A 57671-nucleotide genomic window follows, 5' to 3' on the forward strand; every position below is an offset into this window, starting at 1 on the left:
CGAAGCGGTGTTTTTCTATTTTTCAAGAGTTATATTTAACTTAGTCTAGGCTCATACAGAACAAACAACTAAGCCGTGTTCGGCTCTGCGAAAGTTGAGGTATAACAATCAAAAATGAAGATATGCCGCTGTCTATTAAGCGGCATTTTATTTAGAGGAAATATCTTTATCATGTCGAAATATGACGGGGAATGGTGGAGATAATTGAATGAACAAAGAAAATAAAGGGAAAATATTAGATGAGTTAGTTGAAAGCTGGAAATCTAAGCTTTGCTAGGACTTTGAACTATGAGGAACGTTTATTAGTTATTTTGGAAGAAATATTACAAATAAAATGAAAGCATTAAGCCAAAGCGGAACTCCATCTCGTATGGACAGAGGCTCTTTTTTTTAAATATCTATCCTATGGATTACAGTTCAAAGATTAATTGTTGGGGTGTTTTTTTATGTCAATTAATAGCGTAGCTTTTGATTTGTTTGATGTAACAAATATGCAAAAGATTATTAAAAGTCCTTATGATTTTGATAAGGCCATGTTTTTTGAGGGCTTGCTTACTTACGAAAAACTTTCTTTTTCTTTGGGAAGTTCATTTGTCCATGGTATAGAAGGTGTATTAAAACATATACCCGTGAAAATTTTATGCGATCTTCTTGAACAACAAATATTAACGTTTAATATTGAAAAGGCTACGTTAAATATTTCAGAGAAAAATAATGCGAAGTTTGTATTTGGAAAATCGTTTATTAAAGATGCCGGTAACTATCCTTCTGATGAAAATGAGAAGTGTCTTTATCAAATCGGTAAAAAAAATAGTTTGTCGAAAAAAGAACAAAAGAAATTTGTCAGGTTATTATTAGATAATCAGAGAGTGATACCTTATTCTGATTTAAACCAGAATGTTATTCAAAGGAATATTTCTAGTGAATTAAGTGATAGGAAACTCTTCCTGAATTTTATTAGTAGAAAGATGTATCTTTCGAACTGCTCATTAAATATTCCATACTCAATTCGAACAAACAATGATGGCAATTATGAACTAGTGGCACCGTTATTGAATGACTCTCAGAAAGAAGCTTTATTTCCTTATTTAGGCGTATTCATGTTTGTTCTTTTGCGTGCGAATATATTTACTAATTCTTCTGCTCTGTTAAAAACTGATAGTATATGGGGAAATGAAAGCACCATAGATATTATGGAAAGTAAATATTCAAGATTGTTTAAAGACCCGGTTAACAATATTAATGTTTTGGAAAAAATATTTGAGATAGAACAGATACCTAGAATGGATATGTTAATTTCGAACAATGTAGTGAACTTCAAGAACATATTGGAAATTCGCAAAAGAGCAGGAAGCTTGAGAGATTTAATATCAAATTTAAGTTCTTCCGATCCGAAAATGATTTCGGATGCCTATTTAAGTGCTTTGCAAATAAAAGAATCGGCATTTGACAAAGGAGTATTAAAGACATTACGTTTTATCATTCCCAATGCTGTGGGTACAGGTAATACTTCCTTAGGAATTGCTTTGTCGTTTTTAGATATGTATGTATTTCCTAAACTATATGAAAAACGAAACATATCAGTCAGACTAAAGGATATTTTATATTCCAACAATATCTAAATTGAGTTAACGAGCAGCAACACATAGGCTAGGATTCTATTATGCTCAATAAGCAGTGAATTAATTGAATATCTGAATTATATTTATTGAGGATAATCCAATGAATAATGATTACAAAGACAGGATCGATAAAGTCATCTCATACATTAAAAAAACAGCAAGCAGAAACTGAACCTGAAACAACTCGCAGCATTGCTAACTTTTTCAAAATATCATTTTACGAGAATATCTACAGCTAACGCCGGCGTGACTCCTGTTGCATTCGTAAATAGAGAGTGCTTTCAAAAATCGGTTTAGTTATTTTGATTTGCATGGGGTAAAGATGCTTGTAGGTATTTGAAGAACTAATACAAGGTAAGGCTAATGCTTTTAGAATGGACTCAGATACGTACCGGCAGCATATTGATCCTGACAGTTTACCTCTATCAATGAAAGAAAGGAAAATATTTCGTAGTATCAACAATGGTTGAAGCAGGAGTTAAAGTGTACCAAGAGTCAACTGTCAGAGAGTTAAAGGAAGATTAGATGGAAGTAATAAGCAAGGCAGTGCGGGGGATATAATCGATATCTGGGAAAATCTAATGGCGAACTCAGAGTGGCATCTAAGCTATGGATCTACATTGTCTTTAGCCTGTCCCCCTTTACATCTCCGCTCATTTCCAACATACTGAGAATAGAAGGAAGCATGTCTGTACAGGATAAAGAATGATGCCAGTTGGGCAGTGCACCGTAAGGCCGCGCTAGTTCCTTGTACAAGCGGTATGTGCTTACCTTTCATCTAGACAAGCTATTAAGGGAGAGTGATCCGATGTTAAGTGAGAAGCTGCTCGCGAAGTTGAACGATCAAATGAATTATGAATTTTATTCTTCCCAGGTGTACCTGGCTATGGCGGCTTATTGTTCGTCGGAGAGCTTTGATGGGTTTGCGAACTTTTTCATCGTGCAGGCGGAAGAAGAGAAGTTCCATGGAATGAAAATATTCCACTTCATTAATACATTGGGCAAACGTGCCGTTGTTAGCGGCATGGAGCACCCTCAGAATGAATACAGCTCATTGCTGGACGCTTTTGAGCATTCCTATGCGCATGAGCAAACCGTGACGAAGCGTATTTATGAATTGTCCGATATTGCGTGGAATGAGCGTGAGCATGCGACAATTAACTTCCTCAAGTGGTTTATTGATGAGCAAGTGGAGGAGGAAGCCACCTTCGACAGCATCATCCAGAAGCTGCGCCGCATTGATAATGACAGCAACGCCTTCTATATGCTTGATTCCGAGCTGGCCAAACGCACCTTCACGCCACCGGCAGGCGAAGCCTAATTCATTCAGCAACCCAGAAGCTGTTTTCCCCTGAGCGTGCATGAGGGAAAGCAGCTTTTTGGTGGCCCGCAAACAGGTGTAGAACGTTGCCTCAGTCAGGTGTCGAATTGGTGAACGCAAATGATTACTGGCCGCTGCTTCAATCTTAGTACTAATCGCTATTGTTATCGCTGCAACGAACAAATAACTTGGAAAGGGATGTGAGGAGAAATGGAGATCAACATTAATGAGCAGAATGGTTCTAAAGTAGCCGTCATTTCAAGCGATAGCGTAATAATAAACAACGTCAACGACGCCCTGGATCTAATGGCCAATGTTCGATATAACGGCTGCGATAAAATCCTGGTAAGGAAAGAGCATCTTACAGAAGATTTTTTTGAGCTCAAAACAAAACTTGCCGGTGAAATTTTGCAGAAATATACGAACTATCACATCATCATTGCGATCGTTGGTGAATTTGAATCTTATCACAGCAAAAGTCTGAATGACTTTATCTATGAATGCAACCAGGGAACACGAGTGTTTTTTAAGAAGACGGAAGCTGAAGCTTTAGAAGCACTTCATAGCGTAGATGTATAACAGTAGTTTTAGTGCAATTCAGTCACGGTATATCTAGAAAACACAGTTAGAGCGGGTTTACAATAGTTGCTCACAATCTATCTATGGAGCGATTATCATTGGCCCGCTTTATTCACGACATTCCCATACATGACAGTTGACAGCACCATGTCAAAAACATCGGAGAACCGGTAACTATGGTGTGCCAAAAATTCAGTGGAGGTTAACTCTTCAATAGAAGCAAATATGATGTAGGCCACAACCTGTTGATCAATCTCTTGGCGAAATACCCCCTGCCGCCCTCCATCCTCCAATATTTTCACCAGATGATGGATAATGACCTCTTTACGGAGGCGTGTAAACTTGTCATGCAGAACCGCTACGCTCTCTTTGATATCCTCCAGTGCAGACCTCTCTATGGCGCTTAATCGCTGCGTCATCAACGTCATAAAAGTACGAAGCTTCTGTAAGGGATCGAGCTCGCTTGCGCTTAGTTCAGAAATATCATGTTTAATCTCTTGGAACATGTTTTCAATTACAATCTCAAGCAGGTCATATTTGGATGCATAATACCGGTACAATGTGGCTTTGCTCATGCCAATGCCTTTCACCAGATCATCGACAGAGACGGCTGAATAGCCATATTGGAAAAACAGAGATGTTGCATGCTTGAGGATCTTATCTTCTGTCTTTTTGCTCATATTGCATTCCTTCCTGATGATAGAGGGTAATTGGCCGTAACCAGCACTTCGATAGCTTCATTCTAAACAAGTGCCCAAATTAATGCAATTGGCAGTAAGACAACGTAGGGGATGATAAGCTTTAGCGTAACGCTCCATGTGCCTGTCAGCCGTCTGAGGAACAGCGGCGCAAGAATCCAATACAACTGCGCGGTGTAGAGTCCCGGAAAGTATTTCCCGAAGTAGATGCTCCATGTTGTATGGGCGATTGCATTGCCTAAAGCTCCGTATGCAATGAAGAAGAGTGCCGGAATGAGAAGGAAAGGCAGACGTTTAACAAAGGCTAGTATAGCGGTGACCGTAAACAAGGAATAGGAGATCATATTGAGCAGTAAAAAGAAAGGAACGGAGTAGGCCTCTCCCCCATAAATAGCAGGAAATTGACTGGAGAAGCCAGTTATAAATTCTTCGGAAAAATGAATAAACTGCCATGACAGTATTCCGAAGTAAAGCGGGAGAATGCTCAGCGGTTCGCTTAAAGCCCAGCCTCTTCGATATAAGGTTAGAAATATAGCAAATGCAAATAGAACCCCGATAACAAACGTCACAATCAATTCATAACCCGAGCTCAGATAGGTAAATAAACAAACCATAAACAAAGAAAGGAAGGAACCGATCATACAATCTTTTTTTGTAATGTTGTTCATGTTACAACCTCCATTCCGTAATAATGAAACTCATGATACTTAAATAGTTTCATAGTATCATTATATAGTTGGATTCAAACTGTTGTCAATAATAACCAGATACAGTGCTATGGAGCGGGCTATGCCCGCTTTTCTTTTGTACTCATTTGTGCTATCCTAGTATGTTAGGATATAAGGAAACGATTTGTGGAGATGCTGTAAGAGAAGTTAAAAGGTACGTTGATAAGATTAAATATATTTAAAATTAAGGAGACACATGACATTTAAAGAATTGAATATTATACCCGCGATTTTAAATGCTTTAAGTAAAGAGAACTATACTACGCCAACACCCATACAGGAACAGGCGATCCCAGCTGTGTTAGCCGGCAGAGATTTACTTGGCTGCGCTCAGACGGGAACAGGGAAGACGGCCGCGTTTGCTGTACCGATTGTCCAACTATTAAGCGAACAGCATAGCAGACCCAATTCAAAACGCCGTATTCGCTCATTGATTCTAACACCGACAAGAGAACTTGCTCTTCAGATTTCTGATAACATGCAAGCGTTCAGTCAATACACCGATTTGCATTGCACGGCTATCGTTGGTGGCGTTTCACAAAAAGTACAGGAACGGTCGTTACATCAAGGTGCTGATATTATTATTGCAACTCCAGGCAGACTCATCGATTTGATGAATCAGAAGAGTATCGATTTGCAATATGTCAAAATATTAGTACTGGATGAAGCCGACAGCATGTTGGATATGGGTTTTATCCATGATGTGAAGAAAATCATCACAAAAATGCCCAGCAAGAAACAAACTCTTTTCTTCTCAGCTACGATGCCGCCAGAAATATCCAAAATGGTCAAAACGCTGCTGGTTAATCCAGTGAAAGTAGAAATCACGCCGGTGTCTTCTACTGTGGATAGAATAAAGCAATCTGTTTATTTGGTAGATAAGGAAAACAAACAAAAGCAATTGAATCATCTTTTAAAAGATAACTCCATTGCTTCGGCACTCGTGTTTACCCGTACCAAGCATGGCGCTGACCGCGTTGTGCGTGAACTGGCTAAAGTGAAAATTTCCGCTCAGGCCATCCATGGCAACAAATCTCAAAATGCCCGCCAGATTGCATTGAGCAATTTTAAGAGTGGCGTAACGCGAGTGTTGGTAGCGACGGATATCGCAGCGAGAGGAATTGATATTGAGGAGCTTTCTCATGTGATCAATTTCAATCTCCCTAATGTTCCAGAAACCTACGTTCATCGAATTGGCCGTACCGGTAGAGCAGGACTGAGCGGGATCGCTATCTCCCTTTGCGAAATTGAAGAAATACCGTATCTCAAAGATATTGAGAAATTGATCGGAAAGATCATTCATGAAGTGAAGGACCATCCTTATCCGATGCTGCGTACAACTCAGACTTTAAAGGCGGAAGGCTCATCGACACCAGCAGTCTTAAAACCTGCCAAATCCAAGGCAAACCCTATGCTCAAGCCCAAGTCGAAGTGGTTCAAAAAAGGAAGTAAAACAAGCAAATAACATTGCTGGAATTCATAAAACAAATCTAGGAGTGGTAATCTGAGAAAGCACAAGAAGAAGCCAATGTCATTTGACGAACTGTTGAAGGAATTGCAAGGCCAGAGAACGATTGAAGAAGATTCGAGTCATATTTCATTAGACGAGTTGTTCAATGAATCATTCATGGTTAAGCATTCCAACTTTAAAAGTTTTGGAGAGTTTTTAGAGAAAGGCAACTTTCAAGTAAAGACGCGAGAAGATATCAATAACATTCCTGACGAACTTTTTGATCGGCATGTTGCAAGAGAGACGGGGTTTGCTAATTGGAAATCCATGCTGAATACAGCGACTATGGATTATGCCAGTAAATAATGAATATAAGAATGAAGCTGATTTAAGGATGCCGATTCAGGCTTGACCTTAGCTTAGCTATAATCAGGTGTTTGCTTTACGGCACATGTGGAGCGCGCGGTGCGTTGTTGGTAGTGCAGAGCATTTACCTGATTGTATCTCCTTAAATGTTCCACTCGTACATTGACTATAGTCAACATCTTTAGTAAGATTAAGTCAACAGTTCCCACCACGCCTCTTAACAATGCGTACCAAGGTGGGCCTTTTTATTCGCGGAGGAAAATTTATGGAACATGTTCCTGCTCAGTCTGTCAAGCCCCCGGCAACATATGAACAACAATTAAATATTCTCAAAAGCCGTGGACTCAATGTTAATAATGAGGATATGGCCGTTCGTACTTTGCAACAAATCAATTATTACCGGTTAAGCGCATACGGATTAAGTCTCAAGCATGATGATAAATATCATATCGACACAACTTTCGAACAGCTACTCGCTTTATACGAGTTTGATCGTCGATTTCGCTACATCATTATGGAAGTGGTTGAGCAAGTGGAAATTTCTTTCCGTACTCATATTTCATACTACATCGCTCATACATACGGTGCTTTGGGACATTTAGAACAGGAACATTTTAGAAATCATGAAGTGTTTCTGATTGAACTCGAAAAAGAGATAAAGCGTTCTCAGGAGATATTCATAAAACATCATATTGAGAAGTATGAAGGGAAAATACCCGTCTGGGTAGCTATTGAAGTTCTTTCGTTCGGAGCGCTCTCTAAACTTTTTTCCAATATGAAACGTGATGATCAGAATCACATTGCGAAAAGTAATTATCGTCGAGCCCCTGTTATTTACCTCGAAAGCTGGCTTAAGTGTTTGTCCTATATTCGCAATATATGTGCTCATTACGGTCGATTGTATAACCGACCACTTACAAGCAAACCGAGACTCGATCGGAAATCAAAACAGCTGGGAATTGAACAAGGAAAAATTTTTGCACACTTATACGTATTAAAAGAACTCATTCCTGATCGAAATAAGTGGACAGATTTCGTAACTCGCTTAGAAGCATTGCTCACTGAGTACAAAGACGTGATTGAATTAGAACGAATCGGATTCCCTGAGGACTGGGAATCCATCCTGATGATGAGGGGATAATCCTGGAATGGTTGCGACAATTACTCATGTCATTATCAATCCAAATCCGTCAAATCATTGACCATAATGAACCAACAACCCATCGATCGTGAACAAGATAATAGTTGCTAGAAATGTTCCAATCGCAACAGAGCGCTTTTTTTGGATTCAGCTCCTCAACACTCCCAACCATCCAGCCTAAAGTGCTAACCTCATCCTACAACAAATACAATGAGTCGTATGATTCTCAAGTTGGAAGAAGCTCCTACTGAAGTATTTATAAATCGTTCGGCATGACTTCGTTCTTTCTGATTATGGAATGAATACTTGTGAACTGTAACCCGCAGGGGCACTCTTTTCTCTTTTTACAGTGTCCATCCTGCGGGCCATGTGCTTGCTCAGAGTTCAGGCCGTTTTTGATGATTCCAAAGCTGCTTGTTTCTTGTTGCGTTCCAGCTCTTTTACCCCCATATGGGCCAGTATGCAGAAAATAACGCAGCAGACAACAGCAGTCAATAGCACATAGAAGCCGCCATTCCAGCCCACCTTGTCAACCATTACGCCAAAGAGGGTAGTACCTAAAGACGCACCCAGAATGTAGCTCATGAAGCCGCGCAAGCCAACCGCAGACCCTACGGCGAATGGCGGTACAACCTCCAAAGTCTGCACGGAAGCCAAAAATTGCGGGACGTAAATCAAACAACCGATAATGGCGGCGAAGATAGTAGTGCCAAGTAAAGTGCCGCTCTGCCAGTAACCAATAATGCAGAAGAAAATCAACACCATAGCAATGATAGCCGGTGGCATGCGGTATCCCTTGAAAAACCTGTCCGAAAGGTAACCAACCAAGAGCGTGGAAGGAATAGCTGCCCACTCAAAAAATAAAAAGGCAACGCTCATTTCGGTTTTGCTGAAATGTTTTACACTCAACAGATAAATGGGCAACCAACTTATAATGCCAAAACGAACCATGTACACGAAAACGTCTACAAAGGAAACAAACCATGCATTTTTATTGAACAATACATAATTTTTGAAGATTTGCCAGACCGTCATATCTTCTGGCGGTTTGGAATCAGCCTTTTGTTGCATAGCCGGGTCCGATTCGTCCTTGACGATTTCGTTCAACGGGGGCAAGCCTTCGCTTACCGGGGAGCCTTTGGTCAGGGCTAATACGACCATGGCAAACACGATAGCGACTGCTGCCGGCACCTGGTAGCTTGCCGCTTGCCAGTGCTCGGAGCCAAGCATAGCGAAGCCGACACCTACGATAGGCGCTACAATTCCGCCGCCCAGATTATGCGAGATGTTCCAGATGGCGCCGACAACGCCTCTCTGCTTGCGCGGGAACCAGTTCGCGATGGTAATGAAGCTAGGCCCGACTCCCATTCCTTGAAAAATTCCGTTCAGGATAACGAGCGCGGCAAACATCCAGAATGCCGTAGTGAATCCCATCATAATATTGACCAGTCCGCACATGAGCAAACCAAGCGCCATATATCTTTTCGGATCGGCTTTATCCGCAAGACTGCTCATGAGGCCCTTGCTGACTCCGTAAGCAATGAGCAGACAACTGCTTAATAGCCCGACTTCTGTAGCGCTAAGATGGAGCTGATCCTTCAGATAAGGAGTGGATAATGCAAAATTATTGCGGACAATATAATAGGCCATATAACCGAAAAACACACCTAATAAAGACTGCAGCCGGAAGAGCTTATAGGTTTTTTGAACATGTTCCGGCGCTATTTTTGTAGTAGCGGTTTTAGGCTTTAAAAATGAAATCATACCATCATCCTCGATTCTTAGCTGTTAATGAACACATTTGTAGTAACGGCAACTGCTTCTAATGCCGGTTTCATGATAGTGCTTTCAAAATAGTGATTCCAAAAAAATTCCTAATGTCATCATGACCTCCCCGCTTTTTGATGATCGTGTTCCTCACCTTTTTATTATCGTGCCAGTTCAACCTGCAAAACTATCAGCAAAGTTCTGATTTTTTGTAGGATAAAGAGGAGGTGTTGTCAGAAAAATTCCTATAGAAGATGTAAAGATGATGAGCAATATCGTGAAAATGCTGAAAATGGCTTAGTTTATAGAGGATGCATCCAGTTTCATGCTATACTTGGGGATGCGAAATGCGACCCAGAGTGCAGATGCCTTCTGCGGGAATCTCTTGCGAAGAATGGAGTAAATCATGCTCAGGCTGCCGAGGATACTGCTTATTATTTTGCTTGCCGTACTTGTGTCAGGATGTTCCAACAGTCGTTCGAGTTATCACATTGTTTTTTCCGAGCCGGACGATGCCCCTATCGATTCTCAAGATGGAACACCATCCCCGGTGCGTGTGGCCATTTCAAGTGTGCTGTCACCGAGCGAGACGATTAAGCACTACAGAACAATTGCCGATTATGTAGGGGAGAAGCTTAACAGACCTGCTATTCTCATTCAGCGCAAGAGCTACAACGAGATAAGCATGTTAATGATGAATGGCGGCGCTGACATCGCTTTGCTGTCGTCAGGCGCGTATCTAACCTACAAGCAAGTTGAGGGGCTTGAAGCGATTGCGATGCAGGAGCGAATGGGAGTTCCGTATTATTACGGTTATCTTGTCGTAAATCATGACAGCAACTGTACAGATATTAACGATTTAAGAGGAAAAAGCATCGCGATTACCGACCCCTTCAGTTATTCCAGCTATATTTTTGTGAGCGAAAGGCTGGCTGAATTCGATGAAACGCCAGAGCATTTCTTTGGCCGCTATGTGTACACGTACAATCATGAAAGCTCGCTTAAAGCCGTCATAGACAGGGTTGTCGACGCCGCAGCCGTGAATAGCTTGGTCTACGAACAAGCCAAGCTGAAAGATCCTGAATTAGCCGACACTTTGCGAATAATCGCCAAATCAGAACCGGCAGGCACCGGTCCGGTGGTAATCAGCAGCAGCTTACCGGATGAAGACAAGAACATCATTAAAGAGTTGTTTTTGTCCATGCACGAGCAAGCAGCCATACAACCAGCGCTGCAGGGTTTGTTTATTGACCGTTTTGTCCCTTTTGACCCGCAATTCTATGATACCGCTTACAGTAAAAGGTTCTATAAACGAGGCCGCCTATGAGATGGATGAGCAAGCTTCGGATCAATCAGAAAATATTTGGAACCATCTTCGTTGCGCTGCTCTTTCTTGCCTCTGTCTTAGGGTGGATCATTTGGGATTCGCTTACGAACATGATGACCGAAGAGCTTAAAAAACGCGGCGCCAATATTGCGCATAATATCGCGGCCTTGTGCTCCGACTATATTCTTACGGATGATCAATTTTCGATTCATCTGCTTATCTCCCAGGCACAAAAGGCGAATGAGGACGTTCGCTATATCCTGATAATCAATAGCAATAACGGGCTTGTGGGGGATACGTTCTCCGGCAATCTGCCGAAGGGGATATTAAGCGCGCATACTCCCGATGGTCTGGATGGCCAGCAAGTTGCGGCACTAACTTCAGATGAAGGGACTATCCACGATATCCTTGTCCCCATCGAGGGGGGAGATGTAGGATTCGTTCGCGTTGGCATGGCGGAAACAGCCGCTCAAACCTATATTTTTAGTAAGATTGGTGAGTTGATTTTTGCAACATTATTGGTTTGCATAGGCACAGCCGGAATTACTTATTATGTTACTCGCTTTATCACGAAACCGATCAATAACTTGGTTGCTGTTGCAACAGGCATATCAGCCGGGAAGTTGTCCTTGCGGGCTAAAGTCGAGAGTAACGATGAAGTGGGGAAGCTAGCGCAGGCTTTTAATGAAATGGCTGACAACTTGATTAGCTCCAACACCGAGGTAGAAATGCTGTTGAAGGAGCTGCAAGATAAAGAGCGGCTTCGCGACACGTTGATCTTGAAGCTATTATCCGCTCAAGAAGATGAGCGAAAAAGAATCTCCCGCGAACTTCATGATGAAACAAGCCAAGCTCTTACTTCACTAATGGTTACCATGCGTGTGCTGGCTAATGAAGCGAAAGATGCCGAGCAGCAGGAGCTGCTTCATACCAGCCGGGAGATTGCAGCGAGTATTTTGCGGGAAATTAGAGATTTAGCGGTAGAATTAAGACCGCCTATTTTAGATGATATGGGATTAATTCCAGCAATCAAGAAATATGTGCAAAAGTTTGAAGAGAAGCACGATATTGCAGTGAATCTATTCGCCCCCGAAGATGATATCGTCATTGATAGTCATACTGCTGTAGCCTTGTACCGAATTCTTCAAGAAAGCTTGACGAATGTAGTCAAGCATACAGCAGCGACCCAGATTGAGATTACGATGGGAATCGCAGATCATTGCATACAACTGACTATCCATGATAACGGTCACGGTATCCGGCCGGAAGATTTTGAAAGGGCTCGCCAGCAAAATCGGATCGGAATATACGGTATGAAGGAAAGAGCCGAGCTGCTTGGCGGTTCATTCTTTGTCAAAACTACGAGTGTCGGCGGGACCGAACTTAGGGTGTCTATCCCGCTAGAGCTGGAAAAAGGGTGCAGTGATGGAACAGACAATAACAATCATGCTAGTTGATGACCACGCTTTGCTGCGGGCGGGCTTGAAGCTGCTGCTGCAGAAAAAACCATCCTTGGAAGTTGTAGGCGAAGCCGCCGATGGAATTGAAGCCCTTCGGCTTTACGAAGAAGTAAGACCTCATATTTTAATACTCGACATCAGTATGCCGCGCTTAGACGGCATTCAGGTTCTCAGAGAAATCAAATTGCGTCATGAGCAAGCGAAAGTCATCGTGCTCACCATGCATGAAGATGAAGATTACATCACTTCAATCATGCAAGCAGGGGCATCGGGCTACATTCCTAAGGCGGCAGTAGATGAAGAATTGTACACAGCCATTGATTCCGTTATGAACGGATACGTATACCTTCGGCCGCAAGAAACTCGGACCTTGCTGTCATCGATGCTCAAAAAAACGCCAAGAGAAGCAGAATCGCGGAATCCTTACGTGATTTTAAGTCCGCGCGAGCGCGAGGTGCTGCGGTTTCTTGCGAGAGGATATACGCTAGTTGAGACAGCTCAGGAATTAACAGTAAGCATCAAAACGGTTGATACTCATAAGACGAGAATGATGAATAAACTTAATGTTTCTAGAAAAAGCGAACTTGTTGAATATGCGATGAAATATAAACTTATAAATGACGGACAAGCATAATGCGCCCATCTCTTTCGAACGTATTTCTAAATATTTCGTTCGATGTATATAGGTCAAAAGACGCGAAAATAAAATGAAGACGGTGAAGGAGGATTTTGGCAGCTCGTGTCGAATGGTTCAATATACCTATAAACACGCAGCTGAAGGGAGTCAAAAGAAGTGCAACGTACAACCGGAACGAGACTAAATCCGTCGAACAAGACATCTGCCTACCAAGGCAATAAAACGGGCAGCGGTCAAACAAGGGTGGCTGGTTCTCAAATAAACAGAGTGTCAGGCGCTCAAGCGGCAGGAGCGAGAAAACACGGTGATGGCACAAGGAACGAACATACTATTGTTTGTCGGAAATGTAAGTCACCGCAAATTGTAGCCAACAAAAGAGGATATAGCTTTGCCAACTTTTTTAAAACCTTAGGCTGGATGGCATTGCTTCCCCTCTTGATAATAATATTGGGCATGGTTGTAGTAAATGCAATCATGTGGAAAACAGACTTGCCGATAAATGACGGGCTAATAAGCTTAATTAGTGTTATTTGTTATCTTTCATTAAGCTTGTCATTACCTGTCAGTATCCTTGTTGGGTTCGTCGGAAGAGGTGAAATCGTAAACGGCTGTATGAATTGTGGTTTTAAGTGGACACCTGGTAAGAGAAAGTAAAAGGAACGGAAACAACCCGGCTGACTTCATCGTCTTGGCCGGGTTGTTGCGATTTAATTACTGTATCGTATAAGGCAGCTTGAACGTCCACAGCTCGGTGCCGTTGTCCGGTGATGTGCTGTCCACGCCGAAATCGTTGTCGTTCACGATGACAAGAGTGTCGCCGTTCACTAGCGCCAAGCCCTCTATTTTCTCGTACGGATAGTCAAAAGCGGCTGCATCGAGCACGGTGCGTTTGGCGGGCGGCAGAATGCCGCGAGCTTTCTGATCCGTGATTGTCATTTGTTCGAGCGTTTTGCCGGCGCTCTGCGCATCATCGTACTTGCCGAGGATGTTCGTTGCGTCCGACAGGTCAATGGAGTAGATGCGTTTCAGCTGCGCTTTGTCGCCTGCGTTTTTGTCGCGCTCGTCGATGAGCAGCGTATTCTCGTTAATGGCGACCATGTCGGAGATAACGATATCCGATTGGTCCAGATCGTTGAATTGCTTCGCGTCCTCCGTGACATAAGCGTATTCGGCTACCGGCTCCAGCTTCGCGAGGTTGAACTTGATGATGCGGATCTGGCGCGAGTTGTCGGTGGACTTGTCCGGGTTGCGCAGCGGGCTCTGCATGGCCATAAACATATGCTTGCCGTCAGGCGTGATGCCCACTGCCTCGGCGCCCCGGTTTTTACGAAGCTTGTTGTACACGTCTGGAAGCAATTCCCTCGATGGTACGAGCGGAGCTGCTACTTGAGCGGCCCAGCCTTGCGGGACGATACGTTCGATAATCGTGCCGTCCCGTTTCACATGCACGATAGACGGACCATATTCATCGGAAATCCAGAACGTGTCATCTTGCGGATTATACGCGATCCCTTCAATATCGAGACCATACGGATCATAGGCGAGTTGTTTTTCCGCTTTGGCGTCATAAGGCGCTTCGTCACGGTCTTTGATGTTGGGCAAGCCGGTAATATTGGAGCTGCCAGTCACGGGATTTTTGCCGTTCACCTTCAGCGGGATTTGCTCGAGTATCTTGATTTCGCCTTTGTTAATTTCGATTTTGTAGATGCTCGGTGTGTAATCTGCAAGCGGGAACGTGCGGCGCGACTTGCCGTTGACGTCGATTTCTCCGTTCGGGCCGCGGTCGGCTGTTGAATAGAACACATTGTCCGGGTCTCCCGGCAAGTGAGTCAGCGAGGAACCGATGCCCATTTTGATGCCGTCCGCCAAGTTAGGGGCGCTTAACTTATATTTCCCGGTCAAGTCTGGCGTGTCCGTCAACGCCACGTTATTGCGTAACTCGTCCCAATCCACATATTTGCCGGAAGCTTCACCAAGCGCGCGCAGCGGCAAGTACAAGTGCCCGTCGATTTCGAGTGCAGGGGACGATGGCGTGACGGCTTGTCCGTTGTTTGAATACTTAATACTATCTGCTGTTGCGCTGCCCGCGGCAGCCTCGGGCGTGATCACGTTCCCGACTGTGAGCGTGAGCGCCGCCGTTGCGGCGATAAGCCATTTCTTTTTCATCCTGAATGAGTCTCCCTTCAACTGCTCTGCATACGAATGAAGGGATTATATCAACCATTTGTTAAGCTTAATTAAAAGTAAGGTTGAGATTGTGTAAAATAGGTAGCGTTCATCATAGGACCAAATAATCTGCAAACGCTGTAATTCCTTGCTGCGAAAGGGGTGCAGCGTTTTTATATGAAAGCAACATATTGACATCCAAAATTAGTATATGTTATATAGAAATAAGGTGTTAGCACTCTTCTGGTTTGAGTGCTAAATATTTGACCAGCAGATTTTAAGCACAACTACAACAAGCTTATATACTATACTCACATACATTTTTCATTACTTTTTAAATTGAAAGGAGATCTATTCATTCATGGCAAAAAAACAGTTTAAAGCAGAATCGAAAAGATTGCTGGAAATGATGATTAACTCCATTTATACGCAGCGAGAAATATTTTTACGAGAGCTCATTTCCAATGCCAGCGACGCAATCGACAAAATATATTACAAAGCGCTAACTGACGATCAATTGGTGTTCGACAAAGAAAATTATTACGTCAAAGTAGCTGTTGATAAGGCAAGCAGAACATTGACCCTCTCCGATACGGGTATTGGCATGACGAAAGAGGAGCTTGAAAATAACCTGGGGGTTATCGCCAAGAGCGGCTCGTTAGCATTCAAGAATGAAAATGAATTGAAGGACGGGCACAATATCATTGGTCAATTCGGGGTTGGATTCTATTCCGCTTTTATGGTGGCGGATGTGGTTACGGTAATCAGCAAGGCTCTGGGCAGCGATGAGGCTTTCAAGTGGGAGTCCAAGGGCGCAGATGGGTACAACATTGTGCCGTGCGAGAAAGATTCCGTAGGTACCGAGATTATTTTGAAAATCAAAGAGAACACCGAAGATGACCAATATGATGAGTATCTGGAAGAGTATCGCTTGAAATCGATTATTAAAAAATACTCTGATTTTATTAGATACCCTATCAAGATGGATGTGAAAGGACAGAGACCTAAAGAAGACAACGAAGATGAGCTCGAAGAATATCAGGAAGAACAAACCGTAAACAGCATGGTTCCGATTTGGCGGAAAAACAAGAATGAGCTTACACCAGAAGATTATGAGAATTTTTATGTCGAAAAGCGTTACGGCTTCGACAAGCCTATTAAGCATATCCATATCAGTGCCGATGGCGCTGTCGTATACAATGCAATACTATTTATCCCGGAAAATACGCCGTTTGACTATTACACAAAGGAGTATGAGAAGGGGCTAGAGCTGTATTCCAATGGCGTGTTGATTATGAATAAGTGCGCGGACCTGCTGCCTGACTATTTTGGCTTTGTCAAAGGAATGGTGGATTCCGAGGACTTATCTCTAAACATTTCACGCGAGATGCTGCAGCATGATCGGCAATTAACTCTCATCGCCAAAAACATTAAGAACAAAATCAAAGGTCAATTGCAAAGCTTGTTGAAGGATGAAAGAGAGAAGTATGACCAATTTTACAAATCCTTTGGCAGACAGTTGAAATATGGGGTATACAGTGATTACGGAACTCATAAAGAAGTGCTGCAGGACTTGCTGATGTTCTACTCTTCCACAGAGAAGAAGCTGGTCACGTTGGATGAATACGTATCGAGAATGCCTGAAGATCAGAAGTATATCTACTATGCTTCCGGCGAATCGATTGATAGAATCGAGAAGCTCCCGCAGACCGAGCTGGTAGCCGATAAGGGTTATGAGATCTTGTACTTCACCGATGATATCGATGAGTTCGCGATCAAGATGATCATGAGCTACAAAGAGAAAGAATTCAAATCGGTATCGAGCGGCGACTTGGGAATTGAAGCGGATGATAATGAAACGGATTCCGATGCGGAAGAAAAAGACAACAAAGAGCTCTTTGATGATATGAAAAACATTCTGACCGACAAAGTGAAAAACGTCAGAGCGTCGAAGAGACTGAAATCCCATCCGGTCTGCCTCTCTACCGAGGGCGAATTGACGATTGAGATGGAAAAAATATTGAAAGCAATGCCGAACAGTCAGGATGTAAAAGCGGACAAGGTGTTGGAAATCAATATCAATCATGACGTATTTAAGTCTTTGAAGGACGCTTATGAGAACGACAAGGATAAGCTTGCTCTCTATACCAACCTGTTGTACAATCAAGCGCTGCTGATCGAAGGACTGCCGATTAGCGATCCGGTCGAATTCACAAATGATATTTGCAAAGTAATGGTGTAGTGCAAGCTGATAAATAAGTAGCGAAAATAACCCGTCTCTGGCGCAGCCCAGGGCGGGTTATTTATTGTTTATATATGTCACTCTAAAGGATCTTCCTCCGAATATTTGCAATGACTTGATCATGTTCAATCAATTGCGCGCCTTCGGTAACTTGCTTTTCTGCAACTAATAGCTTGGATTGCAATTTGATGCGGGCCTCCATACGCCGAAATGTTCCGTGACTCATAACAACCAGATCGGCTTCTCCGTTACGTGTAAGCACGACCGGTTCGTCAAGTTCATGACAGTATTTCGAAAAACCGTTGTAATCCCGCCGAATCGTAGTGGATGGGTTACATTTGCTGTAAATTTCATGTGCGTGCTTGAACCTCAGTGAGCGCTCTCTTTTTGCGGGACTCATTGGTGAGGCTGTTTGCGGAAAAAAAGAGATTATCTTAATTGATGGCGCCTATAAATCCTCTAGGAAGTGAAGTATTCTCTGTGAATACTAATTATGCTATTCACGAGTAGTACATAAATTTAATCAATGGAGGGATATATTTGAAACCAATAAAATGGAATAGATTAACAAAAAAAGCTTAGCCCTTGGCATGATTGCATTCACAACCATGTTTGGGACCATCGTACCTGCGCAAGCGAATCAAGCGCCTGCAGCGGCGACACAGCTCAGCAAATGGTCGCTAGGTGTGCTCAATGAGGGAGAAAAATATGGTGTTTTCCCGATCGCCTGGTATTACGATGGTTTTCAAGAGCAAATTTCGCAAGACAAGCTCCAATCCTTATTAGAAGCTACCTCTAATAAATTGGCTAGTTTAGGACTCAAAGTAAAGTCGAATTTATCTTCACAAACTTTTAAAACAGATATTACTAGAGAAATAGTCATGAATTCTCTTTACAACGTGTTGGCTCAGTATAAATTGCCGGAAACGCTGGAAATCGATAAGCAGACACCTTTAGATTATTTGCAAAAGAGAGGTATCGTAACCGGAACAGGCAATGGCCTTGAACTTGAAAAGTCGTGTACGGTTGAACAAGCCGCCGTAATCGCAAGCAGGCTTATTAAAGATACGTATGCGGCGGTTGGAGGAGGAGCCAAAGGACTGCTCTGGAAAGTATCGAACGGCAACAATACGTTATACCTGCTAGGTTAAATTCATATGGGCACCTCGGCGCTTCCGATCACTCTCCCCTTGGATCAGTAACAACGATTCTCGTATGTCTCGGGCGCCAGGCTGCTTGTTCAAATCAGTAAAAGAATGATGAGAGAGCGGAAACCAACCAGCGGACTTATAAAGATATGGATACGGCGAAGGTTCTCATTTGCCGACAAACAATTGAGTTCCAGAGAATGCTTGCAGATGATGAGATGGTTATAAAGGTTATTCCGAAAGCGAATATCGGTAAGAATAAAGAGGGATTTTTACGAACAAACGAGTAGGCAAGGTGTAATTCGAATGACCGTAGGATAGAGCTTTTTAGTCGTAATCTTGATCCGGTTAATCCTTAGCGTGTTAGTTCATATAAAATTATCAACTGCTGTTATGCGTTACAGCCAATCGTTGAGCCTCAACAATATATGTATCCAAAAGTTGACTAAGCCGAACAACATACTCGTCGGTAAGTTCTTTTCTATCGTTTACTGCTTCAAATAACTCTTGCTTTACTTTTCCTACACATTCATGCTCGTTAATATGATCATTGACTCTAGCATATCTCACAGCACTATCGATATAGCTGTCAACTGCATTCTCAGTATCGTTATTCATGAAGTGGTAATCGCCTTTTAGTTTGTAAAACCGGGCTAAATCAGATTTTTTATAGGGGGTATGATACGGCATTGTGCTTAGTCTTTCTTCGAATTCCAGCAACTTTTGAATTGCGGGGCGATTTTCAGTTTTTAAGTACAAGATAAGCAACTGAATTACGATATGCAGCATCGCGCTCTCTTCGCAATTCAACAGGCACTCTTCAAGCTGAGATATAGCAAAATCAGTATCTCCCTTTTTTGCATGGAGCAACGCCTTACTGAACTTGACGTAATCTTTTACTTCGGGATATGAATACTTGCTATATCGATTTAAGTACTCCTCGAATAAGTCATAACGCCCTAAATGAAAATAACAGTTATACAACGTTGCAATCGAATTCGCCATTAATTTGTGGTCCGTTGTATGTTCTTTGACGACTTTGCTGCATAAATCAATGCTGTCTTCAAATAACCGCAGATTATAAGCATGAACGCCTAACTTAAAGTATAGCGTTACTCTTTCTTCAGCAGACAAAAAATTTGCATAGTACAACACATATTTCCCTGATTCATAGGTCGATGCAAGCTTGGTGAAGTCATCTCGTTCAATCAGATATTGTTGGAGCAGTGCCTTAGCGAGGTAAGGCTGGATGCCATGGGTCCGGCTATATTCAATGATGAGCTTGTACAAAGAAAGCTGAGTAGAAGGCGAGTCCATAATTGTACCCGTGAATTTATACAGTTCTTCAACGAGCTCGTAGCTTTCCTTTTTTTCGTCACGAAGAAGCTGAGCGGCAATCTTTGTGGATAGTGACGGATAGCTTATGACCGTTTTTTTGAGTATAGGAAAGAGTACATCAGCTCTTCGTTCAACGGAAAGGTATAATTGTACAATGTCTGGAAATGGAATGTTATAGGTGCTTGCCAGGGTATGAATCGTTTTAAAGTCGGGACGTTTTGTTTCCCCGTTCTCGATTTTTGAAATTGTACCTTTACTGACTCCAGTCAATTCCTCCAGCTGGGCCATTGTTAAATTGGCCTCTTGTCTGCGTGTTTTGATGAAATCGCCAATGGTTGTGAACTGCAGCAACTCAGACTTCATTTCATCACCCTCTCAAATCTATAGGATATCGCATAACAATAATACCAAATATTCCCTCACAAGTGAATAACCACTGGTCAAAATTATCTGTCTAATACCGTCATAGCTTGTCATTGGAGTGAGATTCCTCTGAATGAGCCTCTCACAGTTTCGACTTCCTTTTTCCACTCTCCCCGTCATTCAGACGATACTCCCATCGTGTGTGACCCTTCGTATCTTTTGCCCAATCTCCCACATTGTCAGGAAAGAATGAAAACGTTGAAAAGCATATGCCTATTCGTGTAGAAAGCAGGGCATTAAGTGGCCAATGGTATGTTAGTTGTTAATTGTTAGCTTTCCAGCCTTCTCAAGTGTCTTTCTGAAGGAAGGGGAGAATGAAGCAAAGGTGTTGATGAAACAGATCACTGAGTGTCTCATATGAATTTCCGTAATGCCATCCCTGCCGCAGTTTTTGCTGCAACTCTGCTTGTATCCGGTTGTGGCTCCGGATCTGGCGCAGATGATAATAAAGCCGTATCACAAACGCCTGATCAAACGGCACCTTCCAACACGGCGGCTGATAACGCCTCAGGGAATAAAGAAGATTTCAAGGGTGCGATTGATCAATATCGTCAATATGTGGTCGAAGAATGCGACGAATTCGTAAAATTAACAGGTGAGTTTACAGCGGCCGTCAAATCCGGTGATATTGAAAAAGCGAAATCTTTATATGCTTCCGCTCGCATGCACTATGAACGAATCGAACCGATTGCGGAAGCGCTGGGGGATCTCGATCCGAACATCGATGCCCGCGAGAATGATGTGGAAGAACAAGAGTGGCGCGGTTTCCACCGGATTGAGAAGGCGCTCTGGGAACAGAAGACTACAGATGGACAGCAAGAGTATGCAGATCGCTTGTTAAGTGACGCGAAGCTGCTGCGCGCCAAGGTGGAAACGGCCGAGATTGATGCTTCATTGTTAGTGACAGGAGCAGTCGAGCTGTTAAATGAAGTGTCTACCTCCAAAGTGACGGGCGAGGAGGAAAGATATTCGCATACCGATCTGTATGACTTTGCAGCGAACGTAGAAGGCGCCCAGAAAATCTATGAATTGCTGAAGCCGCAGCTGGAGAAGAAGGATGCAGAGCTTGAGAAGCAGATCGGCGCCAGATTTGCGGCATTGAATAATGAATTGGCTCCTTTCAAAAAAGGAGATGGCTACGTATCCTATACAGAGCTGAAACAGGACGAGGTGCGCAAGCTGAGCCAGAACCTCGATGCATTGGCCGAACCGCTGTCCAATATGGGGAAATTGCTGGGAGTGTAAGCGATGAGTAAGAAACAACAGGGAACTAACGATCATGGATTAAGTTCAGAGCATAAAGGCTCCGGCAAACAACTAAGCCGGCGGGAGCTGCTGAAATTAGCGGGTGTCGGCGGTATTGGCTTGATGCTGGGCGGTACTGGTGTAGGCAGCATATTGTCTGACACGGGCGGCAAGAGTCAATCCTCTTCTGCTGCAAACGGTGGCTCCGCCAAGGAGTCCATTGTGCCCTTCTATGGTTCTCATCAAGCGGGAATCGCAACACCTGCTCAGAATTTCCTCTGCTTTGGTTCATTTGATCTGACTGCTTCGTCTTTAAGCGAGGTGCGGAAGCTGTTCCAAGCGTGGACGAAGGCTGCAGCCGCCATGACATCCGGCCAGATGATAGGCGAGATCAATGACAATCCCAATATGCCGCCCTCGGATACCGGTGAAGCGGCGGGCCTGTCTCCGTCTCGAACGACGATCACGTTTGGCGCAGGGCCGTCATTATTTGATAGCCGGTTCGGCCTGGCCGGCAAGCGGCCTGCCGCTTTTCCGGATCTGCCCGTATTCCGCGGGGATGATATCCAGCCGCAATGGTCGGGCGGAGATCTGTGCGTTCAAGTATGCGCAGACGATCTTCAGGTAGCCTTCCACGCGCTGCGCAACTTGGCTCGAATTGCGCGTGGAACGGCCGTGCTGCGGTGGACGCAGGACGGCTTTCAACGTTCTGGCCAAGCCGATACCTCCGGGGGCACGCCGCGCAACCTGATGGGATTCAAGGATGGAACCGGGAATCCGGATACAACGGATGCAGCGAAGATGAATGAGACGGTATGGGTTCAGCCTGGGACAGGCGCATCTTGGATGGAGGGCGGCAGTTATATGGTCGTCCGCCGGATACGGATGCGTATCGAGATATGGGACCGTTCCACTCTGCAGGACCAGGAAGTGACCTTCGGACGTTATCGAACAACGGGCGCCCCTCTCGGCGGCCAAGATGAGTTCGACCCTCTTGATCTGGAGAAGCGCGACGCCTCAGGCAATCTGGTCATCCCGGAGACGGCACATTCCAGATTGGCGCACATGGATGGCAAGGTGCAAATATTGCGCCGCGCCTTTTCGTATTCCAGCGGTATTGATGCGAAGACCGGGCAGATTGATGCGGGCTTGTTCTTTATCTGCTTCCAGCAAGATCTGCGCAAGCAGTTCATACCGATGCAGCATAAGCTGGCGGCCGCGGATAAGTTGAATGAATATATCGTGCATGTAGGCAGCGCCACATTTGCCTGCTTCCCCGGAGCTCGTGAAGGAGGATATATCGGGGAGACGCTCTTTTGAACATGCATTTATTAGGAAGGAAGGTCTCCATGCGTTGTACGCACAGTGGAATCATTAGAAAAATGATAGCCGTACTTATCGTAAGTATGTTGCTTGTACCGGCGGAGTGGTCGGCGGCAGAAGGGGCTAGCTCCCCTGTTGACCAGTTGCTGCCCTTAGTCGGGGGAGCACTTGTTGAAGCCGGGCAGCAGAATTGGGAGATGGCTTCCAAGGAGCTTGAGCAGTTCGGCCAATTATGGAACGGTGTCAAATCAGCCTCCGGGTTAACAAGCGCCATCGATTCGGAGTTGGCTGCGGCGGCTGATGCTGTGCAGCAGAAGGATCTGAAGCAAGCGAAGGAAAGCTTGTCCGGATTGGCCAAGAAGGTAAATGAATATGTGGATGGCACGCAGGAGCAACAAGCCAAGCCTTCCGGCAAGGACGTTGCCGAGATGCTGCTAGGCATGGTGAAGAAGACTCATGACAGTCTGAAGCAGGGCGCAATCGAGCAGGCACAGAAGGATTATCGGACTATCGTTAACGACTGGAAGAAGATTGAGAATCCGATTCGCAATGATAACTTTACGGTATACAGCCAGCTTGAGACAAAGATGACATTGATACGGGTTGCTCTGCAAGCCGAACCTCCCAAGCCGGAGCAGGCAGACAGTGAATTGACGCAATTAACTTCGGTGTTGAAGGATTACACAGCCGGGAAGCTGGACGGAGCCTCGGACTCCACTTCAGGCAGTCATCGCTTGACGGATGCCATTGCATTGCTGCAGCAGGCGGATCAAGCTGTAAAGGCGGGAGATGCTGATCTGGCTTCGCAGCATATGCAAGCCTTTATCACGATGTGGCCGTCAGTTGAAGGCGAGGTATCCATCTCATCTGCAACCGTCTATACGGATACAGAGAATCAAATGTCGGAAGCACAGGGCTATTTGCTGTCGAGCCCGCCGAATCTGGAGAAAGCGCAGGATGTTATCGGCCAGATGAAGCAAGCTTTGGAGCCGATAGCAAGCACATCCTCTTATACAGCTTGGGATGCTGCCGTAATATTGCTTAGAGAAGGCTTGGAAGCAATTTTAGTGCTTGCCGCTTTATTGGCCTATGTGAAACGAACGGACAACAAAACGGCACGCAACTATATATGGGCCGGTTCAGGCGCTGGTCTCGTTCTTAGCGGGGTTTTTGCGATTGTGCTGACCTATGCGATTTCGCAAGCCGCATCAGGCAGCGCGCGCGAATTGATCGAAGGCATCACGGGATTAGTAGCTGTCGTGATGATGCTAACCATCGGGAATTGGCTGCATAGCAAGTCTAGCATGGCGTCATGGAATGCTTATATTAGCAAGCAGGTAGATGGCGCTTTAGCCAGAGGAAGCCTGTGGTCTCTGTTCGCGGTAGCGGGACTCGCAATTTTGAGGGAAGGCGCCGAAACAGCCATCTTCTACATCGGCATGGCGCCGTCTATCGAGCCGCTGCAGCTGGCGATTGGTATAGGCGGGGCATTGCTCGCGCTCGTCGTCCTTGGTTTCGCTATCATTCATTTCAGTGCGAAGCTGCCGATTCGGCCGTTCTTTATGGCGGCTACCGCGCTTATCTATTATTTGGTGATTCGCTTCTTGGGCGAGAGTATCCATGCTTTGCAGGTGGCAGGGAAGCTGTCTGCCCATAGTCAGGCAGGACTGCCTTCAATCGGATGGCTGGGGGCTTATCCGACCTGGGAGACATTTGTGCCGCAGCTTGCAGCTTTGCTGTTCATTATGTTCATGCTTCTGCGCGGGTCTTTGGGCAAAGGCAAGCAGCAGAAGAGTATGGGTTAGTTAGAAGGCTGCTAATTGCAGACTGCCCTCTAACACAAAGGACGGACCGGATCCGTCCTTTTCCCTTATCTTGCATTGGATTTCATCCAGTTAAAATGCAATAGGTAACTCCCAGTGACAGGTTTGATTGGAAATGATCCAGTGTTTTCGCTCCATTCATCTGTTATAGTTAGAAAGGAGTCACATCCACTGGACAAAATGCAGTCTGCAAGCCGTTTAGCTGCTCCATCCGCACATTTGACTGTACGTTTTCCAATGGAAACTACCTCGACCGCAGGCAACAGGGCAGCTCAACTCATATATTCGCCGAATTCATAGCTCTGCTCCTCATCCGCGATGGCCTGAATCTCTTCCGAGCCGATATTCAAATAGATATAGCCGTCTTGCGCCTGCTTTTTCAGCGCGCGTTCCTTGACGAATTTGGGACTCGCATCGCCGGCGTCTTCATCATAGACGAGCAGAATGCCGTCTGTTTTTCGGAATAACAGCTCATCCCGGGCGACGAACTGCCATTTTCCGATATAAGGCCCGTTGCTCACCGCTCTATAGTAATCAACCCCTTGCAGGATTTGCTCGAAATACGTTTTTTTCTCGTCGCTCCATTGCTCCTCCGGTTGGCTGTAGGCCGTGATGATAGAACATTTCAAATGCGGATACTGCGCCTTCAGCGAGATGGCTGCTTCGCATGCCCATAGATCGACCCCGTACTGGCCGGGGGTGATGACCCATTCCAGCCCTTCTTCCAGCAGGGGGATCAATCTGGCTGCAATGGCTTTGCGGATATAGGGGATTCCTTTATGTTTATTGCCGTAAATACCGAGCTCGTGCGCGCGGTAGCCGGTAATCAGAAGATTTTTCACACCGAAATTCCTCCACTTATACAATAGTAGAACGCTCTATTTAGTATTATACCTTTGTCGAATAAAGAATGTTAACGCACGGAATATAGTTCGAATAGACCATATATTCAGGACCTCGATTTTGCCTACTTGGGTCTAAATTCCCTGTTACGTCCCCTTGCCAATTGGTTAATATGAGTAAGAATACAAATCTTAGGGGGACAATCGCTTGAAGAAGTGGACAGCAGTATTATTATCAGCAATTTTGTTACTAGGAATCACGGCATGCGGCAACGCGAAGGAAGCAACAGGGGGGAATAACACGGCTGCCGAACAACCGGCGGGTGAGACTAAAGAGACCGTGGCGGCGCCGACCGTAGATGAACTGATTCAGAAGACAACGGATGCCAGCAAAGACTTGAAGAGCTTCTCTATGGACGCTCAAATCAAGCAAAATATAACGGTAAGCCAAGGCGACCAAAAGCAAGAGCAGAAGGTCGACATGCAGATGAAGACAGACATGACCAAAGAGCCGCTGAATATGTACCAGGAAATTAAAATGTCCATCCCGGATCAAGGGGAACAGGATATTAAGCAGTATATTACGCAAGAAGGCATTTACTCGCAAGTCGGCGGAGCATGGACGAAGGTTCCGGACGAGATGAAGGATCAATTGATGGCAACCGTTGAGGCATCTGCCAAACCGGAGCAGCAGTTGGAACAATTCAAATCGATCTCCAAAGACGCGAAGGTGTCGGTTGAAGGGAACGAATATGTGCTGTCTGCCGATTTGTCTGGGGAAGGCTTGAAGGAACTGGCCAAGTCCCTAATGAGCCAATCGGGCAATGACCCGCAAACGGCTGCTTTGATGGAGCAAATGAACATCAAAAACATCAAAATTATGTATGGCGTGAATAAAGATACGTATTTGCCTACGAAGTCCGACGTCAACATGACGATGGACATGGAGCAGGATGGTCAAGGGATGTCTTTGGAGATGGTACTGACAAGCACTTTCTCCAAGCATAATGAAGTCGGCGAGATCAAAGTGCCGCAAGAGGTGCTGGACAGCGCCAAGTAAGACAGACGACACCGTCGGATCCTCTGGATTCGGCGGTTTTTCTCTATTACACCCTTTTACAAATCTTAGGGGGATAACCGCTTGGAAAAATGGACAGCAGCATTATTGTTAGCCATATTGGCACTAGGAATCACTGCATGTGGCGGCGCGGAGGAAGCAACAGGGTGGAATACCACGGCTGCCGAACAGAAGGAGGCGACGCCGACCGTAGATGAATTGATTCAAAAGTCAATGGAGGCTGGCAAAAGCTTGAAGAGCTTCTCTGTGGAGCGTCATATGAAGAAAGATGTGACAATTAGCCAAGGCGACCAAAAGCAAGATATGAAGTTCGGCCGGAAGAAAGATAAAGATCGATCTGAACAGAGAGCCGTTGCAAGTGTATCAGGAATTAATCATACTCGGTCAGAATCAAGATTTTGCACTTAAGCAGTATGCTGTCAACGGAAGAGGGTAAGGAAGCGGCAGCTATGATGGATGAAATGAACATTCAGCGCATCAAAATATCGCAGAGGGTAAATAAAGAAACGTATTTGCCTACGACGTCGGACGTGAACATGACGATGATCATGGAGCAGGGCGATCAGACCGCATTTGTTGATGTGGTGATGTCAGCTGCTTTCTCCAGACATAATGAAGTCGGCGAGATCAAAGTGCCGCAAGAGGTATTGGACAGCGCCAAGTAGGACAGATGACATATGACACCGCCGGATTTCTGGATTCGGCGTTTTTTTGTACCGATTTTTTTCGTGTCGTAATGCTTTTACCCTGTTCGTTCCAGTATTAATGAGTGATGATAGAAGCATGAATTGCTTTGCTGTGCAGCAAAGCGAGACTTCATTTTATAGGAGAAGATAACGATGCCTATTGTTCAAGTCAGGTCCACGAACCCGGATCTTTCTTTTATGATCAAGAAAAATCCGAAAAGCGTTCTTTCACTCATGACTTCCGTCGTGAGAGTTTGAACGCTTTTGCTCTAATTATTCTCAAATGCGTTCATTTTTCGACACAAAATACCGATAACAGGAGAAGGAAACGTATGTTCGGTGTAGAATGTTAAAAAATAAAATGCTTCAAGTAGGAAAATAAGAGAGGTGCCGTTCTGAATGGACAAGAAGGCCAAGCAAATATTAATGAAAACCTTCTGGAGCAGCAGTGGCTGGAAGGATACCCGCACGATCCTTTTTTCGGGGGAAGATTTCGAATATGCGAAAGATAAAGGCTTGATGTTCGATCCGATCACGATCGGCCATGATGAATGTGTGCTGCGAATGATTGAATTGCATAAAGTGATTACGAAGGAAATGGCGGCGAAAGCCTTTTTGCATAGTCTGTCTACCAGAAAGGTGTATTTGAGAAGCGCGCTCTCCAGTTGGGCGTTGACCCATCGAATGGTTGCGCACCCCTTCGAGAGCAATGTCGGGAAGTATGCGACTAACAATAATGGCAGCACCTATGCTTGTTTTGGCGAGTGTTATGTATGCGATACATATGGCGTAGCCGTTCATGAAGATTATACGAATGAAGATATCAATGTGTTGAATTTCGAGAGAATCAAGTGGGGCGGGGTGCGTCTGAATCATATGCTGTATTGCATGCTTGATCTGGAGCAATTGCTCAAAGAAGCAGATATAGCGGTGAGCGAAGAAGACGTGGACATTTTTAAAAATATACTAGCTGCCATTACAAGCTGTGCTCCTGCCGATGCCGCGCGTCAGCTGGAGAAAAGGCTGAATGGCATTTTGCCGTCCAATAAAAGTGAGCGAGATTTTCTGATGGAAATAATGGCGTATGCCGGAATTTTGACCGCAGAGGAAGACAGGCCTGGAAGAGGCGGGAAGAACGACTTTTGCGCCATTGTGAATTGGCGGGGGGTGGATGGGTATTCCAAGCAGGCGGTCCAGGATTATTTTGGACAATGGCTATAGAGGAAGTTCAAAAGGTACCCTTTTGATCACGAAGCCATACAGGAGGTGATTCGACATCGAATCTTGCATTCACTCTCGAAGTGCGATGCTCGTGTAGTCGTGCTTTGAAATAGGACTTTAGATGGTGTGATATGAATATTGGTTTAGGTATCATTTTACTATAGTGTTAGATTTCACATGAAAATATGAGAGAAAAGCAGGAGAGATAGGAGGGAAGGTCGCGTGATCGAAATAACAGAATCATATGTTGATTCACTGGCACCGAACAGCTCGGCCATTAAGAATGCGCAAGGGCTTGTTAAAAAACGCAGCTTCGTGCAGTTGAACCGCTCGGAGGATGATGCGCTTCTATTTGGAGAGTGCTCCGGCAGCGGCAAATCTAACTACCAATGCTCGGCAGATTTTATCCACCCGGAGAAGCCGGTGCTGCGCTGTTCATGCCCAAGCCGGCAATTGCCATGCAAGCACGCGCTCGGTTTGTTGTATGCCTATATTGGAGGGGAGACGTTCGTCACTGCTCCAGTACCTGAGGATATCGTTGCGAAGCGGGAGAAGGCGGAGAAGCGGGTAGAGAAGAAATCGCAGCAAGCCGCTGAAGGTGCAGAGACCAAGCCGAAAAAAGTGAATAAAACGGCGTTGAAGAAAAAAATCCAGGCTCAGCTTGAGGGCTTGGAGCTGCTGGAGAAGCTGACCTTGTCGCTGATTCGCGGAGGGTTGGCCACGATCGATAAAAAAGTGTTAAAGACGATCCAGGATCATGTGAAGCAGATGGGCAACTATTATTTGACCGGGGCGCAGACGGAATTGCGTCGATTAGCCCTGTTGCTCTCCAATGCGGATGATCGGGAAGCGATCTATACATATGCCGTCGAGCAATTAACGCTGATTCATGCGTTTATTAAGAAAGGGCGCGCTCATTTAACGGCGAAGATCGCCGATCCAGACTTGACGCTGGACCATGAATCGACGATAGAAGAATGGCTCGGTCACGCTTGGCAGCTGGCGGAGCTGAAGGATTGCGGCCTGATGGCGGAACAGGTCGAATTGATTCAGATCGCCTTTTTGAGCTACGACGATCAGGCTAGACAAGAATACGTCGATCAGGGCTATTGGCTGGAGCAAGCAACCGGGGAAATCCATCGAACGGTTCAATATCGGCCTTACAGAGCAGCCAAGCATATGCGAGAGGACGACAGCTTCTTCGATGTCGCGCTTGTGAAGTCGCTGTATCGCTATCCCGGTGATATGAACCGAAGAGTGCGTTGGGAAGAAATGACCTCGCGGCCGCTGGAGCAGCATGATCTGGAACCTATCTCAGCGATGGCCCATCGTTCCTATGCCGATGTCGTGAAGCAGGTGAAGAACCAGCTAAAAAATCCACTCGGCGACAAGAACCCAGTGATGCTGCTTCATGTGGCAGAGGTTCGGCAGACAGAGCAAGGCCAATTCGCCATTACCGATGCTGCGGGACAGCATCTGGCGCTGGACGATGTGTTCACGTTCGGTCATGCGACGGTGCCGCTGCTGCCGCACGTTCCTGCCGCAAGCTTGACGGACACGACGATGCTGGTTATGTTCGAGCACGGTCTCGATAGCGGGCGGCTCGTCGCACAACCATTGACTATCATTAAGGGTGCGGACATGATCCGCCTCTTATATTAAGGGGGATCGGCGATGAGTACAGCATTGCTGCAAGAGCTTCATCAAGAAGTGAGACGGCTTTATATTGCAGGAAGCGAGTTGGCAGCCGGAGATTTTCGCTTGAAGCGTCTCTTGCCCCAATTCCAGCAGCTCGGGGAACGGGCGCCCGTATTTAAACGGTTGGGAGAAGGGATTGCCGCTCTATTAGAGCCATCTGCTCAACAGACGCAGACTTCGGCGGAGACGTTGCAGGATCTGGGTCTGCTGCTAAGCTCGGTGCTTCGCACACAAGGAACCATTTCGCCAGAGGGGGAGCTGACGGCTGTGAAGAGCCGCCCGAACTCCTTGTCCACCAAGCTGTCGTATCGTAAGCTGGCAGCGGTTCAAGAGGCATTGACGACTACCGGGAGCGGCCGCTACGAGGTGATCGTGCAAGCGTTCGAAGCAGGGATGTTTCAAGATCTTCGCTTGCTGAAGCACGCCATCGCGGCATTGAACGATCCATATATCGATATTGCAGAGTGCGCCATGAACCGAATCCTGCCCTCCTATGGTCCGCAGATCGTTCCGCATCTAATCGAATTGTTCAATCCTTCCGGCGGCAAGCTGGAAACGAGAAAGCTGCGCGTTATCGGGCAAGTGGGCGGAGAAGAAGTGGCCGATCTGATTTACCAAGCCGCGGAATCCGGTTCGGACGATGTGCGGGTGACGGCAATTGAACTGTTGGCAGGCCGTGAGCAATATGAAGAAGCGCTGCTAGGCTGGACGAAGGATAAGAAGAAGGCGATACGAGAGGCTGCTTATCATGCCTTGGCTGCAGGCGGATCGGCGCGTGCGGTGGATCGGCTGTATGAAGCCTTTTCCAGTAAAGATATAGAGTTGGCGGCAGAGGCATCGTTCAAGTGCCATTCGAGTGAGCTTACCGAAAGATTGGTGCGGGACTTGGGCCTTGAACTGAAGCAAGCTTCTGAGGCGAAGGAAAAGGAAGACAAGAAGAAAATAGAAGCCTTATGGATGAAGATCCAACACTTCCTTACGGCTTTGGACGGCAAGCGGAGCGAAGCGCTCTATGACGTATTTGTACATGTAACGAACCATTATTCATTTTTTGTCTCATTGGGGTGGCTGGAGCTTTTTGACGCCGCCGCTTACTATTTGGAACAAACGGATACAGAAGCAGCATTGGCGCTGCTGCATGAGTTGGAACAGCACAATGTCCGTTATATGCCGCATTCGTTCCGCTCGTCGTTCCGCTTGCTCTCTCCAGCGCAGCTATATGAACGATACGTTGAGTCGATGCGCAACAAATGGAAGCTGCAGACGAACAGGGATCTGGCTAAGCGGAAGAAGCAGCTGCTCTCGTCTATAGAACAGAAAGTCATGTCACGCGAATATAGACCTTATCCGATATTGTGGAGCATTCCCAATGAGACCGTACCGCTTTCCACGGTTGTGATGCTTCCGCTGGAACAGCTTGCGGCACAGTGGGACCATCGCTGGTTGGATTGGTTGATCGAGCAGAATGCGCTTGAGCTTGTGAGCGCATTCGCGCATCCCGGACATGTGGCTGCCAAGCAGTTCATGATTGGTAAATTAGAAAGCAATCCGGAGTTCCGCAATGCTTTCGCAGGGATGCTATTGAGCGGGTTGGAACGCGCGGGAGTCAGTGATGACGTTCGCTGGGAAGCGCTTGTGACAGCGCTGGAAGATAAACGGAATACCAATTGCTACGTATTCGAAGGCCACGTGCTGGAGCAGCTGTATCAGCTTCCTTCGGCGTACTGCGACCGCTTGGCGGCTGTATTGCCGAAGTTCAAATATACCGCCGGCGAACAGCTCCGATATGTAGTGGAAACGATGCAGGCTGCCGAAAGCGCGGCGAACACGTCGAAGCCTGTATAGCCTATCCTACAGAGCAGGAGCAGGACATACAACACGATAATCAGAACGATAGAGCGTGCGATACACCTTAAAGGAGATGAGCAGATGACCACTAGCCAAGAACAGCTGCAAGATATGATGCGACTGCCGGCGGAGCGATTGTACGAGGAAGAATTAGCAGCGCTTCGCAAGGCGGATAAAGGAAAGATTCCGGCAGGCTGGCAAATGTCGCCGCAGTCGGTGCTCACGTTCATTACCGGCGGCAAAGCGGGGAAAACCGTCATTACGCCTAAATATATCGGTAATAAAAGACTGGTCGAGATGGCGATCGCGACCTTAGTGACGGATCGGGCGCTCTTGCTAATCGGGGAGCCGGGCACCGCCAAATCATGGCTGTCTGAAAATCTGTCAGCAGCGATATATGGCCATTCTGGACTCGTCGTTCAAGGAACGGCCGGAACGAGCGAGGAGCATGTGCGCTACTCCTGGAACTATGCGATGCTGCTGGCGAATGGGCCGACACCGGAAGCGTTGGTGCAAAGCCCGATTATGCGGGCGATGGAAGCGGGGGGAATCGCGCGTTTCGAGGAAATATCCCGGTGTGCGTCCGAGGTTCAGGATGCGCTCATCTCGATACTGTCCGAGAAGACCATATCGGTGCCTGAGCTCGGCAAGGAAGTGAGCGCCCGCAAAGGATTCTCTATTATCGCCACGGCCAATACAAGGGATCGCGGCGTGAATGAAATGTCGGCCGCATTGAAGCGGCGGTTCAATATCATTGTATTGCCTACCCCATCTGATATGGATACCGAGGTCGAAATTGTGAAGAAGCGGGTTCAAGAGATTGCGTCCGCCTACGATTTGCAGGCGGCAGTTCCAGCGGATGAGGCGCTGCTCAAGGTTGTCACGATATTCCGCGAGCTGCGTAACGGGATGACGATCGACAAGAAGGAGAAGGTAAAATCGCCTGCGGGTGTCATTTCGACCGCGGAAGCGATCTCGCTGTTGACGAACAGTATGGCACTGGCCGCCAGCTTCGGCAGCGGAGAGCTGACCGATGAAGATCTGGCTGCAGGCTTGCAAGGGGCGATCGTGAAGGATGACGTCAAAGACAAGCTCGTCTGGAAGGAATATCTCGACAATGTGATGAAGAAGCGCGGGGCGGAATGGCGCGGCTTGTATACGGCTTGCAGGGAGATGAACGAGTGAGTGCGACTGCTGCTGCGGCTGTGCATATTTTTGGGGTGCGGCATCTTTCTCCCGGCGGCGCGAAGCATCTGCTGGACTTTCTTCATGATATCCAGCCGACTGCGGTTCTTATTGAAGGTCCTGCCGACGCTACGCCGGAAATTCGCCATCTGACGAATCGGGTGACGAAGCCGCCGGTTGCGATACTGGCATTTACAGATGATTTGCCTGTGCGTACTGTGCTGTGGCCTTTCGCTGCTTATTCTCCGGAATACCAAGCGATGAAGTGGGCGGAAGAGAATGGAGCGATGGCTGCATTTATCGATCTGCCTTCGTCCGCGGCGCTTGCCTTGCAGGACGTACGGATGAATACGGGCGCTGAGGAAGAGGAAGGCAGTCCAGCTTCACCGGAACGGCCATTGGAGGAGACGCGTGGAGAGCGTTCCATCTACAGCCGTATTGCCGAGCTTGCCGGAGAGCACGATTATGACATGTATTGGGAGCGGAATTACGAGCACAACCTGAATGCCGATGCGTATCAAGAAGCGATTATTGCCTTCTCCACGCAGATGCGGGAGCTATCCGAGGAGAAGGAGAGGCGTTATGAACGCACCGAGTACGCTTATAACGCGGTAAGAGAAGCCTATATGCGGCGGAAAATTCAGGAGACGATCACGTCTGGCCACGAACCGGACAAAATCGTTGTCGTGTGCGGGGCTTACCATGCGGCTGCGCTTGTCGATCTAACGGCAGCGATGACGGATGAGGAGCTGGAAGGACTGCCATCGCGCAGCACGAAGCTGACGCTCATGCCGTACTCTTATTACAAGCTGTCCTCGATGTCTGGATATGGAGCAGGCAATAATGCGCCCAACTATTATGAAATGATGTGGGAGCGAATGGTGAACGGCACGCTGGATGAGCTGCCGAAATACTATTTATCGACCCTTGCCCGCTTAATGCGGGATTCGGGCACTCATCGTTCGACAGCCGAGGTGATCGAAGCGGTTCGGCTGGCCGAGTCGCTGGCTGCCTTGCACGGTGGCAGCGCGCCGACCTTGCGCGATCTGCGGGACGCAGCGCAAACCTTGCTGGGGCGCGGCGACCTGTCCGTCATTGCCGAAGCGCTGGCGCGGACGGATGTGGGGACGGCTATCGGTGCGCTTGCGGACGGTGTCAGCCAGACGCCGATTCAAGACGACTTGAACCGGCTGTTGAAGCAGCTGAAGCTTGAGAAATACAAGACGGCGGTCGCAACCGATCTATCGTTAGACCTGCGTGAGAACCGGCGCGTAAAGTCGGAAGAAACAGCATTTCTCGATTTGAACCGTTCCTTGCTATTCCATCGGTTAACACTGCTCGGCATCACGCTGGCGAAGGCGAGACCGAGCGGACAAGAGCGCGCAACCTGGGCAGAGCATTGGGTCATCCAATGGTCGCCGGAAGTGGAAATCGAGGTTGTGGAGTCAACGCTGCTGGGCGAGACGGTCGAAATCGCCACAGCTTATGTGCTGCAGCAAAAGCTTGATGGATGCGGCACGATTGCCGAAGCCTCCAAGTTAATCCGCATCGCCTGTGAATGCGGAATGCTGGCGCAGATGGAAGCGGCGCGCCAGACGCTGCAGCGGCTGGCCGTCGATAGCCGGGATGTCGTGCAGATAGCCGCGGCGGCACGGGAGCTGTCGACGATTATAAGCTATGGCGACATCAGGCGGATCGATACGGCGCCGCTCCTGCCGTTGCTGGAGCAGTTGTTCATGCGTGCCTGTCTGTTCCTGCTGGATGCAAGCGGCTGCAACGATGAAGCGGCCCATGCGATGATTACGGCGATGAATGAACTGAACGGCATAGCTTTGGACCATAGTGAACAGGTCGATGAACAGCTATGGCTGCAAGAGCTGCTGCATCTGGCGGAGCGGGATGACCGCAATCCGCGGCTTTCCGGCTTTGCCTGTGCGATATTGATGGAACGCAACGCGATGTCTGCGCAGCAATGTGCGGAAGAAGTATCGCGGCGCCTCTCTCCAGGCATCCCTGCCGACCTCGGCGCAGGCTGGTTCGAAGGGCTGTCGCTCCGCAATCGATATGCGCTGCTGTCGCGGATGAGCCTATGGGAGCAGCTGAACGACTATATCGTTTCTCTCGAGGACGATGAATTTGTGCGTGCGCTCGTCTTTCTGCGGCGTGCCTTCAGTTCGTTCGCTCCCCGCGAGAAGACGATGATCGCCGAGCTGCTTGGCGAATTATGGGGCGTGCATACCGAGCAAGCGGAGGAGATGTTGGCTGGAGAGTTGAAGGAGGACGAAGTGAAGATGATCGACGAATTGAATGATTTTGATTTTGAGGATTTTTAACGTGAGCGCATCTGTGGAAGCGAAGGCAGTCTCACGTTGGCGGCTTATACTCGGCGCATCTGCCGAACAACAGCTGGCAAGCAGTTGCGGGGGCGGAGGAATCGGCCTGACCGAGGAAGAGCAGGTTATGGATCAAGCGCTTGCCGAAATATATGACGATACAAGCGAGGGAACGGATGTCAGCAGCAGCGGTTCTGCGGCGAGCGGTAGAGGGGCAGGATTGGGCAAGTCGGCACCGCGTCTATCGAAATGGCTGGGAGATGTGCGCACCTTTTTCCCGGATGATGTCGTCTCGATCATTCAGAATGATGCGATGGAACGCAAAGGGTGGAAGCAGCTGCTGTTCGAGCCGGAAGTACTGGCTACAGTAAAGCCGGATATTCAACTTGTCGGCACGCTCCTGTCTTTGAAAGGGAAAATTCCGGAGAAAACAAAAGATACCGCCCGCATGCTCGTGCAGGCGGTCGTCGATGACCTCGTGAAGCTGCTGGAGAATGATATTCGCCGAGCCGTAACCGGGGCGTTGAACCGCAGGCAGCATTCACCGCTTCCGTCTGTGAGCGGGATCGATTGGAAGCGAACCATTCAGCGCAACTTGAAGCATTACGATGCGGAGCGGCGCCAGATCATTCCGGAGAAATTCTACTTCTTCGATCGCGCGCAGCGGAGCAAGGAATGGACGGTTATCGTGGATATCGATCAGAGCGGATCGATGGCGGATTCAGTCATCTGGGCTTCGGTTATAGGATCTATTTTCGCCAGCATCCCGTCGCTGAACACCCGCGTGGTCGTGTTCGATACGGAAGTCGTCGATCTGACGGAGCAATGCGCGAACGATCCTGTCGATATGCTGTTCGGAATTCAGCTTGGCGGCGGCACGGATATTAACAAATCGGTTGCCTATTGCGAGCAGTTCATCGAAGAACCGAAGAAGACATTATTTATTATCGTATCTGATCTATATGAGGGCGGTAATCGAGGGGCGCTGATCCGCCGCATGCGCGAGCTGCGGGAAGCGGGAGTCAGAACGATGTGCTTGCTCGCGCTGTCCGATCAAGGTCAGCCGTTCTACGACGAGAACCTTGCGAAGGTTCTATCGCGGGATGGAACCCCTTGCTTTGCGTGCACGCCTGCCTTGCTGCCTGAGTTAGTGGAAGGCGCGTTAAAAGGGCTTGATCTGTTCGACTTGGCGAAGCGAGTGGGAATGAAATAGGTATAGAACGATTTGGAAGACTCGACTCATGCGGAGTTCATCATATTGAAGAACAGGAAGGGGGCAGATGATGCCCCCTATTCGCTATGGATTTATATATAGGAGCAGGATTCATTCAATTGACGGTGTATGTAACCAGTTATCTCTGAGAAACAACTACTTACTGAAATTGGCTTGAATAGTAATGAAATATACGAATAATAGAAGTATCAGCTGGCGTAACCTGCAAGGAAAGGGGATGTTCGTTTGGATATTGAAATTAAAATCGATATGTTTGCGGCAGCTTCTCTTATTTTTGAAGTGGAACACTGGAGCAGATTAAAACAGACGTGTTTACATTTTGTTATCACAACTGTCCCCTTTATGTTCGCGGGTATAGCAGCTGGATGGTATGCGCTAAATATAGTTTCGATTGTAGGGTTTATATTCATATATTTGATTATTTATATAGTTGTATGCTTTATCATGCAAGCGGTATGGCGAAATCAAATAAACAAAATAAACAGGTGTAAAGGAGTTACAAAACATGAACGCTAATTCCTCGTTCTCGTTTACAGAAATAAGCAAATTTCAAAAGGTTCATTTGGGCGAACCTTGCTATTTTGAATCGACTGATGGAGTAAAGCTCGCTTATTATCAAGTCAAAGCCAATCATCCGATTGCATCACTTGTGTTTATACATGGTGGTGGAGCCCACAGTGGCGCGGGTTATCAAAACTTGGCATACGAATTGAGTGAAAAATATAAGGTGGAAGTGTATCTTTTAGATTTAAGAGGCCATGGACGTTCTGAAGGACCCCGCGGGGATAGCCCGACTTACGTGCAAGTATGGCAGGATATAAAAGCTTTCAGTGATTGGGTAAAAAATGAAAACTCGGCAGTGCCATTGTATGTAGGAGGACACTCTTCAGGCGGCGGGGCAGTATTGAACTATTTATCTTGGGATAAAAACTCAAGGGCAGATGGGTACCTATTTATATCGCCAGAGCTTGGATACAAATCAGAAACGGCAAGGAAAGATATAAAACATCCGTTTGCCAAAGTCAAAACGAGCGTATTTGTAATCAACTCGATATCAGGCGGTAAGCTGTGGGGGAATAAAACGGCCGTTTCTTTTAATTATCCAGACGACATTACAGCATCGAATAAAGAGTTAATAAAAAGTATTAGCTGCAATATGGCAATCGCTTTAACCCCCAATCATCCACAGACACAATTTAAAAATCTCAATAAGCCGTTTGCCTTATTTGTTGGAGAACAGGATGAATTGTTTGAGCCTGAAAAAGTCATTCATTATGCTGATCTGCCCAATGAACAAATTAAAACACAATCGGTAGGTCAAATTATCAAAAATGAAAATCATTTGTCTGTATTAAACGTGGCCAGCCAATTTGTTGGAAATGTCATACAGAGATTTGTGGAATTATGGTAAGATAGAATCATATTTCTATGAATACTATACTCCACACTACTTCGAAGAAAAGAGGACCTAACATGCCACTTGAGACATTTAAAGCAACTGCACACTTGCAAAAAGGAATGGTTGTAAAGGCAAAGTCCAGAAATTTCGAGATCACGGTTGACGAGCCAAAATATTTAGGCGGTACCGATACAGGGATGAATCCGGTTGAATTGGTGCTCTGCGCCTTGGGTGCTTGCCAAGCTATCGTAGCTAGAGTATATGCCCCTAAATTTAAAATTCGTTTAGAGGAATTTTGGGTTGAGGTTGAGGGGGACCTTGATACAGACGGCTTTATGAATAAATCCGATGTGCGCCGGGGCTACTCCGACATTCGATATAACATTCACATGAAATCCAATGCCTCGCGCGAACAGGCTGAGGAATTCGTGCAATTCATTGAGCGCACATGTCCTGTAGGTGATACAATCATTAATCCAGTTAATCTTGTCCTGAACAAAATTATCCTTGAATAAGCTGCATACCAGTACGCAGGCATATAGGGGAGCGGTACTTCTGCATATCAGGCGCATGGAACATGAACTGCTTCTTCTAGCATTCAGCCTATGGTATAAAAATAGGATAGCTGCTGATAATCAATGAGGCACTTGCTTAAACGGCAAGTGTCTTTTTAATTCTGTGAAGCAATAAAGCGAATATAGTCATTTTCCCCTTCCTAGAAAAGGTATGCCTGTTGCCTCCCTTGCTCCACTCTCCCCATCATTCAGAATGGCAGATCCCTCACTCTTTTTGCGAAAATATGTTGTCGGGCTTCCTTGAAATAGCTCTTATGTCCATTCTCCCGTACAGTCAGGAGGGTAACGTCGAGAATAAGGCAGACGCCGGTTCTTATACCATAGCATGAAGCACCTGGTTATAATGTCAGTTAACTAAAGTGGTTATTGGGCGTGCCGCTTTCTGATGGAAGGGGAGAATGAAGCAAAGGGGCGATTGAAACGAATCACCGTCAGTCTGAAACGTGCCACTGCACGATAAGCATATTTTTCTTAGAAAGGCTAATAATATAATTTAAATTAGATTTCAGTTTGCTTTCACTTCGTTGACGTTCTGTTTATATAATAATAAAATGGAGGTGAGAGGTGAATGATAATGCGTCCGACAGCAATTGAACGCAGTATTTTGAAAGGACCAGCTGCCCGTGGGCTTATAAGAAAAATGGTGGATACGGACATGCCCGTTGTTGCCGCTATAGTAAAAAACCTGCTTTTTACGGTAAAGGGTATGGATAAATACAACCAGAGCTGGAATGATGAAGCGTTCTCTGACAGAGACTCCCTGCTTAAGCTTACTGAGGAACTGCTCCATCATATTTCAGAGGAATCTGCTAAGGAATCGTCTGATGTTACTTACTCCACAACTGAAGTAGCCAAATTCGCTGGTGTTTCCGTGCAAACCATTAATACATGGCTGCGGGAAAAGCGGATTGTTGGAGCTCCAGCAAGGCAGGGAAGAGAACACGCTAAAATTCCAGAGGAAGCCGAAATTATTTTTGGAAATGGAAAAAGAATACCTGTGTCCATTCTGAAAGCGAACTGGGACAAAGAAAACGAAGCTCCTGTAGTGGATGAAGTGACCTATTTGGAACGCTCGATAAAAGAGTTGGAAAACAAATACGGTGCGGCCTTTGAGGATATTTTTGGTGACACAACCATCAAAGAGTTAACCCAAGAAGACACTGACGCCTCGGTCTGGTTATCGTACAAAGCGAGGTTGGAAAGTGTCAAAAAATCTCAATATTCCTAAGTCTACTTTCGGCACTCTAGAAAATTTGTATGATGAAATTTTAACTATTCGTTTTCAAGAAGTAAAAGAAAAGGACCTTGATCATAAAAAAGGCAGAGAAGTTAACGCCAAGATATCGTTTCATGATAACGAGTGTTATCTTCATTGCAAAGAAATATTCGACGTCAGGAAGAGGGCGGCCCGATAGCTTATTAATATTTGTTCAACCGTTTCATGATGAGATATACCGCTCCTGCAGCTGCTGCCAGAAGAACAACAGAAAGCAACAGTAGAAATACGATGTTTTCCCAAACGATGCTCACCAACTTACCTCCTCTATGAAGTCAAGCGACGAAAGCCGTGGCTCATTTCGAATAGGAACCACGGCTTGAATGTAGGCGGCTCAACCGTAACTTATGAAGCTCTATACCCGAGCACGTGGGCGAAATAATCGATGTTTCTGCTCAGAAAGTCCGTATTGGCCAACTGCGCTTTCTGAATCATGCGCTGAAGGTCCTTCACAAATGCGGCCATGTCTGCGGTATTCGCGCCGTCAAAGCGGCTGTCTATTCTCGCAGCGGGTGCCTCTTTCATAGGCTGGGATGCTTCTTGGCGATAAGTGTCCAGCCACTCCTTGTTCTGCGGTATTTTGTGCGCGAACTTCATCAGAATACCAGACCAGTCACCGCCGTTCACTATCGCTTCCTGCAGCTGGCCGTGGCTCTCCGGCTCGAACCTTTTCATCAAATCGGTGATGTTCACATAGTCATCGGGTGCGCCTTGCGGCTTCTGGGAAGGGGGGATGTAGGTTGCGTTGCCTGCAACAGGATTGATAGTTTCCTTATGGGACATTGCAGCGATCTTATTCATTGTGTTCAGCATTTCGGCAGCCTCGCCATCTTTGAAATAGTTGTCCGCGATATACTTCGCCTGAGTCAGACCAAGCTCCAACAATGCCGCCCGTTCTTTACTGTCCGACACGGTGCCGTCGGGAACGAGATTGGACTGGATGACTGTATATACGGCTGTCCTTACCTCGGGCGCTTTGCCCTCCAGAAGCCGGTGCAAGGATTCGTTAATCTCGGCATTGCCATAGTACGTCGCCACATGATGTTCAATCGCGCCGACCGCCAATTGGCGTCCCGTCGGACTAATATCAACCGTGTCGTGCTTCAAGCCGGGAATCGTCCCCGTTTCCATCTTCGGTTGCTTGTTGACCTGCCCTTGTCCGTTCATGCCGTACAGCTTCGGCTCAAGTGTTGTGCTGCTATTGACTTTCATGTGATACCTCCTCGGTGTGATGAATTCGGGATTTTTTGGGCTGCATCATGATGGTCGTATTTTCTATATTCAGGATGATATTTACTATATCGACCAATATTTCAATTTCTTTTACTCAAATGATCCAAAACAGTAAAAAAATATACCATGCGCGCGTAAAGCAGAATGCGCACATGGTATGGGGGGACGATATTATCCTCTTCCTCCGTACAGGCTATAAGCGAAATGGTAGAGAATATCCGTTGCGCTCACATGCGGGCGATCGGCGACTTTGGCCACTACTCCGCTCAAATCGTAGTAATGTGTAAAGTTAATCGCTCCCGGCAAAAACTCGCTAATGCTTGCCGTCGAAGATGGAAGACTGAGTGTTACGGAGAACTGTCCGCTGTTGTTCGTATAGACGGATCCGGTTCGGGTGCGGTTGCCGCTTCCTTCCGTCCAGTTTTCATTCAACCAGATGACGTCTACTTTCGCATTGGCTACGGCATAATTGTCTGAGGTAGCAACTACGCCATTGACAGTAAGCGTGTTGTTGATAATTCGGAAATAGCGGCCATACCGGTAGGACGGATAGTCATTCGGGCCGCCACCGGAGTTATATCCGTTAATGACAATTTTGTCCGCGCGCAGCACTGGTTTAATCGACAAGGTGTAATTGGTTGTGTCATATTGGCCGGTCGTATAGACGCGGACGTAGTAGCTGCCTGTTCCGAGCGGCACATTGTTGTCCGTTGTCGACAGCAGCTTCATCTGGTTGTCGGCTAACACTCCGTACACTTCCACCTTATATCCCTTGGCTGCAGAAGCGCTGTCCAAGGAGAAGTTCATGACGTCATAATTGCGGTTCTCCGGCACTGTAATGACATACCAGTCATTGTCGATGGGAGAACTGATGGAACGGCTGTTCAGCGATGAACCGCCCGGGGCTACCGTGAAGCTATAAGCGTGGAAGGCATTCTCGTCAGTCTCGAATGCGTCATAGTCTGTGCTTGTCGCAAGCGTGACATAGAACGGATCGTTAATGCTGCCGCCCTGCTTGGCGTGAACCTCGATCAGGTACGCTTTATCGGCCGATGTAGCATTCTTCGTGCCTACATTCTCTGACAACGTCCGCATTCCGTTCGCGTACTGGTTGAAGTACGTTCCGTATACGGAGTAATCGATAGGAGTCGTGATCAGATTCCCGGTCGTCATATCGAATTCATACAAGTACAAGTCATAATTAAGCTGTTGCGACAGCGGCGGATCCAGCTGTACTTGCAAAATATCGCCCGGCTTCACATAGATCGGATACAGATGAACTGCCTCGCCTTCCTTCGGAATGACACCCGAATAGGTGGCGGTTGTTACCGTCGCGCTTGAAGGCTGGGACAGCGCCCGCAGCGAATCGGGGAGGCTGGCTTGCAAGGCAGCGGCATCATGCAAATTAACGGGAGACGTGACGGTATGCCGTTCTGCGTACTCAATGCCGCCGGCAGGACCTGCCTTCGTCAGCTGGTCAATGATTTCTTCCTCAGCGTGCAAGACGCGAACGGTGTCAGTCGTGACGTGTGCCTGGTCCGCCGTCATATCCAGCCCGGTGTTGAGGGTGCTGCCGTCGGCCGCGAATGCGCTGACCTGAAAGACAAGCAGCAAGACGAGGCTCAAAATGGTTAAGATGGACATCTTCTTTTTCATCAATATGTACCCCTCTCGTCATAATGGAGACAGCTCTCAACCACAACTTAAGCGGTCTCACTATATACGACGTATCCACGCGCTACAATCTAACGGACAATATTTCATTCAATCCGACATCAAAGGACGGTTAGCTCCATTTCCTCATAAATTGCTGCCGCAGCTTCTTGCGCGCTCTTGCCAGCCGCTGGCTAATCACTTGTTCGGACAGATGGAGCTCTTGAGACATCTCTTTGTAAGACTTCTCTTCGAAGTAATGCAGGAGCAGCAGCATTTGATAGTCAGATTGCAATTCGCGAATGGATTGATACAGCAGGTTGTCTCTGAATTTATCTTCAACAAGATTGGCAATGCTAGGTTCGGTGTCGGGAAGGAGGATGGAGATAGCTGGATTATGGAAAAATTCTGTGGTTATCATCTGGCGATGCTTGCGGTTTTTCCGAATGACATCCAGTGCTGTATTGCGGGCGACGCGCCTAATCCACGTTCTCATGACGGGAGCGTGTCTTACCTCTGGACCCTTTGCTATCGCTTTGATAAATGATTCCTGAATGACATCCTCGGTTAACCCGTGATCTCGCAGCAACTTATAAATATCACGGTATACGAGTTCGCGGAACGAATGATAGACCAGCTCCTGCGCATCGGTATCGGCGTTCATCACATTTCTCTGCAGCAAGTACAGCCACTGTCCCATATACGGTTACCCCCATTCTTCTCTTTTAATAGGAAAGGGGCGACGACTTGTTCCATGTAAGATGAACCTGGCTGCCGACAAGGACGCCCGCTGCAGGCAAGGTGCATAGATGTGAATTCAGTATAACCTATATATTCCATATTGTGACAAATAATTGCTTTAATTCACGAGAAATACACAATCATACGCCATCCCATATGATTCCAATCATTCACACTCCGTTCATATTTCCTCCTTATGATCGATATGTAATCTGATCCAATATAAGCAAGGAGTGGTAGTGGAATGAACAAAGTGATGCCCCGCGAGCAGTATGAACGTGCCGAGCAGTTATTGTATATGCATTGGATGAAGCATGTATTTAACGGACGTGTCGTGCCCCAATGGATAGGCGGCACGAACCGGTTCTGGTACCGTCGCGATGTGCGGCTCGGCACAGAGAAAGGCACTGAATTTATAGTCGTGAACCCGGCGAACGGCACAACCAAGCCAGTCTTCGACCACGAACGGCTGGCCTCCTCCTTGAGCGCTGTGCTCTATAAGAGGGTGACTCCGTATCATCTTCCGATTGATGAATTGGAATTCCATGAAGATGAGAACGTTATCCGATTCGAAGCGGCGGGCGAACGGTGGGAGTGTGATCTGTGCAGCTATCGGTGTGCGAAGATGAAGCCGCTGCTGAAGCCAGCCATGCACGAGCTGCTGTCACCCGATGGGCAATGGGCGGCTTATACAGAGAAATACAACTTGTATATCCGTCATATGGAGACGGGGGAAGTCCGGCAGCTGACGCATGATGGGGAAGCGTACTACGATTATGCCTCCGAGCCAGAAGTCTCGAACAAGATAGCAAGAGGCAACGTTCAGCTTCCTCCGGCCGCTTTATGGTCACCGGATTCGAAGAAGCTGTTGACGCAGCGGCTTGACCAACGTTTGATACGTGAACTGCACCTGGTGCAGAACGTGCCAGCGAATGAGCAAGATCTGCGGCCTGTCCTCCATACCCAACGCTATGCTTCCCCTGGTGACGAGCATGTGGCGCAGGCTGACATCGTCATCTGTGACATCGATCGGCAGGAATCCATTAAAGTAGATGCCCCGCGTATGACGATGGGCAACAACACCCTATTCAACCAACTCGCGCCCCAAGCGGCATGGAGCCTGAACGGCAAGCAGGCGTACTATATGTACATGGCGCGCGACCACCGTTCCGCCAAGCTGCTCGTGGCGGATGCGGAGACGGGGGCGGCCCGCACAGCGGTTGAGGAACGGAGCGACACGTTTTTATTTATCGACCTGTATCACTTCGGCAATCTGGATATTCATATCCGCGTGAATCCCAATTTCCAACTGCTGCAGGATGATACCGTCCTCTGGCTGTCCGAACGCGATGGCTGGGCCCATCTGTACCTGTTCGACAGCGTTACGGGGCAGCTTGTCCGCCAGCTCACGTCAGGCGAATGGAATGTAAGACGTCTGGTCGCTGTTGACGAGTGTAAAGGTTGGATTTATTTTACGGCCGGAGGACGCGAGACCGGACGCGATCCGTATTACCAGCACCTGTACCGTATTCGTCTGGACGGGACGTGCTTGAACTTGCTGACGCCGGAAGATGCGGACCATAAAATCGCGTTCGCGCCGGATCTCCGTTATTTCATCGATACGTACTCGCGGGTCGATCAGCCGCCTGTGTCCGTCCTGTGTGAGGAAGATGGGGGCATCGTAAGGGAGCTGGAGCAAGCCGACATCGAGCTGCTGCTGGAACAGGGCTATCAAATACCGGAGAGGTTTACCGTCAAGGCGCGTGACGGCGTCACCGATCTGTATGGCATTTTAGTGCGGCCTGCCTTTTTTGACCCAGAGCAATCCTACCCGCTGATCGACTATTTCTATGGCGGCCCACAGCTTCTCAACACGCCGAAATCGTTCATCTGGGACGCAGCCCTGCTGGGAGTCGACTTCTCCGGCGGCGCTCAATCGTTAGCCCAACTGGGATTTGTCACGATCATAATGGACGGCATGGGCACCCCGTTCCGCTCCAAAGCGTTCCATGACGTTTCGGATGGCAAGCTGGAGGAAGCGGCCGGATTGCTGGACCACGCCGGGGCGATCCGGCAGTTAGCGGAGCGTTATCCGTTCATCGATCAGGAGCGTGTCGGCATCTGGGGTGTATCCGGGGGAGGTTACGGCTCGACCCGGGCCATGCTGCAGCACTCCGACGTGTACAAAGTGGCCGTTTCTGCGGCCGGCAATCACAACCAGCTCACCTACATTTCAATGTGGGGCGAGCGCTTCCAGGGCCTGGTCGATCCCGAGCATCCCGAGCGCTATGCCACACAAGACAACGCGCAGTTGGCCGGCAATCTGAAGGGCAAGCTGCTGCTCGCCCACGGGGATATGGACGACAACGTTCATCCGGCACAGACGCTGCGGCTCGTCGACGCGCTTATTCATGCCAACAAGGACTTCGACCTGCTCGTCATGCCGAACGTCGGCCATAGCATCGACAGGAATCCATACTTCATCCGGCGCAAATGGGACTACTTCGTGCAGCATTTGCTAGGTGTCGAGCCGCCTAAGGAATATCAGATTAAGAGCGGTGCTGATGATCAGACGGATTTGGACTTTCAAGAGCCGGCAGGTCCTTATAAGCTAGGAACAGTCTCCTATCATTGGGTCGATGGTACTCGTGAGGAGACGCTGACAGAGAGGCCCGGTGACAAACGCGAGCTGATGGTGCAAATATGGTATCCGGCAGACGAAGAGATGTGCGGCGAGCGGCAGCCTTATTTTCCGGACCCCGCCCTGTATGCCGGAGCGCTCAATAGAAGTTTGCAGCTTCCTTTACATTTGGCGATCCAGCTCGGCGCTATCTTGACGAATTCCGTGCTCGATGCGCCGCTGGCCAATGGCAAGCGGAAATATCCCGTCCTCATCTATTCGCATGGCTTCGGCGCGCTCGCCAATTCATCCACCTTCCTGGTGGAACAGTTGGTGAGCCGAGGGTATATCGTGTTGGGCATCAATCACACGTATAACTGCTCCATTACGGTGTTTCCGGATGGCAGAATTGCGAAGTTCAAGGATATGGGCAGCCAAGGAACAAAGGTCATGAACAAGTTAGCGGCCGACGTATGGGCACGGGATGTCCGCTTCATTCTCGATCGGCTGGAGGGGCTCGCCCGACACGATGCCGACCGTTTTGCCGGCAGAATCGATACGAGCCGCATCGGCATACTTGGCCATTCCTTCGGCGGGGCGACAGCGGCGCAAGCGATTATGCAGGACCCAAGGCTCAAGGCAGGGCTGAATATGGACGGCGCCTTCTACGGTCATCCGATCCCGGCTGCCGGCTTGAACCGCCCGTTCTTGTACATGTATGACGGGAAGGCGTTCTCGCGAGACAATTTAGAGACTCTCATTAAGGAGTATGAGAAGCTCGGAATAAGCAGAGAAGAAGCTGTGAAGGAATTAACTATAATTTTCGGGCGTCATGATCACGTCGTCGCCAACGGACACTATTCGCTCAAGTTCAAATCCGCGAACCATATGAGCTTCACTGATTTTACGCTGGCCGTGACAGCGGATGATTCGGCCGCAGCCCTTGCGGCTCGCCGCACGCATGCGATCATTCATGACTTTGCGCTCGACTTCTTCGACCACTATATAAAGGGAAAACCGTCGTCCTTGTTCCCCGGTGGAGGAGCGGGCAAATACCCGGAAGTGGAGCTGGCGCGGGGCAAGGTTCGATGTTAGATGTAATCTCTTGACCTGATCAAGAGTGACTGAGGGAAGGACCTATGACGTCCGGCAACCTTATCAGTAGAGTACACGGTGCTGATTTTTATGGAAGGTTTATTATTTTGAGAGATAAATCGGCATAACCGAGAATATATTGTCGGGCTTCCGTGTAAAGGCTCTTATGTCCATTCTCCCATACAGTCAGGAAGGATAGATAACATCGAGGATTAGGCCTATGCCGCCTCGTATACCATGGAATGAAGCGGCCGAGTATAATGGCAGTTAACCAGAGTGGCCATTGAGAATTCCACTTTCTGATGGAAGGGGAGAATGGAGCAAAGGGGCGGATGATGCGACTGACCGTCAGTCTAAACGCGCCATTGCACGAACGAGAAATCTCGAACAGGAGTACAGTAGGAACACACATACGGTCGTTGGCATGACTGATATTTCCTTTACCCGAACGAATGATATTCGTTCGGGTATTCGCGTTGATTGCCCTCGTTTTTACAATACTTTTACAACGGATTAAACTGATGAAAACATATTCCTTCTATGATTGTGGTATCCGGTTGTTTCTTTAATGTTTATTTGATTTGTTGTTTGTTTTTATGACAGTTATAAGGGGGAATCGCTGTGGAACGCATCGCAATCGATATGGACGAAGTGATGGCCGATACGGCGGCAACACATGTGGAGTGGTATAACAGGGACTATCACGATCATCTGAATATAGCGGAACTGCAAGGTGCGACATTGGTACAGGCCCGGCCCGGGCGAAAACAAGAAATCGAGAGCTATTACGGTCGCGAGGATTTTTTTCGTCAATTGAAGGTGATGGAGCATAGCCAAGAGGTGATTCGTGAGCTCAGTGAACATTACGAGATTTATATCACCACGGCGGCGATGGAGGTTCCGGCTTCTTTTCGGGCCAAATACGACTGGTTGAGAGAGAACTTCGGCTTTCTGTCCGACATGAACTTCGTCTTCTGCGGAGACAAGAGCATCGTTCGCGCTGATTATATGATTGATGACAACGTGAAGCAGCTCCGGCGCTTCCAGGGGCAAGGCATCCTCTTTACGGCTCCGCACAATGTTCGGGAGACAGGGGTTGTGCGGGTGAACAACTGGCCGGAAGCAAGAGCATGGTTCATGGACAAGACACGGTTGGACGGCAAGGAAAATATTGAGAGTGATGGTGGCATGCGATGCAGCATGAACGCATGATGCAGATCCCGCAGCGTCAACGGCCCGTTCGAGCTGTGGCACATTGGAGATTTGCCGCCGATCGGGTCAAGTCGGGCTCCATACAAGCAGGGTCACTGGTCATAGAGGATGTGAGCGGCAGCGGCAATCTGATTGAATCGGTCGTAGTGCATCACGAATCCAAGGGGCAGACCTGCCTGCCGCTATCGTGGACGAACAGCGCTCACGGGGAAGAAGGGCTTGTCTTTTATAATGACCGTATCCGGTCGGCAAGAGGCTGTTATTTTCAAACGGTGAAGGACGCGCCCATCAACCGAGAGCGATTTGAGCAGGGCTATACGATCGAGGCCATCGTTCGGCTTCCCCAGCCGTTCTAAGAAGATAAGCACAGCTGGATGGGGGTATTGACGAGACAGGGGCGGGGAGCGGATATTGGCCGCAAGGGAGAAAATGAGCTGCTCGCGACATTGTCCGTATCGAACTGCAAGGAGTATCAATGGGTGTGCCATCCGATGAATCGGGATACTTCAATGACGAATTGGTCGCGTTATCTGAAGGCGGATGAGTGGCATCATGTCGTCATCATCAATGATACGGAACAGACTCTTCTGTATGTGAACGGAATATGCGACTACAACAGTCCGGCGCGAGATATTGCGGGCATTGCCGAAGTAGAGGGCAGAGGCTGGAATATCGGAGCATCCGAATGGGGCGGACGTCTGGACAAGCTCTTCTCCGGAGCGATTCGGGAGATACGCATCGCAGGTGAGCCTCTAGTCAGGGTGGACTGGCTCATCGATTCCAAGCCGCAGCAGGTGCTGCAAGGCACCAATGAGCGCATCGTTCTGCTGAATGGAGAGGACAATTACAATTTTGCATTTATCCCGGATCCGCAGAAGCTGGTCTATCTCAATCCTGAGATGTTCACAGCACAAGTTGAATGGACGGCGCAGCATCATGGCAAAGCGCGTATTGCGATGACTGCTGTCCTAGGCGACATCGTCGACCATAGCGAAGCATTGGACGAGTGGGAGCGTTCTTCGAAGGCGATTGACATCATGGATCAATGCCGTATCCCATATATGATGACGGCGGGAAATCACGATTATGACGCTGACGATACGTACTTACGTTACTACGGCCCAGAACGGTTCGCACATAAGGATTACTATAAAGGCTGCTCACCGTCTCGTTACAGCTCGTACGGCGTCATCGAGGCAGGAAGCTACTTCTATGTGTGGCTGATGGCTGACATGAAGCATCTCTTGCATGATATGGACTGGTGCAAGGGAGTGCTCCACCAGCATCGGCATTTGCCGACCATTCTTGTGTCGCATGACATCCTCTATGCGGATCGTGACGGAGAGCGGCGAATTCCCCATAACTCCGAGAACGGCACAATCATTTGGGAGGAACTGGTCGCTCCCAATAATCAGGTGTTCATGACGGTGAATGGGCATTATGACGGAACGGTTCATCGGATAAGGCGCAACGAGTGCGGTAAAGAAGTCATTCAACTGCTGATCAATTACCAGGACAGTTACCGCGGCGGCAACGGCTGGATGAGACTGGCCGAATTCGACGAGCGGGCGAACCGGATCTCGTTCCGGACCTTCTCGCCATGGGTGGAGCGCCTAGCCGAATGCGCGGCGCCCGCCTATCCGGACTTTCAATTTTTGACTGGGCCGTATGATTGCTTTCAGCTTCCGTTTCAATTTCAAGAGCGCTTTAATCTCGAATAGGATGATTCCATGATGGAAATGAGGAAGTGATGTCGATGTCTCTCTTAGCGGAAGAACGCAAGCGGCACATTATGGAGCAGCTAGATGCGGGCGGCAAGGTGCGCGTCATCTCGTTGGCCGAGCAGCTGCATGTCTCCAATGAGACGATTCGCCGCGATCTCGCTGTTCTGGAGGAAGAGGGGAAGTTGCGGCGTGTATACGGCGGAGCTGTCAAGGTGCAGTATGATGAGGGCGAGCCACCGTATCAGCAGCGGCAAATCCTCAACCATGAAGCCAAGCAAGCGATCGGCTGGCGGGCTGCAGAGCTGATCCAGGACGGCAATACTGTATATATGGATACGGGGACGACGATACATGAATTGGCCCGGGCCCTGAAGGGGAAGAAACGGATAACGGTCATAACCAATTCCTTGACGGTGGCCAGTCTGCTGCGGGAGTCATTGTCCCAAGGCCTATTCAGCGGAAGGGTCATCATACTGGGGGGTGAGATCTCGCCCGAGCAGCAGTCTGTCAGCGGACATCTATGTCAGGAAATGCTGGGCAATTTCTATGTAGACAAGGCGTTCATCTCGGTAGGCGGGATGTCGATCATGACGGGAATTAGCGACTATGACATGAATGACTCGGTCATCTCCAGAATGGTTACGTCGAACGCGAAGGAAGTAATTGTTCTTGCCGATCACAGCAAGATCGGCATACAGGCCTTCTGCCATATTGCACCGCTGGAAAAGATCGACGTTATCGTATGCGATCAAGCGCATCCGCCGTCATGGACGCAAGAGTTGGAAATCAAAGCGATTACTTGGATTGTTGCCAATTGCACGGTGGAGACGAGGAACCGGACTTGAATCCGGTTCTTTTTTTGTTCTCAGGTAGAAAATGCCACAACAAACCACATTCTTGTTGATACAGGACCGCCAATCAGCTCCTTACAACCTGTCATGGAGATTCAAAATACGTCCAATCGGGCTTAAAAAAACGTTAATATCCCGTTCATATCACGAAAACATTCATTAATTATAGTATACATATCACAACAACAGAAAAGAAACAAAAGGAACGTACAGCAAACGTTACGGGAAGAGCAGCATCAAAGCTAATCAACAGCAAACGTTGCAATCAAAAGTACATTAAAGCTAATCAGCAGTCCGCATTCATCAGCGGCGGCTAATCATAATCGAGGTGAGCATGTTGTTGAACAGAGAGGAACGCCCGCTTGTCACCGCTCATACTGGCTGTGGCGAAGCGCCCGCCAATACGTGGGCGTCATTCATGGAAGTGGTGGCCATGAGGGCGGATATCGCTGAACTGGATATCCGCATCACTTGCAAGGAGGAGCCCGTTCTCCTTCATGATCATTCGCTCCTGCTGGAGCTATATGACGCCCGGCAGCTGAATCGCATGCCGGCCAGAGCAAGACTCGGACCGCCGCACCGCGAGCATGGGCTGGTATTGCTCGCAGATGTAATCGAAGAGGCGAAGCGGCGCGGAGTGAAGCTGAACCTGGATATCAAGAATGCGGAGAGCGTCAATCCGACACTCCGGCTCGTCAAGGCGCTCCATGCTGAAGGGCTCGTGTATGTCACAGGCTGCACGGAAGGAATTCAGGTCGATACGGAGGGGATATCGCTGCTGCTGAATGCCCCGGAATCGACGGATGAGGATGCAGGGACAGACGAGGCCTTTATCCGGCGCATATGCGAGGAAGCCAAGCAGCAAGGCTACCGCGGCGTCAATCTTCATTATTCGATGTGCAGTCCGGCATTCGTCGAATGCGCTCATTCCCTTGATCTGATGGTATCGGTATATACGGTAGATGAGGCTGTGATGATGCGCAGCTTGATGGATATGAGAGTAGACAGCATCACGACTATGATGCCGGAACAACTGATGCGGTTACGGAAGGTGGACGAACAGCATGAGGCATAAACAGATCATTCCCGTGAGGGAGGTGCAAGAGACATGGAACGGAACACATCCGTCATAAATGCGGCGGAGCTAAGCGGGCTCGGACGCGCCAGCGAACGGTCGCGGTTATGGAGAAGGATGGGGCGCCATTATCAGCTGTACCTGCTGCTGCTTCCCTGCATCGTGTTCTTCGTTATATTCTCTTACATCCCCATGGCAGGGCTTGTGCTTGCCTTTAAGGATTATCAGTTCAACAAGGGAATATTCGGCAGCCCGTGGATTGGGCTGACCTACTTTGAAATGTTCTTTCAGGATCCACAGAGCATCCAGCTTATTCGGAACACGCTTATCATCAGCGCTATGAAGGTATTTCTGGCCTTGCCTTTCCCGATTATATTGGCGTTGATGTTCAACGAGGTTAGGAACTCCAGACTGAGGAATCTGTTCCAAGGCATCGCTTATTTGCCCCACTTCTTCTCATGGGTCATCGTCGTCGGGATGCTCCAGCGCATTCTGGCGCCGGATACAGGGCTCGTCAACCAGGTAATCTCATGGCTGGGCGGTGATGGCAGCACCTTCTTCCTGATGGAAGAGAGCGCCTTCTATCCGACCATGTTCTGGAGCTATATATGGAAGGATGTCGGGTGGAGCTCAATTATCTACTACGCGGCAATCGTGGGCATCAATCCTGCGCTATACGAAGCGGCGAAGATGGATGGCGCGAACAAGTGGCGCCAGATCTGGCACATTACGTTGCCTGGAATCCGGCCGACGATTATCGTGCTGTTCATCTTGTCGTTGGGAAATATCTTATCCGCCGGGTTCGACCAGATCTATCTGCTTAAGACACCGGGGAATATGAATGTCTCGGAAATATTGGATACGTACATCATCTATATGGGATTGGAGAGCGGCCAATTCGGCTTTGGTACGGCGATTGGCATGATGCAGGGCGTCATCGGCTTGATTCTCGTGCTGACCGTGAACCAGGTGGCCAAGAAATGGTTCCAATCATCGTTGTGGTAAGCCGAGGGGATGGATGCAAGTCTCATTCCATTAGCTATTCATATATTCAACCCAGAGGAGAGGGAGTAGAAATGACATTGAATCGAACGCATCTTTGGTCCAAATTGACGGCACTGACGATTGTATTTTCCATCCTGTTGACGGCATGCGGCGGCTCTAGCGAACCGAGTTCGGCGAAGGAGGCCGGCACGGAAAAGGAAGCAGCCGCAGGGAAGCCTTCTACGTGGATAGCCGATCGCAAGATTAAGGGTCTTATCTTCATGGGCAGCGATGTTACCGAAGGTATGAACCCGGACATTGCCAAGAAATTGAAAGAAATGACCGGGATCGAACTGGAATTGCAGGCGGTCGGACATGACGGGTCGAAGAAAGCGCTAGCGGCAGGACTGGCCGCTGGCGACTTGCCGGACTTCATCGGATACTATCTGAACCATAGCGGACGTCCGGAGATGGAGCTTGTGAACAAGGCGGCTCGCGAGGACATGTTCCATGATTTGGCGCCTTTCCTGAAGGACACGAACATATACAAGAAATACACAGAAGACGATTATTTGCCGCTTGATACAAAATACGGCGTGCTATTCCGGCCGGAATTCAATGGATCGGCCTATACGATTCATCTGAATATCCCGCGTGAGGGAGGATATGAGGTCCGGAAGTACGTACCGGGTCCCTATATCCGCAAGGATATTGCCGATTCGCTCGGCGTAGATCCACGTTCTATCACGACGTCGGAGCAGCTCTATGAATTGGCCAAGAAGATTAAGGACGGTAACTTCAAGGACAAGAACGGCAAAGATATCTATCCAATCGGGCCGACGGTATGGGGAGGCATTGACCGGGATGTCCTGTATAACGACTTGGTGTGGACAGGCTTCAACGGTGAAGGCTTCAAGCGGGACGGGAATGGCGTCATTCTGCATGAAAGCCAGACGGAGTACGGTCTGAAGCGCGCTGAATTCGTGCAGAAGCTCATCCGTGAGAAGCTGATGCACCCCGAATATTATTCGATGGAAGAGAATCGGGCGAAAGAGGGCGTACTGAACGATTCCTTCGCTATAATCGGGGACGTGCATAACTATGTCATCGAGAACAAGGACAACCGGTATATTCCGCTCGGACCGTTGAATTCAGTGGACGGCCCATACCAGATGAACTTGACGTATAAGGGCGGTTACGGCGCATGGTCTATTCCGAAGACAACGAACAATCCGGAAGATATCGTGAAGCTGGCCGACTTCCTGGCGAGCCGTGAAGGCAAGCTGCTCTGGAAGTATGGGCTGGAAGGCCGCGACTATGACTTGGATGCGAAGGGCAATCCAGTGCCGAAGCAAGAAGTGCTCGATCTGTTGGATAAGGATCCAGTCAAGGCGAAGGAACTCGGCTTCGCCGGTGTAGGCAACGATTGGGGCTGGTATCTTGGCGGCACGGACTTGAACGACCTGGCTGACTTCGGCGAAGCGAGCTACGGAGAAGCTGCCAAGCCGGATGTGAACAAAGGTCCGTTGGAAATCGCGCAGTATTGGCGTTACGACGAGAAAAAGCAGCAAGCGAACATTAAGGACGGCTATGCCGCACTGGCATTCATCGGCGAGTTCGGCAAAGGAACTCAGTTGAACATGGCGCTTGACAAGTACAAGGAAAGCTTAATCCGCGCGTACTATGCGAAGGACCTGAACGAAGCGAAAGCAATTCTCGACAGCGCGGCGGCGCAGTTGAAGACGGCTGGACTTGAAGATTATATCAAGCTGTTGAAAGAGAAGGATCAAGATCCGAAGACGAAGCTTCTGTTCTAATTGGAAGGAAGCGGGCAAGAGGAGAGGCCTTCCACCGCTGGGTGGGGGGCTCTCCATCCATGAATGATTGGAGGGACGATGATGAGAAAGACGGCTGCGCCGCTTCCGGCAACGTTCGGAGGGCTCATGACGTTTCTGAATTACGGCTTGCTTGTATTGTTGTGCTTGTCCATTATTTTGCCGACATTGAACGTGCTGGCGCTATCGTTGAACGTGGGGACGGACGCGGCCAAGGGCGGCATTTACTTCTGGCCGCGGGAGTTCACGCTGGACAACTTCAAGGAAGTGTTCAGCCAATCCAACATCGTGAACGGCTTCTTCATCTCGATATTTCGCACCATTTTAGGCACCTTTCTAAGCGTGCTGCTGACGGCGATGGCGGCTTACGCGCTCAAGAGCAAGACGTTGCCCGGCCAGAAGCAGCTTACCTTCTTCGTGTTCTTTACGATGCTGTTCAGCGGCGGGCTCATCCCTTACTACATCGTGCTGAAGGAGCTTCATCTGACGAACAGCATATGGGTGTACGTCATACCGGCCCTGTACAGTGTATGGAACATGATGATTATGCGCTCGTTCTTTCAGCAGATGCCGGAAGGACTTGAAGAGGCGGCGCGGATCGACGGCTGCAGCGATATCGGGATATTTACCCGCGTCATTCTGCCTACGAGCAAGCCCGTCATTGCCGCCATCTCTTTGTTCAACGCGGTAGGGCACTGGAATGATTGGTTCACGGGCGCCTTCTATGTGCGCGATCCGAACCTGAAGCCATTGTCAACGCTGCTGCAGGAAATGCTCACGAAGCAGCAGGCGCTGACTGAGACGCTGATGAGCTCGGCGGGTTCGCTGCAGATGCAGATGCTGGACAAGATGCAGGTTACCGGTACATCTCTGAAAATGGCGACCATCATTATCGTCATTACGCCGATTGTCCTCGTATATCCGTTTTTGCAGAAGTATTTTGCCAAGGGCGTGATGATCGGCTCGATGAAGGAATAGAAGATTTTCGTATTGTGCTTAACCCAACTACTTTGCTCATCATGACAGGAGGCTGGCTGCATGAACATTAGAAATCCATATGCACAAGAAGGACTGTGGCTGCGGGGAAGCTTCCACAACCATACGACGAACAGCGACGGTCATCATCCTTTGGCAACGGTATACCGGATGTACAATGATTATGATTTTCTGGGTATTTCCGATCATGATCAGATTACGCCGCATACGGACGAGAGCCCGATTCCGACCCTGTTCGAAGCGATTGAGGTGAGCAGCCCGCAGGCGCACATGCTGCTGGTGCAGCCGCCGGATACGCTGATGGACGATTATACGAACGAGTTCACGATTGGCAATTACGAGCGTCTGTCTGCAATGTGTCTGGAGAACGGCGGGATATCGGTGCTGGTTCATCCGAATCGGTATTTCTCCCAATACTGGAAATTCACAGATATGCTCCGGCTGTCGTCTTATACAGGCATCGAAGTCATCAATGGCGACGGTCATCCGCAATATGACATTGCATTCGACAAGTGGGATGCCCTGCTGTCCTCAGGACGGAAGGTGTGGGGCTTCGGCAACGACGACTTCCATGCGTACGGCCAAGAACGCAGAGCGTGGAATATGGTGTACGCCCGCGAGAACACCAGAGAAGCGGTGCTGAGCGCAATTCGCCACGGCAGCTTCTACGTGTCTACCGGATACGGCTTCGAGTCTATCCGTACGGAAGGATCGACCATCGTGGCAGAGCTGCCGTCCGACGTTCATCTGGATGGGATGTACAAGTACGCAACGCTCATCGGCCAGAACGGAAGGGTGCTTCATGAGGAGACGGGCAGGTTCAAGCAGATTGTGTACGACTGCAAGGGGGATGAAGGGTATGTGCGGATGGCTGTCTATTTGGAGGGGGGCTTCGGAGCGTTCTCGCAGCCGCTGTTCCTGGAACAGGGGTGACTTATTGAGATGAGCATTCCGTTGAAATTTCGCCCAGATGGCACATTTACAATCGTTCAGTTCACCGACCTGCATGTCGGAGGCGGCAAGGACGAAGAGGACTCTCGCACCTTGGCCTTGACCGAGCGCATCATCGAGGCGGAGCAGCCCGATCTGATCGTCTATTCCGGCGATATGCTGTACGGGAAGGAAGTGGAGCAGCCCATCGCCGCGCTGCTTCGGATCGCCGCAGTCCCGGAGCGGAGGCAGGTGCCGTTTGCCGTCATCTTCGGCAATCATGACGCGGAGAGCAGCGCGACCCGAGAGCAGCTGCTGGAGGGAATAGCGGCTTATCGGCTCTCGATATCGCAATCCGGGCCGATGGATATTCACGGGGTCGGCAACTACAGCCTTACGGTGAAGTCGTCAGCGGATTCATCCGATGCAGCCCTGCTGTATTTGTTCGATTCGGGTGATATGGCTCCCGCATCCGTCGGGGGATACGCATGGATTCATCCGGTTCAAGTGGATTGGTATCGCCGGGAGTCGCTTCGTTATCAT

The 57671-nt window shown here is 48.2% G+C and carries 49 protein-coding genes and 1 riboswitch (1 of these 50 running past the window's edge); of the genes, 40 read left to right on the forward strand and 9 right to left on the reverse strand.

The genetic code is table 11. From position 1 onward, the window contains the following. Positions 1 to 446: 446 nt before the first annotated feature. The 3 genes from A372_RS0110850 (at position 447) to A372_RS0110860 (ending at position 3522) form a co-directional block, all read left to right on the forward strand. A complete protein-coding gene (locus tag A372_RS0110850) occupies positions 447 to 1622 on the forward strand; it encodes a hypothetical protein (RefSeq protein ID WP_019420869.1) in 1176 nt (391 codons plus the stop codon). A gap of 808 nt (positions 1623 to 2430) precedes the next feature. Further along, complete coding sequence (locus tag A372_RS0110855) at positions 2431 to 2943, forward strand: ferritin (protein ID WP_019420870.1); 513 nt, start codon at positions 2431 to 2433, stop codon at positions 2941 to 2943. A gap of 210 nt (positions 2944 to 3153) precedes the next feature. Further along, complete coding sequence (locus A372_RS0110860; protein WP_019420871.1) at positions 3154 to 3522, forward strand: DUF4180 domain-containing protein; 369 nt, start codon at positions 3154 to 3156, stop codon at positions 3520 to 3522. Between the two features lie 95 nt (positions 3523 to 3617). Here A372_RS0110860 and A372_RS0110865 read toward each other — a convergent pair whose 3' ends face one another. Both A372_RS0110865 and A372_RS0110870 read right to left on the reverse strand, forming a co-directional pair. Next, the gene (locus A372_RS0110865) at positions 3618 to 4202 is read right to left on the reverse strand and encodes a TetR/AcrR family transcriptional regulator (protein ID WP_019420872.1); all 585 of its coding nucleotides are present in this window, start codon (positions 4200 to 4202) and stop codon (positions 3618 to 3620) included. A gap of 62 nt (positions 4203 to 4264) precedes the next feature. Next, positions 4265 to 4888, reverse strand: coding sequence for an HXXEE domain-containing protein (locus tag A372_RS0110870; RefSeq protein ID WP_019420873.1), 624 nt, complete (start codon positions 4886 to 4888; stop codon positions 4265 to 4267). A gap of 256 nt (positions 4889 to 5144) precedes the next feature. Here A372_RS0110870 and A372_RS0110875 point away from each other — a divergent pair, with 256 nt between their 5' ends. The 3 genes from A372_RS0110875 (at position 5145) to A372_RS0110885 (ending at position 7905) form a co-directional block, all read left to right on the forward strand. Further along, positions 5145 to 6413, forward strand: a complete 1269-nt coding sequence (locus A372_RS0110875; RefSeq protein WP_019420874.1) for a DEAD/DEAH box helicase — start codon at positions 5145 to 5147, stop codon at positions 6411 to 6413. 63 nt (positions 6414 to 6476) lie between these two features. Next, a complete protein-coding gene (locus A372_RS0110880) occupies positions 6477 to 6764 on the forward strand; it encodes a hypothetical protein (RefSeq protein WP_019420875.1) in 288 nt (95 codons plus the stop codon). A gap of 265 nt (positions 6765 to 7029) precedes the next feature. Then, positions 7030 to 7905, forward strand: coding sequence for an Abi family protein (locus A372_RS0110885; protein ID WP_019420876.1), 876 nt, complete (start codon positions 7030 to 7032; stop codon positions 7903 to 7905). A gap of 384 nt (positions 7906 to 8289) precedes the next feature. Here A372_RS0110885 and pgtP read toward each other — a convergent pair whose 3' ends face one another. Next, complete coding sequence (pgtP, locus tag A372_RS0110890; protein ID WP_019420877.1) at positions 8290 to 9669, reverse strand: phosphoglycerate transporter PgtP; 1380 nt, start codon at positions 9667 to 9669, stop codon at positions 8290 to 8292. A gap of 409 nt (positions 9670 to 10078) precedes the next feature. Between pgtP and A372_RS33740 the strand changes: the two genes are divergently transcribed. The 4 genes from A372_RS33740 to A372_RS38535 all read left to right on the forward strand — a co-directional run bounded on the left by A372_RS33740 (position 10079) and on the right by A372_RS38535 (position 13750). Next, the gene (locus A372_RS33740; protein WP_019420878.1) at positions 10079 to 10999 is read left to right on the forward strand and encodes a substrate-binding domain-containing protein; all 921 of its coding nucleotides are present in this window, start codon (positions 10079 to 10081) and stop codon (positions 10997 to 10999) included. Next, on the forward strand, positions 10996 to 12456 hold the full coding sequence (locus tag A372_RS0110900; protein WP_019420879.1) for an ATP-binding protein: 1461 nt from the start codon (positions 10996 to 10998) through the stop codon (positions 12454 to 12456). Before A372_RS33740 ends, A372_RS0110900 begins: the two co-directional genes overlap by 4 nt. Then, positions 12425 to 13093: a response regulator transcription factor gene (locus tag A372_RS0110905; RefSeq protein ID WP_019420880.1), complete on the forward strand. Its 669-nt coding sequence runs from the start codon at positions 12425 to 12427 to the stop codon at positions 13091 to 13093. The genes A372_RS0110900 and A372_RS0110905 overlap by 32 nt, the downstream gene beginning before the upstream one ends. A gap of 159 nt (positions 13094 to 13252) precedes the next feature. After that, entirely contained in the window at positions 13253 to 13750 is a 498-nt protein-coding gene (locus A372_RS38535; RefSeq protein ID WP_019420881.1) for a hypothetical protein, read from the forward strand. A gap of 57 nt (positions 13751 to 13807) precedes the next feature. On the opposite strand, the gene A372_RS0110915 is transcribed toward A372_RS38535, so the two are convergent. Continuing rightward, positions 13808 to 15262, reverse strand: coding sequence for an esterase-like activity of phytase family protein (locus tag A372_RS0110915; protein ID WP_019420882.1), 1455 nt, complete (start codon positions 15260 to 15262; stop codon positions 13808 to 13810). 361 nt (positions 15263 to 15623) lie between these two features. Here A372_RS0110915 and htpG point away from each other — a divergent pair, with 361 nt between their 5' ends. Together htpG and A372_RS33745 are read left to right on the forward strand one after the other, a co-directional pair. After that, complete coding sequence (gene htpG / locus A372_RS0110920) at positions 15624 to 17504, forward strand: molecular chaperone HtpG (RefSeq protein WP_019420883.1); 1881 nt, start codon at positions 15624 to 15626, stop codon at positions 17502 to 17504. A 590-nt stretch (positions 17505 to 18094) separates the two neighbouring features. Further along, the gene (locus A372_RS33745) at positions 18095 to 18655 is read left to right on the forward strand and encodes a hypothetical protein (RefSeq protein ID WP_019420885.1); all 561 of its coding nucleotides are present in this window, start codon (positions 18095 to 18097) and stop codon (positions 18653 to 18655) included. Positions 18656 to 19033: 378 nt separating this feature from the next. Here A372_RS33745 and A372_RS0110940 read toward each other — a convergent pair whose 3' ends face one another. Next, positions 19034 to 20353 carry an XRE family transcriptional regulator gene (locus A372_RS0110940; protein WP_019420887.1) on the reverse strand — a complete coding sequence of 440 codons (1320 nt, stop codon included), beginning with the start codon at positions 20351 to 20353 and terminating at the stop codon, positions 19034 to 19036. A gap of 417 nt (positions 20354 to 20770) precedes the next feature. On the opposite strand from A372_RS0110940, the gene efeO reads away from it, so the two are divergent. The 3 genes from efeO to A372_RS0110955 are packed head-to-tail and all read left to right on the forward strand — an operon-like array spanning position 20771 to position 24786. Continuing rightward, positions 20771 to 21658: an iron uptake system protein EfeO gene (gene efeO, locus A372_RS0110945; RefSeq protein ID WP_019420888.1), complete on the forward strand. Its 888-nt coding sequence runs from the start codon at positions 20771 to 20773 to the stop codon at positions 21656 to 21658. Positions 21659 to 21661: 3 nt separating this feature from the next. After that, positions 21662 to 22978, forward strand: a complete 1317-nt coding sequence (gene efeB / locus A372_RS0110950; protein WP_019420889.1) for an iron uptake transporter deferrochelatase/peroxidase subunit — start codon at positions 21662 to 21664, stop codon at positions 22976 to 22978. 29 nt (positions 22979 to 23007) lie between these two features. Then, positions 23008 to 24786 (forward strand): FTR1 family iron permease, encoded by a 1779-nt coding sequence (locus tag A372_RS0110955; RefSeq protein ID WP_036703943.1) that lies wholly within the window; start codon positions 23008 to 23010, stop codon positions 24784 to 24786. Between the two features lie 290 nt (positions 24787 to 25076). Here the strand turns inward: A372_RS0110955 and A372_RS0110960 are convergent, their stop codons facing one another. Continuing rightward, positions 25077 to 25646, reverse strand: a complete 570-nt coding sequence (locus tag A372_RS0110960; RefSeq protein WP_019420891.1) for an SLOG family protein — start codon at positions 25644 to 25646, stop codon at positions 25077 to 25079. Positions 25647 to 25854: 208 nt separating this feature from the next. Between A372_RS0110960 and A372_RS0110965 the strand changes: the two genes are divergently transcribed. The 14 genes from A372_RS0110965 to A372_RS0111025 all read left to right on the forward strand — a co-directional run bounded on the left by A372_RS0110965 (position 25855) and on the right by A372_RS0111025 (position 40131). Continuing rightward, positions 25855 to 26706 carry a DUF6612 family protein gene (locus tag A372_RS0110965; RefSeq protein ID WP_019420892.1) on the forward strand — a complete coding sequence of 284 codons (852 nt, stop codon included), beginning with the start codon at positions 25855 to 25857 and terminating at the stop codon, positions 26704 to 26706. 81 nt (positions 26707 to 26787) lie between these two features. Next, complete coding sequence (locus tag A372_RS0110970) at positions 26788 to 27132, forward strand: DUF6612 family protein (RefSeq protein ID WP_019420893.1); 345 nt, start codon at positions 26788 to 26790, stop codon at positions 27130 to 27132. Positions 27133 to 27173: 41 nt separating this feature from the next. Then, complete coding sequence (locus A372_RS0110975; protein WP_019420894.1) at positions 27174 to 27389, forward strand: DUF6612 family protein; 216 nt, start codon at positions 27174 to 27176, stop codon at positions 27387 to 27389. A 174-nt stretch (positions 27390 to 27563) separates the two neighbouring features. Next, on the forward strand, positions 27564 to 27668 hold the full coding sequence (locus tag A372_RS39535) for a hypothetical protein (RefSeq protein WP_443146835.1): 105 nt from the start codon (positions 27564 to 27566) through the stop codon (positions 27666 to 27668). 141 nt (positions 27669 to 27809) lie between these two features. After that, positions 27810 to 28631, forward strand: a complete 822-nt coding sequence (locus A372_RS0110980; protein WP_019420895.1) for a hypothetical protein — start codon at positions 27810 to 27812, stop codon at positions 28629 to 28631. A 222-nt stretch (positions 28632 to 28853) separates the two neighbouring features. Continuing rightward, the gene (locus A372_RS0110985) at positions 28854 to 30293 is read left to right on the forward strand and encodes an SWIM zinc finger family protein (protein ID WP_019420896.1); all 1440 of its coding nucleotides are present in this window, start codon (positions 28854 to 28856) and stop codon (positions 30291 to 30293) included. 12 nt (positions 30294 to 30305) lie between these two features. Continuing rightward, positions 30306 to 32174, forward strand: a complete 1869-nt coding sequence (locus A372_RS0110990; RefSeq protein ID WP_019420897.1) for a HEAT repeat domain-containing protein — start codon at positions 30306 to 30308, stop codon at positions 32172 to 32174. An 84-nt stretch (positions 32175 to 32258) separates the two neighbouring features. Beyond that, positions 32259 to 33362: an ATP-binding protein gene (locus tag A372_RS0110995; protein WP_019420898.1), complete on the forward strand. Its 1104-nt coding sequence runs from the start codon at positions 32259 to 32261 to the stop codon at positions 33360 to 33362. Then, positions 33359 to 35695 (forward strand): DUF5682 family protein, encoded by a 2337-nt coding sequence (locus tag A372_RS0111000; protein ID WP_019420899.1) that lies wholly within the window; start codon positions 33359 to 33361, stop codon positions 35693 to 35695. Before A372_RS0110995 ends, A372_RS0111000 begins: the two co-directional genes overlap by 4 nt. Then, the gene (locus A372_RS0111005) at positions 35670 to 36908 is read left to right on the forward strand and encodes a VWA domain-containing protein (RefSeq protein ID WP_019420900.1); all 1239 of its coding nucleotides are present in this window, start codon (positions 35670 to 35672) and stop codon (positions 36906 to 36908) included. The genes A372_RS0111000 and A372_RS0111005 overlap by 26 nt, the downstream gene beginning before the upstream one ends. A gap of 270 nt (positions 36909 to 37178) precedes the next feature. Further along, positions 37179 to 37445: a DUF3021 family protein gene (locus A372_RS39540; RefSeq protein ID WP_036703946.1), complete on the forward strand. Its 267-nt coding sequence runs from the start codon at positions 37179 to 37181 to the stop codon at positions 37443 to 37445. Further along, positions 37435 to 38340, forward strand: a complete 906-nt coding sequence (locus A372_RS0111015; protein ID WP_019420902.1) for an alpha/beta fold hydrolase — start codon at positions 37435 to 37437, stop codon at positions 38338 to 38340. Before A372_RS39540 ends, A372_RS0111015 begins: the two co-directional genes overlap by 11 nt. A 62-nt stretch (positions 38341 to 38402) precedes the next feature. Next, on the forward strand, positions 38403 to 38843 hold the full coding sequence (locus A372_RS0111020) for an OsmC family protein (protein WP_019420903.1): 441 nt from the start codon (positions 38403 to 38405) through the stop codon (positions 38841 to 38843). A gap of 634 nt (positions 38844 to 39477) precedes the next feature. Continuing rightward, positions 39478 to 40131 (forward strand): helix-turn-helix domain-containing protein, encoded by a 654-nt coding sequence (locus A372_RS0111025; protein ID WP_157259513.1) that lies wholly within the window; start codon positions 39478 to 39480, stop codon positions 40129 to 40131. Between the two features lie 393 nt (positions 40132 to 40524). Here A372_RS0111025 and A372_RS0111035 read toward each other — a convergent pair whose 3' ends face one another. The 3 genes from A372_RS0111035 to A372_RS0111045 all read right to left on the reverse strand — a co-directional run bounded on the left by A372_RS0111035 (position 40525) and on the right by A372_RS0111045 (position 43765). After that, complete coding sequence (locus A372_RS0111035) at positions 40525 to 41391, reverse strand: hypothetical protein (RefSeq protein ID WP_019420906.1); 867 nt, start codon at positions 41389 to 41391, stop codon at positions 40525 to 40527. A 192-nt stretch (positions 41392 to 41583) separates the two neighbouring features. Further along, on the reverse strand, positions 41584 to 43068 hold the full coding sequence (locus tag A372_RS0111040; protein WP_019420907.1) for a hypothetical protein: 1485 nt from the start codon (positions 43066 to 43068) through the stop codon (positions 41584 to 41586). 130 nt (positions 43069 to 43198) lie between these two features. Further along, positions 43199 to 43765 (reverse strand): RNA polymerase sigma factor, encoded by a 567-nt coding sequence (locus A372_RS0111045; protein WP_019420908.1) that lies wholly within the window; start codon positions 43763 to 43765, stop codon positions 43199 to 43201. A gap of 285 nt (positions 43766 to 44050) precedes the next feature. Here A372_RS0111045 and A372_RS33755 point away from each other — a divergent pair, with 285 nt between their 5' ends. From A372_RS33755 to A372_RS0111100, 11 genes are all read left to right on the forward strand, one after another. After that, entirely contained in the window at positions 44051 to 47521 is a 3471-nt protein-coding gene (locus A372_RS33755; protein WP_019420909.1) for a DPP IV N-terminal domain-containing protein, read from the forward strand. Positions 47522 to 47534: 13 nt separating this feature from the next. Next, positions 47535 to 47642, forward strand: a riboswitch (SAM riboswitch). Between the two features lie 500 nt (positions 47643 to 48142). After that, on the forward strand, positions 48143 to 48733 hold the full coding sequence (locus A372_RS33760) for a 5' nucleotidase, NT5C type (protein WP_019420910.1): 591 nt from the start codon (positions 48143 to 48145) through the stop codon (positions 48731 to 48733). After that, positions 48715 to 49089 carry a hypothetical protein gene (locus A372_RS0111060; RefSeq protein ID WP_019420911.1) on the forward strand — a complete coding sequence of 125 codons (375 nt, stop codon included), beginning with the start codon at positions 48715 to 48717 and terminating at the stop codon, positions 49087 to 49089. Before A372_RS33760 ends, A372_RS0111060 begins: the two co-directional genes overlap by 19 nt. 18 nt (positions 49090 to 49107) lie before the next feature. After that, positions 49108 to 50454 carry a LamG-like jellyroll fold domain-containing protein gene (locus A372_RS0111065; protein ID WP_019420912.1) on the forward strand — a complete coding sequence of 449 codons (1347 nt, stop codon included), beginning with the start codon at positions 49108 to 49110 and terminating at the stop codon, positions 50452 to 50454. 35 nt (positions 50455 to 50489) lie between these two features. Next, entirely contained in the window at positions 50490 to 51302 is an 813-nt protein-coding gene (locus A372_RS0111070; RefSeq protein ID WP_019420913.1) for a DeoR/GlpR family DNA-binding transcription regulator, read from the forward strand. Between the two features lie 340 nt (positions 51303 to 51642). Continuing rightward, entirely contained in the window at positions 51643 to 52383 is a 741-nt protein-coding gene (locus A372_RS0111075) for a glycerophosphodiester phosphodiesterase family protein (RefSeq protein ID WP_019420914.1), read from the forward strand. Between the two features lie 33 nt (positions 52384 to 52416). Continuing rightward, the gene (locus tag A372_RS0111080) at positions 52417 to 53388 is read left to right on the forward strand and encodes an ABC transporter permease (protein WP_019420915.1); all 972 of its coding nucleotides are present in this window, start codon (positions 52417 to 52419) and stop codon (positions 53386 to 53388) included. Between the two features lie 71 nt (positions 53389 to 53459). Further along, a complete protein-coding gene (locus A372_RS0111085; RefSeq protein ID WP_019420916.1) occupies positions 53460 to 55184 on the forward strand; it encodes an extracellular solute-binding protein in 1725 nt (574 codons plus the stop codon). Positions 55185 to 55310: 126 nt separating this feature from the next. Then, complete coding sequence (locus A372_RS0111090; RefSeq protein WP_026011011.1) at positions 55311 to 56180, forward strand: carbohydrate ABC transporter permease; 870 nt, start codon at positions 55311 to 55313, stop codon at positions 56178 to 56180. A gap of 60 nt (positions 56181 to 56240) precedes the next feature. Beyond that, the gene (locus A372_RS0111095; protein ID WP_019420918.1) at positions 56241 to 57131 is read left to right on the forward strand and encodes a CehA/McbA family metallohydrolase; all 891 of its coding nucleotides are present in this window, start codon (positions 56241 to 56243) and stop codon (positions 57129 to 57131) included. 9 nt (positions 57132 to 57140) lie between these two features. Then, a protein-coding gene (locus A372_RS0111100; protein WP_019420919.1) for a metallophosphoesterase family protein crosses the window boundary here: on the forward strand, positions 57141 to 57671 show its 5' portion. It continues 381 nt past the right edge of the window; the window shows 531 of its 912 coding nt (coding positions 1-531); its start codon is at positions 57141 to 57143; its stop codon lies beyond the right edge, outside the window.

It is taken from the genome of Paenibacillus sp. OSY-SE (assembly GCF_000283315.1).
Lineage (GTDB): Bacteria > Bacillota > Bacilli > Paenibacillales > Paenibacillaceae > Paenibacillus_B > Paenibacillus_B profundus.

What these genes read in the sequence shown, in the direction of transcription:
- A372_RS0110850 (WP_019420869.1), top strand. Translation starts at nt 447, where the DNA reads ATGTCAATTAATAGCGTAGCTTTTGATTTGTTTGATGTAACAAATATG.
- A372_RS0110855 (WP_019420870.1), top strand. Translation starts at nt 2,431, where the DNA reads ATGTTAAGTGAGAAGCTGCTCGCGAAGTTGAACGATCAAATGAATTAT.
- A372_RS0110860 (WP_019420871.1), top strand. Translation starts at nt 3,154, where the DNA reads ATGGAGATCAACATTAATGAGCAGAATGGTTCTAAAGTAGCCGTCATT.
- A372_RS0110865 (WP_019420872.1), bottom strand. Translation starts at nt 4,202, where the DNA reads ATGAGCAAAAAGACAGAAGATAAGATCCTCAAGCATGCAACATCTCTG.
- A372_RS0110870 (WP_019420873.1), bottom strand. Translation starts at nt 4,888, where the DNA reads ATGAACAACATTACAAAAAAAGATTGTATGATCGGTTCCTTCCTTTCT.
- A372_RS0110875 (WP_019420874.1), top strand. Translation starts at nt 5,145, where the DNA reads ATGACATTTAAAGAATTGAATATTATACCCGCGATTTTAAATGCTTTA.
- A372_RS0110880 (WP_019420875.1), top strand. Translation starts at nt 6,477, where the DNA reads ATGTCATTTGACGAACTGTTGAAGGAATTGCAAGGCCAGAGAACGATT.
- A372_RS0110885 (WP_019420876.1), top strand. Translation starts at nt 7,030, where the DNA reads ATGGAACATGTTCCTGCTCAGTCTGTCAAGCCCCCGGCAACATATGAA.
- pgtP (WP_019420877.1), bottom strand. Translation starts at nt 9,669, where the DNA reads ATGATTTCATTTTTAAAGCCTAAAACCGCTACTACAAAAATAGCGCCG.
- A372_RS33740 (WP_019420878.1), top strand. Translation starts at nt 10,079, where the DNA reads ATGCTCAGGCTGCCGAGGATACTGCTTATTATTTTGCTTGCCGTACTT.
- A372_RS0110900 (WP_019420879.1), top strand. Translation starts at nt 10,996, where the DNA reads ATGAGATGGATGAGCAAGCTTCGGATCAATCAGAAAATATTTGGAACC.
- A372_RS0110905 (WP_019420880.1), top strand. Translation starts at nt 12,425, where the DNA reads ATGGAACAGACAATAACAATCATGCTAGTTGATGACCACGCTTTGCTG.
- A372_RS0110915 (WP_019420882.1), bottom strand. Translation starts at nt 15,262, where the DNA reads ATGAAAAAGAAATGGCTTATCGCCGCAACGGCGGCGCTCACGCTCACA.
- htpG (WP_019420883.1), top strand. Translation starts at nt 15,624, where the DNA reads ATGGCAAAAAAACAGTTTAAAGCAGAATCGAAAAGATTGCTGGAAATG.
- A372_RS33745 (WP_019420885.1), top strand. Translation starts at nt 18,095, where the DNA reads ATGATTGCATTCACAACCATGTTTGGGACCATCGTACCTGCGCAAGCG.
- A372_RS0110940 (WP_019420887.1), bottom strand. Translation starts at nt 20,353, where the DNA reads ATGAAGTCTGAGTTGCTGCAGTTCACAACCATTGGCGATTTCATCAAA.
- efeO (WP_019420888.1), top strand. Translation starts at nt 20,771, where the DNA reads ATGAATTTCCGTAATGCCATCCCTGCCGCAGTTTTTGCTGCAACTCTG.
- efeB (WP_019420889.1), top strand. Translation starts at nt 21,662, where the DNA reads ATGAGTAAGAAACAACAGGGAACTAACGATCATGGATTAAGTTCAGAG.
- A372_RS0110955 (WP_036703943.1), top strand. Translation starts at nt 23,008, where the DNA reads ATGCGTTGTACGCACAGTGGAATCATTAGAAAAATGATAGCCGTACTT.
- A372_RS0110975 (WP_019420894.1), top strand. Translation starts at nt 27,174, where the DNA reads ATGATGGATGAAATGAACATTCAGCGCATCAAAATATCGCAGAGGGTA.
- A372_RS39535 (WP_443146835.1), top strand. Translation starts at nt 27,564, where the DNA reads ATGCCTATTGTTCAAGTCAGGTCCACGAACCCGGATCTTTCTTTTATG.
- A372_RS0110980 (WP_019420895.1), top strand. Translation starts at nt 27,810, where the DNA reads ATGGACAAGAAGGCCAAGCAAATATTAATGAAAACCTTCTGGAGCAGC.
- A372_RS0110990 (WP_019420897.1), top strand. Translation starts at nt 30,306, where the DNA reads ATGAGTACAGCATTGCTGCAAGAGCTTCATCAAGAAGTGAGACGGCTT.
- A372_RS0110995 (WP_019420898.1), top strand. Translation starts at nt 32,259, where the DNA reads ATGACCACTAGCCAAGAACAGCTGCAAGATATGATGCGACTGCCGGCG.
- A372_RS0111005 (WP_019420900.1), top strand. Translation starts at nt 35,670, where the DNA reads ATGATTTTGATTTTGAGGATTTTTAACGTGAGCGCATCTGTGGAAGCG.
- A372_RS39540 (WP_036703946.1), top strand. Translation starts at nt 37,179, where the DNA reads ATGTTTGCGGCAGCTTCTCTTATTTTTGAAGTGGAACACTGGAGCAGA.
- A372_RS0111015 (WP_019420902.1), top strand. Translation starts at nt 37,435, where the DNA reads ATGAACGCTAATTCCTCGTTCTCGTTTACAGAAATAAGCAAATTTCAA.
- A372_RS0111020 (WP_019420903.1), top strand. Translation starts at nt 38,403, where the DNA reads ATGCCACTTGAGACATTTAAAGCAACTGCACACTTGCAAAAAGGAATG.
- A372_RS0111025 (WP_157259513.1), top strand. Translation starts at nt 39,478, where the DNA reads ATGCGTCCGACAGCAATTGAACGCAGTATTTTGAAAGGACCAGCTGCC.
- A372_RS0111035 (WP_019420906.1), bottom strand. Translation starts at nt 41,391, where the DNA reads ATGAAAGTCAATAGCAGCACAACACTTGAGCCGAAGCTGTACGGCATG.
- A372_RS0111040 (WP_019420907.1), bottom strand. Translation starts at nt 43,068, where the DNA reads ATGAAAAAGAAGATGTCCATCTTAACCATTTTGAGCCTCGTCTTGCTG.
- A372_RS0111045 (WP_019420908.1), bottom strand. Translation starts at nt 43,765, where the DNA reads ATGGGACAGTGGCTGTACTTGCTGCAGAGAAATGTGATGAACGCCGAT.
- A372_RS33755 (WP_019420909.1), top strand. Translation starts at nt 44,051, where the DNA reads ATGAACAAAGTGATGCCCCGCGAGCAGTATGAACGTGCCGAGCAGTTA.
- A372_RS0111060 (WP_019420911.1), top strand. Translation starts at nt 48,715, where the DNA reads ATGCAGCATGAACGCATGATGCAGATCCCGCAGCGTCAACGGCCCGTT.
- A372_RS0111065 (WP_019420912.1), top strand. Translation starts at nt 49,108, where the DNA reads ATGGGGGTATTGACGAGACAGGGGCGGGGAGCGGATATTGGCCGCAAG.
- A372_RS0111070 (WP_019420913.1), top strand. Translation starts at nt 50,490, where the DNA reads ATGTCTCTCTTAGCGGAAGAACGCAAGCGGCACATTATGGAGCAGCTA.
- A372_RS0111075 (WP_019420914.1), top strand. Translation starts at nt 51,643, where the DNA reads ATGTTGTTGAACAGAGAGGAACGCCCGCTTGTCACCGCTCATACTGGC.
- A372_RS0111080 (WP_019420915.1), top strand. Translation starts at nt 52,417, where the DNA reads ATGGAACGGAACACATCCGTCATAAATGCGGCGGAGCTAAGCGGGCTC.
- A372_RS0111085 (WP_019420916.1), top strand. Translation starts at nt 53,460, where the DNA reads ATGACATTGAATCGAACGCATCTTTGGTCCAAATTGACGGCACTGACG.
- A372_RS0111090 (WP_026011011.1), top strand. Translation starts at nt 55,311, where the DNA reads ATGACGTTTCTGAATTACGGCTTGCTTGTATTGTTGTGCTTGTCCATT.
- A372_RS0111095 (WP_019420918.1), top strand. Translation starts at nt 56,241, where the DNA reads ATGAACATTAGAAATCCATATGCACAAGAAGGACTGTGGCTGCGGGGA.